Annotated in this window: 53 protein-coding genes and 1 tRNA gene (1 of these 54 cut by a window edge); 22 read left to right on the forward strand and 32 right to left on the reverse strand. The window is 72.5% G+C overall.

Annotated features, from left to right (window positions below; translation table 11 throughout):
- On the forward strand, positions 1–256 hold a 256-nt coding region (locus NRP21_RS15520; protein ID WP_257717134.1), incomplete at its 5' end, for a hypothetical protein.
- A gap of 283 nt (positions 257–539) precedes the next feature.
- On the opposite strand, the gene NRP21_RS15525 is transcribed toward NRP21_RS15520, so the two are convergent.
- The 5 genes from NRP21_RS15525 to hemC form a co-directional block, all read right to left on the reverse strand.
- Positions 540–614, reverse strand: a tRNA-Thr gene (locus NRP21_RS15525).
- 113 nt (positions 615–727) lie between these two features.
- Positions 728–2017, reverse strand: a complete 1290-nt coding sequence (locus NRP21_RS15530; RefSeq protein WP_257717135.1) for a heme biosynthesis HemY N-terminal domain-containing protein — start codon at positions 2015–2017, stop codon at positions 728–730.
- Positions 2017–3720 carry an MICOS complex subunit MIC60 gene (locus tag NRP21_RS15535; protein ID WP_257717136.1) on the reverse strand — a complete coding sequence of 568 codons (1704 nt, stop codon included), beginning with the start codon at positions 3718–3720 and terminating at the stop codon, positions 2017–2019. Before NRP21_RS15535 ends, NRP21_RS15530 begins: the two co-directional genes overlap by 1 nt.
- An 11-nt stretch (positions 3721–3731) precedes the next feature.
- Positions 3732–4478 carry a uroporphyrinogen-III synthase gene (locus tag NRP21_RS15540; RefSeq protein WP_257717137.1) on the reverse strand — a complete coding sequence of 249 codons (747 nt, stop codon included), beginning with the start codon at positions 4476–4478 and terminating at the stop codon, positions 3732–3734.
- On the reverse strand, positions 4471–5505 hold the full coding sequence (gene hemC / locus NRP21_RS15545; RefSeq protein WP_408639635.1) for a hydroxymethylbilane synthase: 1035 nt from the start codon (positions 5503–5505) through the stop codon (positions 4471–4473). Before hemC ends, NRP21_RS15540 begins: the two co-directional genes overlap by 8 nt.
- Positions 5506–5553: 48 nt before the next feature.
- On the opposite strand from hemC, the gene tsaD reads away from it, so the two are divergent.
- From tsaD to NRP21_RS15560, 3 genes are read left to right on the forward strand one after another with little or no spacing between them, the layout of a single operon-like run.
- Positions 5554–6588 carry a tRNA (adenosine(37)-N6)-threonylcarbamoyltransferase complex transferase subunit TsaD gene (gene tsaD, locus NRP21_RS15550; RefSeq protein WP_257717139.1) on the forward strand — a complete coding sequence of 345 codons (1035 nt, stop codon included), beginning with the start codon at positions 5554–5556 and terminating at the stop codon, positions 6586–6588.
- 15 nt (positions 6589–6603) lie between these two features.
- A complete protein-coding gene (locus tag NRP21_RS15555) occupies positions 6604–7428 on the forward strand; it encodes a 23S rRNA (adenine(2030)-N(6))-methyltransferase RlmJ (RefSeq protein WP_257717140.1) in 825 nt (274 codons plus the stop codon).
- Positions 7425–8423, forward strand: coding sequence for an NAD(P)H-dependent glycerol-3-phosphate dehydrogenase (locus NRP21_RS15560; RefSeq protein WP_257717141.1), 999 nt, complete (start codon positions 7425–7427; stop codon positions 8421–8423). Before NRP21_RS15555 ends, NRP21_RS15560 begins: the two co-directional genes overlap by 4 nt.
- Here NRP21_RS15560 and NRP21_RS15565 read toward each other — a convergent pair.
- The 4 genes from NRP21_RS15565 to ccmA are packed head-to-tail and all read right to left on the reverse strand — an operon-like array spanning position 8368 to position 11427.
- Positions 8368–9606 (reverse strand): alginate lyase family protein, encoded by a 1239-nt coding sequence (locus NRP21_RS15565; RefSeq protein WP_257717142.1) that lies wholly within the window; start codon positions 9604–9606, stop codon positions 8368–8370. The genes NRP21_RS15560 and NRP21_RS15565 overlap by 56 nt on opposite strands.
- 31 nt (positions 9607–9637) lie before the next feature.
- Complete coding sequence (locus NRP21_RS15570; protein WP_257717143.1) at positions 9638–10051, reverse strand: hypothetical protein; 414 nt, start codon at positions 10049–10051, stop codon at positions 9638–9640.
- Between the two features lie 33 nt (positions 10052–10084).
- A complete protein-coding gene (ccmB, locus tag NRP21_RS15575; protein WP_257717144.1) occupies positions 10085–10735 on the reverse strand; it encodes a heme exporter protein CcmB in 651 nt (216 codons plus the stop codon).
- A complete protein-coding gene (ccmA, locus tag NRP21_RS15580) occupies positions 10732–11427 on the reverse strand; it encodes a heme ABC exporter ATP-binding protein CcmA (protein WP_456300239.1) in 696 nt (231 codons plus the stop codon). Before ccmA ends, ccmB begins: the two co-directional genes overlap by 4 nt.
- On the opposite strand from ccmA, the gene acnA reads away from it, so the two are divergent.
- The 3 genes from acnA to NRP21_RS15595 all read left to right on the forward strand — a co-directional run bounded on the left by acnA (position 11426) and on the right by NRP21_RS15595 (position 15964).
- A complete protein-coding gene (gene acnA / locus NRP21_RS15585) occupies positions 11426–14131 on the forward strand; it encodes an aconitate hydratase AcnA (protein ID WP_257717146.1) in 2706 nt (901 codons plus the stop codon). The two genes, ccmA and acnA, sit on opposite strands and share 2 nt — an antisense overlap.
- Before the next feature lie 158 nt (positions 14132–14289).
- Positions 14290–15192: a diacylglycerol/lipid kinase family protein gene (locus NRP21_RS15590; protein WP_257717147.1), complete on the forward strand. Its 903-nt coding sequence runs from the start codon at positions 14290–14292 to the stop codon at positions 15190–15192.
- A 10-nt stretch (positions 15193–15202) separates the two neighbouring features.
- On the forward strand, positions 15203–15964 hold the full coding sequence (locus tag NRP21_RS15595; RefSeq protein WP_257717148.1) for a metallophosphoesterase family protein: 762 nt from the start codon (positions 15203–15205) through the stop codon (positions 15962–15964).
- Positions 15965–15974: 10 nt separating this feature from the next.
- Here NRP21_RS15595 and NRP21_RS15600 read toward each other — a convergent pair whose 3' ends face one another.
- Both NRP21_RS15600 and NRP21_RS15605 read right to left on the reverse strand, forming a co-directional pair.
- Entirely contained in the window at positions 15975–16883 is a 909-nt protein-coding gene (locus NRP21_RS15600) for a bestrophin family protein (RefSeq protein WP_257717149.1), read from the reverse strand.
- Entirely contained in the window at positions 16880–18070 is a 1191-nt protein-coding gene (locus NRP21_RS15605) for an MFS transporter (RefSeq protein WP_257717150.1), read from the reverse strand. The genes NRP21_RS15600 and NRP21_RS15605 overlap by 4 nt, the downstream gene beginning before the upstream one ends.
- A gap of 108 nt (positions 18071–18178) precedes the next feature.
- Between NRP21_RS15605 and NRP21_RS15610 the strand changes: the two genes are divergently transcribed.
- The 5 genes from NRP21_RS15610 to NRP21_RS15630 all read left to right on the forward strand — a co-directional run bounded on the left by NRP21_RS15610 (position 18179) and on the right by NRP21_RS15630 (position 25152).
- The gene (locus NRP21_RS15610; protein ID WP_257717151.1) at positions 18179–21160 is read left to right on the forward strand and encodes a helicase-related protein; all 2982 of its coding nucleotides are present in this window, start codon (positions 18179–18181) and stop codon (positions 21158–21160) included.
- Positions 21161–21169: 9 nt separating this feature from the next.
- Positions 21170–21463, forward strand: a complete 294-nt coding sequence (locus tag NRP21_RS15615; protein ID WP_257717152.1) for an RNA-binding S4 domain-containing protein — start codon at positions 21170–21172, stop codon at positions 21461–21463.
- Positions 21460–23436: a glycosyltransferase 87 family protein gene (locus tag NRP21_RS15620; RefSeq protein ID WP_257717153.1), complete on the forward strand. Its 1977-nt coding sequence runs from the start codon at positions 21460–21462 to the stop codon at positions 23434–23436. Before NRP21_RS15615 ends, NRP21_RS15620 begins: the two co-directional genes overlap by 4 nt.
- 119 nt (positions 23437–23555) lie before the next feature.
- Positions 23556–23888 (forward strand): ferredoxin FdxA, encoded by a 333-nt coding sequence (fdxA, locus tag NRP21_RS15625; protein ID WP_257717273.1) that lies wholly within the window; start codon positions 23556–23558, stop codon positions 23886–23888.
- Positions 23889–24138: 250 nt separating this feature from the next.
- Positions 24139–25152: a CarD family transcriptional regulator gene (locus NRP21_RS15630; RefSeq protein ID WP_257717154.1), complete on the forward strand. Its 1014-nt coding sequence runs from the start codon at positions 24139–24141 to the stop codon at positions 25150–25152.
- 18 nt (positions 25153–25170) lie between these two features.
- On the opposite strand, the gene NRP21_RS15635 is transcribed toward NRP21_RS15630, so the two are convergent.
- Positions 25171–25788, reverse strand: a complete 618-nt coding sequence (locus NRP21_RS15635; protein ID WP_257717155.1) for a pyridoxamine 5'-phosphate oxidase family protein — start codon at positions 25786–25788, stop codon at positions 25171–25173.
- A 142-nt stretch (positions 25789–25930) separates the two neighbouring features.
- Between NRP21_RS15635 and NRP21_RS15640 the strand changes: the two genes are divergently transcribed.
- Together NRP21_RS15640 and NRP21_RS15645 are read left to right on the forward strand one after the other, a co-directional pair.
- The gene (locus tag NRP21_RS15640; protein ID WP_257717156.1) at positions 25931–26824 is read left to right on the forward strand and encodes a dihydrodipicolinate synthase family protein; all 894 of its coding nucleotides are present in this window, start codon (positions 25931–25933) and stop codon (positions 26822–26824) included.
- Between the two features lie 9 nt (positions 26825–26833).
- A complete protein-coding gene (locus NRP21_RS15645; protein WP_257717157.1) occupies positions 26834–27304 on the forward strand; it encodes an RrF2 family transcriptional regulator in 471 nt (156 codons plus the stop codon).
- A 1-nt stretch (position 27305) separates the two neighbouring features.
- On the opposite strand, the gene NRP21_RS15650 is transcribed toward NRP21_RS15645, so the two are convergent.
- Positions 27306–28730: an alpha/beta hydrolase fold domain-containing protein gene (locus NRP21_RS15650; protein WP_257717158.1), complete on the reverse strand. Its 1425-nt coding sequence runs from the start codon at positions 28728–28730 to the stop codon at positions 27306–27308.
- 26 nt (positions 28731–28756) lie between these two features.
- Positions 28757–29947 carry an SMP-30/gluconolactonase/LRE family protein gene (locus NRP21_RS15655; RefSeq protein ID WP_257717159.1) on the reverse strand — a complete coding sequence of 397 codons (1191 nt, stop codon included), beginning with the start codon at positions 29945–29947 and terminating at the stop codon, positions 28757–28759.
- A gap of 207 nt (positions 29948–30154) precedes the next feature.
- Between NRP21_RS15655 and NRP21_RS15660 the strand changes: the two genes are divergently transcribed.
- The gene (locus NRP21_RS15660; protein ID WP_257717160.1) at positions 30155–31042 is read left to right on the forward strand and encodes a dienelactone hydrolase family protein; all 888 of its coding nucleotides are present in this window, start codon (positions 30155–30157) and stop codon (positions 31040–31042) included.
- Here NRP21_RS15660 and NRP21_RS15665 read toward each other — a convergent pair.
- From NRP21_RS15665 to NRP21_RS15695, 7 genes are all read right to left on the reverse strand, one after another.
- A complete protein-coding gene (locus tag NRP21_RS15665; protein ID WP_257717274.1) occupies positions 31039–32217 on the reverse strand; it encodes a TIGR03862 family flavoprotein in 1179 nt (392 codons plus the stop codon). The genes NRP21_RS15660 and NRP21_RS15665 overlap by 4 nt on opposite strands.
- Positions 32210–32992 (reverse strand): succinate dehydrogenase iron-sulfur subunit, encoded by a 783-nt coding sequence (locus tag NRP21_RS15670; RefSeq protein ID WP_308219902.1) that lies wholly within the window; start codon positions 32990–32992, stop codon positions 32210–32212. The genes NRP21_RS15665 and NRP21_RS15670 overlap by 8 nt, the downstream gene beginning before the upstream one ends.
- Positions 32993–33006: 14 nt before the next feature.
- Positions 33007–34833: a succinate dehydrogenase flavoprotein subunit gene (sdhA, locus tag NRP21_RS15675; RefSeq protein WP_257717161.1), complete on the reverse strand. Its 1827-nt coding sequence runs from the start codon at positions 34831–34833 to the stop codon at positions 33007–33009.
- Between the two features lie 166 nt (positions 34834–34999).
- Positions 35000–35407 carry a succinate dehydrogenase, hydrophobic membrane anchor protein gene (sdhD, locus tag NRP21_RS15680; RefSeq protein ID WP_257717162.1) on the reverse strand — a complete coding sequence of 136 codons (408 nt, stop codon included), beginning with the start codon at positions 35405–35407 and terminating at the stop codon, positions 35000–35002.
- 13 nt (positions 35408–35420) lie between these two features.
- Entirely contained in the window at positions 35421–35870 is a 450-nt protein-coding gene (gene sdhC, locus NRP21_RS15685; protein ID WP_257717163.1) for a succinate dehydrogenase, cytochrome b556 subunit, read from the reverse strand.
- A 152-nt stretch (positions 35871–36022) separates the two neighbouring features.
- The gene (locus NRP21_RS15690) at positions 36023–37027 is read right to left on the reverse strand and encodes an aspartate-semialdehyde dehydrogenase (protein WP_257717164.1); all 1005 of its coding nucleotides are present in this window, start codon (positions 37025–37027) and stop codon (positions 36023–36025) included.
- Positions 37028–37119: 92 nt separating this feature from the next.
- Positions 37120–39435, reverse strand: a complete 2316-nt coding sequence (locus tag NRP21_RS15695; RefSeq protein ID WP_257717165.1) for a methyl-accepting chemotaxis protein — start codon at positions 39433–39435, stop codon at positions 37120–37122.
- Between the two features lie 130 nt (positions 39436–39565).
- Between NRP21_RS15695 and NRP21_RS15700 the strand changes: the two genes are divergently transcribed.
- The 5 genes from NRP21_RS15700 to NRP21_RS15720 all read left to right on the forward strand — a co-directional run bounded on the left by NRP21_RS15700 (position 39566) and on the right by NRP21_RS15720 (position 44227).
- Positions 39566–39994 (forward strand): DUF1489 family protein, encoded by a 429-nt coding sequence (locus NRP21_RS15700; protein WP_257717166.1) that lies wholly within the window; start codon positions 39566–39568, stop codon positions 39992–39994.
- 64 nt (positions 39995–40058) lie between these two features.
- Positions 40059–40874 (forward strand): lysophospholipid acyltransferase family protein, encoded by an 816-nt coding sequence (locus NRP21_RS15705; RefSeq protein WP_257717167.1) that lies wholly within the window; start codon positions 40059–40061, stop codon positions 40872–40874.
- On the forward strand, positions 40871–42238 hold the full coding sequence (locus NRP21_RS15710) for a 3-deoxy-D-manno-octulosonic acid transferase (protein ID WP_257717168.1): 1368 nt from the start codon (positions 40871–40873) through the stop codon (positions 42236–42238). The genes NRP21_RS15705 and NRP21_RS15710 overlap by 4 nt, the downstream gene beginning before the upstream one ends.
- Before the next feature lie 18 nt (positions 42239–42256).
- Positions 42257–43246: a tetraacyldisaccharide 4'-kinase gene (gene lpxK, locus NRP21_RS15715; RefSeq protein ID WP_257717169.1), complete on the forward strand. Its 990-nt coding sequence runs from the start codon at positions 42257–42259 to the stop codon at positions 43244–43246.
- A gap of 132 nt (positions 43247–43378) precedes the next feature.
- Positions 43379–44227, forward strand: coding sequence for a DUF2272 domain-containing protein (locus tag NRP21_RS15720; RefSeq protein ID WP_257717170.1), 849 nt, complete (start codon positions 43379–43381; stop codon positions 44225–44227).
- Between the two features lie 10 nt (positions 44228–44237).
- Here NRP21_RS15720 and NRP21_RS15725 read toward each other — a convergent pair whose 3' ends face one another.
- The 11 genes from NRP21_RS15725 to NRP21_RS15775 all read right to left on the reverse strand — a co-directional run bounded on the left by NRP21_RS15725 (position 44238) and on the right by NRP21_RS15775 (position 53997).
- A complete protein-coding gene (locus NRP21_RS15725; protein ID WP_257717171.1) occupies positions 44238–45188 on the reverse strand; it encodes a TAXI family TRAP transporter solute-binding subunit in 951 nt (316 codons plus the stop codon).
- 11 nt (positions 45189–45199) lie between these two features.
- Complete coding sequence (locus NRP21_RS15730; protein ID WP_257717172.1) at positions 45200–46681, reverse strand: carboxypeptidase M32; 1482 nt, start codon at positions 46679–46681, stop codon at positions 45200–45202.
- The gene (locus NRP21_RS15735; RefSeq protein WP_257717173.1) at positions 46678–47367 is read right to left on the reverse strand and encodes an SURF1 family protein; all 690 of its coding nucleotides are present in this window, start codon (positions 47365–47367) and stop codon (positions 46678–46680) included. The genes NRP21_RS15730 and NRP21_RS15735 overlap by 4 nt, the downstream gene beginning before the upstream one ends.
- Positions 47368–47438: 71 nt before the next feature.
- Entirely contained in the window at positions 47439–48308 is an 870-nt protein-coding gene (locus tag NRP21_RS15740; protein WP_257717174.1) for a cytochrome c oxidase subunit 3, read from the reverse strand.
- A gap of 127 nt (positions 48309–48435) precedes the next feature.
- Positions 48436–49044, reverse strand: coding sequence for a cytochrome c oxidase assembly protein (locus NRP21_RS15745; protein ID WP_257717175.1), 609 nt, complete (start codon positions 49042–49044; stop codon positions 48436–48438).
- Between the two features lie 3 nt (positions 49045–49047).
- Positions 49048–49200, reverse strand: coding sequence for a hypothetical protein (locus NRP21_RS15750; RefSeq protein WP_257717176.1), 153 nt, complete (start codon positions 49198–49200; stop codon positions 49048–49050).
- Positions 49200–50156 (reverse strand): heme o synthase, encoded by a 957-nt coding sequence (locus NRP21_RS15755; RefSeq protein ID WP_408639636.1) that lies wholly within the window; start codon positions 50154–50156, stop codon positions 49200–49202. The genes NRP21_RS15750 and NRP21_RS15755 overlap by 1 nt, the downstream gene beginning before the upstream one ends.
- Positions 50157–50209: 53 nt before the next feature.
- Positions 50210–51823 (reverse strand): cytochrome c oxidase subunit I, encoded by a 1614-nt coding sequence (ctaD, locus tag NRP21_RS15760; protein WP_257717178.1) that lies wholly within the window; start codon positions 51821–51823, stop codon positions 50210–50212.
- 23 nt (positions 51824–51846) lie between these two features.
- Positions 51847–52752, reverse strand: coding sequence for a cytochrome c oxidase subunit II (coxB, locus tag NRP21_RS15765; protein ID WP_257717179.1), 906 nt, complete (start codon positions 52750–52752; stop codon positions 51847–51849).
- A gap of 164 nt (positions 52753–52916) precedes the next feature.
- Positions 52917–53243 carry an ArsR/SmtB family transcription factor gene (locus tag NRP21_RS15770; protein WP_257717180.1) on the reverse strand — a complete coding sequence of 109 codons (327 nt, stop codon included), beginning with the start codon at positions 53241–53243 and terminating at the stop codon, positions 52917–52919.
- Between the two features lie 100 nt (positions 53244–53343).
- Complete coding sequence (locus tag NRP21_RS15775) at positions 53344–53997, reverse strand: hypothetical protein (protein ID WP_257717181.1); 654 nt, start codon at positions 53995–53997, stop codon at positions 53344–53346.
- A 166-nt stretch (positions 53998–54163) separates the two neighbouring features.
- Between NRP21_RS15775 and NRP21_RS15780 the strand changes: the two genes are divergently transcribed.
- Both NRP21_RS15780 and NRP21_RS15785 read left to right on the forward strand, forming a co-directional pair.
- On the forward strand, positions 54164–54793 hold the full coding sequence (locus NRP21_RS15780; RefSeq protein WP_257717182.1) for a LolA family protein: 630 nt from the start codon (positions 54164–54166) through the stop codon (positions 54791–54793).
- 72 nt (positions 54794–54865) lie between these two features.
- On the forward strand, positions 54866–55657 hold the 5' portion of the coding sequence (locus NRP21_RS15785; protein ID WP_257717183.1) for a gamma-glutamyl-gamma-aminobutyrate hydrolase family protein. Its footprint extends 15 nt past the window's final position; 792 of the gene's 807 nt are visible here — the first part of the coding sequence; it begins with the start codon at positions 54866–54868; its stop codon lies beyond the right edge, outside the window.

Genomic DNA, 55657 nt, shown 5'->3' on the forward strand with positions numbered 1-55657 from the left:
GCTCACCATTCTCGACGCTCAATACACCCCAACCTACCAAGACAACCATAATCGGCCACCCCAGCAAGCAGGACACATCAACGCGTCCATAACTTCCAAAAAACCAGATGCAGTTTTGAAGGAACAACTCGAAGCTCTTCGCTTCGGCCCGCTTTCTTTACTTCAGTTCTTCTTCCCTCGTCAACACCTTTTGCTTTGCAGCATTTGGTGGCTTCCGGAGAAGAACCTTCGCTCGTCGGCGGGAGCGGCGATGTAGCCCCGCCGCCGTCGAGGCGCAAGAGCTTTTTTCACCGAATTTTCCCGAGACCCCGCGGCGCCTTCACCCCACAGCATCGCAACAGCAAAGAAGCCGTCTATGGCACTGTCGAGAGTTGATCGACCGAAATGGAACAACAGCTATCTGGGGAACACCGGGCCCGGATGAAAGTCCTGCCCAGGTCGTGCTTCATGACGGGCAAGCATAGCGCCCCGTATCCGCCAGCATAGCGGCAGTACCGTGGGCATTCGGGGCCGGGGCGACCAGCGTGCTTGAGGAGGAATGGTGCCGGGTGCGAGAATCGAACTCGCGACCTATCGATTACGAATCGATTGCACTACCGCTGTGCTAACCCGGCCCATTCAGCAGCGCCGGAACCCTCCGGCGCGCTGCGGTGCCGCGCCTTCTAGCGGCAGCCGCGTCGCGGGGCAACCTCGCGCGTGCACGAACCCGGCACGCGCGAGGAAGATATCAGGCGGTGGCCACCGCACCGCCCTTAGATACCCCACCTGTCCACTCGATGCGGCCGGGTGTGCCACAGGCCTCGCACAGTGGCTCCCAACGCGCATGGATCGTGCCGCAGTTTAGGCACTGCCACCGCGGTTCCGGTGCCGCGGCCGCGGCCGCGCGCAGCCACTTCGCCTCGGCAGCCCGGCCCGCAGCGCTGTCGCCCAATTCCACGGCGTCCATGTCCACCATGGCGAGGTAGGCGCGCCGGTCGGCGACGCCGGAGTTCACCAGCGCCTCCAGCTCTGCCCTGGCCCGCCCTGTCAGTCCCGCGGCCAGCGCCGATCGGCCGAGCACGAGGCGGCTCTCGGGGTGGCCCCGATTCTCCTGAGTCAGCGCCTCTGCGGCCTTCACCCGGGCCAGCGCATCGCCCTCATCGGCCAGATACGCCTCGGCGAGGTCGGGGTGCGGCGCAGCCTTCCAGGCGGTCTGCAGCGTGGATTTGGCACGCCGCGGGCTCCCCTCCCCCGCCTGCCGCCGGGCCACCGCCAGGGCGGCCGGCGCGAAGCCAGGATCGGCGGAGAGCGCCTGCTTCTCCAGCGAGGCCGCCAGGGCCGGCTCCGGCTCCTGCATGGATGCGGCCAGGGCCAACGCCGCCCGCCGGTGCCCTGTCATTCCATCGGCGGGCGAGAGCGCCAGCGCCTCGCGCCAGTCGCGGGTCCGCAGGGCCAGCGCCGCGCGCTCCTCCTTCACCCAGGCCGCGCCGGGCTGGGCAGCCTCGGCCTCCCGCGCCAGACGCTGGGCGGCGGGCCAGTCCTCGCGCTGCATCGCGTCCCGCAGCAGCCCGCGAAGTCCCAGAAACTTCCCGTCCTCCCTCTGGGAGAGGAGGCGAAAGGCCTCGTTCGCGGATTCGTTGCGCCCGGCCATGCGCTCGGCCTCGGCCGTCAGCAGAAGCGTGTGCGGCGTGTCGCCCAGCAGGGTCCGGGCGCGGCGGATCTCCAACCGCGCCTGGTCCGGCGTGCCGGCGGCCAGCGCAACCAGCGCGCGGGTCACCGCAGCATCGCCATCGCGCCGGTGCCGCGCCTCGCGCCGCGCGCGGATCCGCGCGGGCCAGTTCCGCAGCGACCTCCAGCCGGAAAGCAGGCCGTGCAGCACCAGGAACAGCACCACAGCCCCGAGCAAGCCCAGCCAGACGGGCACGCCAATGAAGGTGTTGCCGACGGTGATCTCCACGTTCCCGCCGGTCTGACGGAGGAAGAGCGCCGCCCAGACCCCGAGAGCGAGGAGGATCAGCAACCAAATCGCGCGGAGCATCAGTTGCTCCCCGTGCCGAGATCGCGCAGGGCCGCCCGCGCCTCGACGAGGTCGCGCGCCTGCCCGATCCAGCCCGCCATGGCGTTGCGGGAGGGCGGCGGCAGCTTCTCCAGCCGCGCAACGGCGCCCGGCAGGTCCCCGGCGTCGAGCGACCGCCGCGCCTGCTCCAGCTCGCCGGAAACGGCGTCGCCCACCACGACCTGATCGCCGCGCCGGACCGTCACCAGCCCCTGCAGCCGGGCCAGGGCGGATTCGGTCACCGTGCCGCCCTGCGGCTCGGCCGCCAGGCGGGCGGCGCGCGCCGCGTCCTCGAAGGAGAGGCGCAGCGCCGCCTCCGTCGGGGGGGCCGCTTCCCTGTAGCGGGCCAGGGCAACCGGCGGCGTCCCGGAAAGCCCGGACAGGGCCTGCCCGAGCGGCCGCCCGGCCTCCAGCGCCGTCTGGATCTGCCCGCGCGCGGCCAGGGCGCCGAGCCGGCGTTCCGCCGCCTCGGCCTGCGCCAGCCGCTGCTCGAATTGCTGGACCCGCTGGGCCAGCGCGGCCTCTTGCGCGGCCACGCGGCGGTTCATCTCGGCCTCGGCGTTGGAAAGGCGCTCGTCAACCGCCTTCGCGGCGGCATCGGCGCGGCTGTTCATCGCCTGCCCGGCCGCCTCCACGCGCTGGTTCAGCGCCTGGTCCAGGGCGGCGAGGCGCGGCCCGAAGGCCTGCTCCGCCGCGGTCACCCGGGCGGCCAGCGCCTGCTCCGCGCCGGTCAGGCGGTTCGCCAGCGTGCCCTCGGCCTGGGCGATGCGGGCTTCGCCCCGGCGGCTCTCCTCGGCGACCCGGCTGTCGAGCGCGCCAAGGCGCTCCTCCAGCCGCCGCTGCCCTTCCGTGGCGGCGGTGCGCGCCTCGGCCACGGCGTTGCGCGCCGCCTCCAGGGCGGTGTTCAGCCCGGCCACGCCGTTACGGGCCTCCGCATCCACCACGGGCTTGGCGGCCAGATCGCGCGCGGCGGCCTCGGCGGCGTCCAGGCGGCGCTCGGCGTTCGCGGCGCGCTCCGCCAGGCCGGCGGCGGAGGGGCGAGCCTCAAGCGCGGAGAGGCGTGAATCGACGGACGCCATCCGGGCCGCATCGGCCTGCTGCACGGCGGCGGGCGCCGGCTGCCGGTCGCGCGGGCTGGAGACGAGGTAGGCCACGGCCCCACCGAGCACGACCACGGCGGCCGCAATGGGCAGGATAGCCGGCTCGAAGCGCCGGGCGGGTGCGTTCAGCGTCGCCGGGGGTGGCGGGGCGGGCGGCGTGACCGGGGCGGCCGCGGGCGGCACCGGACCGGTCCCGGCAGGCGCGGCCCCCATCGAGGCGGCCCCAATGGGGGCAGCACCGGTGGATCGAGTTGCGCCGGACGCAGACCCAGTGGATGGCCCAGTGGATGGCCCAATGGGCGCCCCAGTGGATGCGGAAGCGCTGGACGCGAAATCGGCGAGCTCGGCTCCGGCAGGGGCGGTCCCGGCGGCCATGGACGGATCAAGGCCGGCGGAGGGCGTCGGCTCCGCGGGCGCGCCGCCCTGCGCCATCTCGGCGGCGGAGGGGATGGGCCCGGCCGGGGAGGTGGCGTCCTTGCCGGCCGGGTTGGCGGCGCCGCCCGTCTTGCCCCCCTTCCCGCCGGGGGCGGCGGGGCTGACCTTGGCGCGGGCGCTGCCCGGGGGGGTTTTCGGCGTGTCGCTCATGGGATCAGGGTTCATCCTTCTGGGAGAGACGTCGAGGGAGGGGGACCGAGCAGGTCCAGCAACGCGTCCTGATCCGGTCGTGGCGCCACGTCCAGCCCCTTCCAGGGAAGTCCGGACGCGGCCCGGGCCACGCGGCCGCTCAACGCCAGGGCGCGAATGTCGGTTGCCGCGCCGCACAACCCGGCCGCCCGCAGCAGGGAGAGTGCAACCCGGGCGCTGCGCGGCGAAAGGAAAAGGGCGGCCCGGACCTCTCCCGCCCGAAGGGCGGCGTGCGCCTCCGGCGGAAGCACGGCGCTCTCCGCGGCGGCATAGGCATCCCGCCGGATCACATCGAACCCCCGCGAGAGGAGGTCTGCCGCCAGTTCGTCGCCATAGCCCTCTCCCGCTGCCAGCAGCACCGGCCCCGCGGACGGGTCCAGCCGGCTCGCGGCCAGGGAAGCGAGGGAGGTGGCATCGCCACTGGCCGCCGCCACGTCCCTGAAGCCCGCCGCGCGGGCGGCATCGGCCGTCCCCTCCCCCACCGCCAGCACGGGCAGGTCCGGCGGGCAGGCATCGGCCAGGGCCGGGATGGCGGCCGCGCTAGGCAGCAGCGCCGCGCGCGCGCCCGGCACGGGCTCGATGGGAAGGGGGGTGAGGACCAGGGCGGGGGCGATCACCGGGCGCCAGCCCAGCGCAGCCACCCGCGCGGCCGTGGCCGAGGCCCCCGGCTCCGGCCGGGTGATCAGGCATGCAGGGGCCGCGGGCGGCCCCTCAGCCAAAGATGTCGGCCGGGCTGTCGGCCCGCAGGCTGTCGCCGAGCTCGGCGCCGATCGCCTCGGCATCCGCCACCGCCCCGTGCAGGCTGCGCTTCAGCAAGAACGATCCGTCCGGCCGGGCCACCAGCCCGGTCAGGTGCAGGCGCCCATCTGGCAGCAGGCGCGCGTGGCCGCCGATAGGCGTGCGGCAGGAGCCGTCGAGCGAGGCGAGCAGCGCCCTCTCAGCCCGGGAAACGGCGCGTGCCTCCCGGTCCTCGATCCCGCCCAGCAGCTCGTGCAGCTCCGTATCCTCTTCCCGCACCGTCACGCCGATGATGCCCTGGCCGGCGGCCGGCACCATCGCCTCGGGGTCCAGGATCACCATGCCCGGCGGGGAGAGGTCCATGCGCCGAAGCCCGGCGAGCGCCAGCAGGGTGGCGTCCGCCTCCCCCTCCGCCAACTTTCGCAGGCGGGTCTGCACGTTGCCGCGGATCATCCCCACGGCCAGGTCGGGCCGGGAATGGAGGATCTGCGCCTGGCGCCGCAGGCTGGCCGTGCCCAGCCGGGCGCCGGCGGGGATGCTGCCGATCGGGTCCGCCGGGTCCAGCGCGCCCATGCCCGGGCCGGGGATCAGCACGTCCCGGCTGTCCTCCCGCTTCAGGGTGCAGGCCAGCACCACGCCGGGGGGCATCTCCGTCTCCAGGTCCTTCAGGCTGTGGACGGCGAAGTCGATCCGCCCGTCCAGCAGCGCCTCGTGGATCTCCTTGGCGAAGAGGCCCTTGCCGCCCACATCAGCCAGGCGCCGGTCCTGGATGGCGTCGCCCGATGTCTGGATGACGTGCTCCTCGAAGGCCCCGGCATTGCGCAGCACCGGGCAGAAATGGAGCACCATTTCCAGGAAGCAGCGCGTCTGCCACAGGGCCAGCGGCGAGCCGCGGGTGCCCACGCGCAGCGGTAGGCTCCGCATATGCGGGCGCACCTTAGGCGCCCCGGTCGGGGCCGGGGCCTTCAGGGCCCCGATCGGGTCCGGGGCGGGGTGGGCAGACGACATGGCGGCGTCTTAGAACCGCGCCGCGAAACGTGGAAGGCATGTGACGGAATGGACCTTGCCGGTCCGGTCCCTGGGCCCGTCCTGGGGATCGAGAGCAGCTGCGACGAGACGGCCGCCGCCGTGCTGGCGCCGGACGGCACCATCCTCGCGGAAACCGTGTTCAGCCAGACGGAGGACCATGCCCGCTTCGGCGGCGTGGTGCCCGAACTGGCCGCGCGCGCCCACCTGGCCCGCCTCCCCGATCTCGTGGCGGAGGTGCTGGGCCGCGCCGGGGTGGCGCCGGGCGACCTCGGCGGCGTGGCCGCCACCTCCGGGCCGGGGCTGATCGGCGGGCTGATCGTGGGCGCCAGCTACGGCAAGGGCCTGGCCATGGCGCACGGGCTGCCTTTCGTGGCGGTGAACCATCTGGAGGCCCACGCCCTCACCCCCCGCCTTCCCGGCCTGCTGCCGGAAGGGGCGCGCTTCCCCTACCTTCTCCTCCTTCTCTCTGGCGGCCATTGCCAGTGCGTGGCGGTGGAGGGGCTGGGCCGCTACCGCCGCCTGGGCACCACCCTGGATGATGCGGTGGGCGAGGCCTTCGACAAGGCCGCGAAGCTGCTGGGCCTGCCCTGGCCCGGCGGCCCGCACCTGGAGCGCCTGGCGCAACAGGGCGATCCCGCCCGCATCCCCCTGCCCCGCCCCCTGATGGGCCGGGCCGGCTGCGACTTCTCCTTCTCCGGCCTGAAAACGGCCGTGGCGCAGGCCGTGGCCAAGGGCGGCGACCGCGCGGACATCGCCGCCGCCTTCCAGGCCTCCGTGGCTGCCGTGGTGGCGGACCGCGCCCGCCACGCCCTCGCCATGGCGCCCGGCGCCACCGCCCTCGTCGTCTCCGGCGGCGTCGCGGCCAACACCGGCCTCCGCACCGCCCTGGCGCGGGTGGCGGAAACGGCCGGCCTGCCCCTCGTCGCGCCCCCCATCCGCCTATGCACCGACAACGCCGTCATGGTCGCCTGGGCGGGGATCGAGCGGCTGCGCGAGGGCCTGACCGACCCCTGGGACCACGCCCCCCGCCCCCGCTGGCCGCTGGATGAACTGACCGTCTGACATGAACGACCGCCCATGAACTACCGGCACGCCTTCCACGCCGCGAACTTCGCGGACTGCATGAAGCACGCCCTGGTCCACGCCCTGGTCACGGCGCTGGCCCGCAAGCCCACCCCGTTCCGCGTGCTGGACACCCATGCCGGCATCGGCCTCTACGACCTGCAATCCGAGGAGGCCCGCCGCACTGGGGAGTGGCGGGACGGGATCGGGCTGCTGGAGCGGGTGCAGGAGGGGCCGCTGCTGCCCTGGCTCGAGGTGGTCCGCTCCTTCCCGCGCGGCACCTACCCCGGCAGCCCCGCGCTGATCCGCGCCCTGATGCGCACCGAGGACCACTTGGCCCTGTGCGAGCTGCACCCAGAGGACGCCGACACCCTTCGCGCGGCCTTCAAAGGTGATGCCCAGGTCTCCATCCACCGGCGCGACGCCTACGAGGCGCTCACCGCTCTCACCCCCTTCCCCGAGCGGCGCGGCCTGGTGCTGATGGACCCGCCCTTCGAGCAGGAGGGCGAGTACGAGCGGCTGGTGGCGGGAATGCGCGGCGTCGCCCGCCGCTTCCGCCCAGCGGTGCAGGCCGCCTGGTACCCGGTGAAGCACCGCACTCCCGTCCGCGACTTCCACGACGCCCTGCGCGAATCCGGCCTGCGCGACGTGCTGGCCCTCGAGTTGTGGCTGCGGGAGCCCACCGATCCCACCCGGCTGAATGGCAGCGGCATGGTCGTGCTCAACCCGCCCTTCGGCTTCGCGGACACTGCCCGTGCCATCCTTGCCGCCCTGAACGCGGCCTTTCGGAGTGACGAACCCGGGCAGGGCTGGGCCGTGACGGAGATCGTGCCCGAATGAGCCAGTCCATGCAGGGGCACGGAAAGCTCGCCGTGATCGGCGCCGGCGCCTGGGGAACGGCGCTGGCCGTCCAGGCCCGCCGTGCCGGCGGAGAGGTCTCCCTCTGGGCGCGGGAACCGGCGCGGGCGCTGGCCATGCAGGCCCTGAGGAGCAATGCCCGCCACCTGCCCGACACCCACCTGCCCCCCGGCCTGCACGTCACGGCCGACGCGCGGGAGGTTCTCTCCGGCGCCGAACTCGCCGTGCTGGCCGTGCCCACCCAGCATCTCGGCGCCGTGCTGGGCGACCTGCCGCGCCTCCCGCCCAGCATCGCCGTCGCCAAGGGCGTCGAGGCGGGAACGCTGCTCTTCCCGCTGGAGATCCTGGCGCAGGCCCGCCCCGGCCTGCCGGCCGCCGTGCTGTCCGGCCCCAACTTCGCGCATGAGGTGGCGGAAGGACTGCCGGCCGCCGCCGTGGTCGCCAGCGCGGACGCCGCCCTGCGCGGGGCCGCCATTGCCCGCCTCGGCACGCCCGGCTTCCGGCTCTACGCGGGGTCGGACCCGCTCGGGGTGCAGGTGGCCGGGGCAGCGAAGAACGTGGCGGCCATCGCCGCCGGGGCCGCGATCGGCGCCGGGCTGGGGGAGAACGCCCGCGCCGCCATCGTCACCCGCGCCCTGGCGGAGATCGCGCGCCTGGCGGTGGCGCTGGGCGGGCGCGGGGACACGGTTGCGGGCCTGGCGGGGCTGGGCGACCTGATGCTCACCTGCGCCGGCGCGTCCAGCCGCAACTTCTCCCTCGGCCTCGCCCTTGGCCGCGGGGAGCGGGCGGAGGACGTGCTCGCCGGCCGCTCCTCCGTGACCGAGGGCGCGGCGACCGCCCCCGCCCTCCTCGCCCGCGCCGCGGCGGCCGGGGTGGAACTGCCGATCTGCGCCGCCGTGGCCGGGGTCCTGGAAGGGGCCTTTACGGTTCAGGGGGCGATGGAGAGTCTTCTCGGCCGTCCTCGCCGGGCGGAGTAGCGGCGGGCGGAGCAGACTGGGGCGAAGCAGACTGGGGCGTGGCTGAGGCGGTAGGACCGGCCGGAAGCCACCATCCCGTCACCTCACCCCCGAGACGCGGTTCGGAGAGGGGGCGGAAGGGGGCCAGGGCGGCCTCGGTCTCCGGGTCCGGCATCGCAACGGCCGCGATCTCCAGCCCGGCGGCGCGGGAGAGCGGCGGGGCATCGCCCAGCCAGGGATCCGCCTGGGCCACCCCGACCAGCGCCTCAATCCTCGCCGGTTCCCGCGCATGGACCAGGCAGAAGTCCCGCAGGCGGCGATAGGCAGCGCGCTCCGCCTCTGTCAGCTCGATCTTGTTGGCGGCGCCCAGCCGTTCCAGCGCCGCCACCGCCTCCAGCGCCCGCAGATGGCTGTGCAGCGCCAGCCCGGCGCGCCGCAGCTCCTGCGGCAGGGCCCCGCGCGCATCCACCTGGGCCAGCTGGGCGCGCAGCTTCCCCATGCCCCAGTCCAGCAGCACCGGATCCCCCGCCGCCACCCCGGCCGCCGCCGAGGCCAGCCCGGCCCAGGCGGCCTGGTGGTTCCGGGTGTCGCTGATCAGCGCCTCGGAGCGGCGGTCGTACCGGAACCGCGCCTCGTTCGCGACGGCGGCCAGCCAGCGCGCCACCCGGTCCGCCCGCGACGGCACCAGCCCCGGCGCGCGCCGGAGCGCGAGGAAGGAGAGCGAGGCCCCGGCCAGGACGAGGACGCGGTGGTAGCTCGCCTGCAGGTTGAAGGCGCCCAGCAGCGCATCGTTCCGCGCCCAGACATCCATGGACTCCACCGCGCAGGCCGCCCCGCCGGCCTTGCCGGCCCGGTGCACGGCCAGGGCGCGCTGCACCACGGCCAGCCAATCCCAAAGCGGCTTCGCGGCCGCATCGTCCATCGCCAGGCGGGATGGGTCGGCGCGCGAGGAGGCGGGGTCGAGGAAGTAGCCGAAGCCCTCCAGGTTCCTCACCGGGCGCGGCAGCACCTCGCAGGCGAAGTTCGGGCCGCTGGCGGCAGGGGCCCGCCGGAAGGGCCCGGCCAGGCGCCGCCGCTCCGGCCGGGGGCCGATCGGCTCCGGATTCGATGGCGGCGGGCCGCGCCGGTTCGGCTGGGCAAAGGCGCCTTCCGGCCGGAGAAGCAGGAGTGCGGGCGCGGCAAGGATGGAACGGCGGGGCGGCATGGCCCCATTCTGCCCGCCCCGGGCAGGCGCGTCAGGTCTCGGGGAAGAGAGGCAGTTCCCCGTTTTCGCCATGGCGGCGCCGGGCGCGGGCGGCCTCGGAGGCGCGGTGGCGCAGCAACTCGTCCAGCAGCCGGTCCATGGTCTGCCAGAGCGGCTCGTCCCCCTTCCGCTCCTTCATGACCAGCGCGTGGGCAGCGAGCGTCACGTTGAGGGTGCCACGCGTCGTCTCCGGCCGCGGCATCCGCATCTGGACGAGGGCCTTCTCCACCTCCTCCAGCGGCGCGCCGATCATCTCCGCGATCTGCGCGGGCTCGTGGCCCGCGCGGCGGAGGCGGCGCGCGTCGTCCCGCTTCTTCGGCGGCAGGTCGATGGAGGGCCGCAGCGCGACGGTGCGCCGCGACATCTCTCCGGAGCCCGAGCCGGGCGGCTTTCCCTTGAAGGCCATGATGCAGGGTATCGCGCCTAAATCGGTGCCGGTTCAACCCTCCCGCAGCGCCGCCCCGGCCGCCAGCGGCGCCAACGGCAGCGCTGCGGCCAGGAAAGCGGCCAGCAGGAGCAGGAAGGGGCGTGGCTCGCCGCCCCCTGCCCCGGCCTCGATCGCGCCGGCGGCGAAGATCACCACGGGCACGGCGAGCGGCAGCACCAGCAGGGGCAGCAGCACGCCGCCGCGCCGCGCGCCAAGCGTCAGTGCCGCCCCGAGAGTGCCGAGAAGGGAAAGGATGGCAGAGGCCAGGCCGAGGGCCAGGACCGCCACGCCCCACCCCTCCACCGGCAGGGCCAGCAGCGCCGCGGCGACCGGGGCGGCGAGGAGCAGCGGCAGGCCGGTGACGGCCCAGTGCGCCGCCGCCTTGGCGAAGGCCAGTCCCGCCGGGGGCAGGCCGGCGGTGAGCAGCAGGTCCAGCGACCCGTCCTCCGCCTCTGCCGCGAAGAGGCGGTCCAGCGGCAGCAGCGCGGCCAGCAGCGCGGCAGTGACGAGGGCACCCGGCGCCAGCCGCGCCAGGGCTTCCGGGGAGGGGCCCACGCCGAAGGGAAACAGAGCGCAGACGATGACGAAGAACAGCACCGCCGCCAGCGCCTCCGCCGGGTGGCGTAAGGCGAGGCGAAGTTCGCGCAGAAAAACGGCGATCACAGCCGCAGCTCCCGCGCGCCCGGCATGGGCAGCGGCAGGTGGGTGGCGGCCAGCACGATCCCGCCCCGTGCCCGGTGGGCCGCCAGCAGCCCGCCGAGCCGCTCCACCGAGGCCGAGTCGAGGCCCAGCGTCGGCTCGTCCAGCAGCCAGAGCGGGGCGTCGCCGAGGGTCAGCCGCGCCAGGGCCAGGCGCCGCCTCTGCCCGGCCGAGAGGGTGCGGCAGGGCAGAGCGGCGAGCGGCGAGAGCCCGACCGCCTCCAGCGCCGCCGCCGGATCGCCGCCGCGCAGCCGGGACCAGAAGCGCAGGTCTTCCTCCGGGCTCAGGGCCGGCTTGATCGCGTCCTGGTGGCCCAGGTAGCGCGTGCGGGCACCGTGCGCGGCAGGGTCCGAAGCCGCGTCCTCCCCTTCCCAGGCCACATGCCCCGCGGCCGGGCGCAGCAGCCCGGCCAGGAGCCGCAGCAGGGTGGATTTCCCCGCCCCGTTCGGCCCCAGCAGCAGCAGCGCGTCGCCCGGCTGGGCGGCGAAGGACAGCCCGGCGAAGACCACCCGCCCGCCGCGGCGCGCGGCCAGATCCACCGCGTCCAGCAAGCCAGCCATACCCCCCGCGAAAGGTTCCGGCCCCTGGACCGGAACCCCCCCGCCATGCTTCAAGCGCCCTTGATTTTCAAGCCGCTCGGGGAAATTGCGACGCATGAGCAAGTACGGCCAGGATACCCTCAAGACGAAGCGCACGCTGGCGGTGGACGGGAAGACCTACCACTACTTCTCCATCCCCGAGGCGGCCAAGGCTCTGGGGGCCGATTTCACCCGCCTGCCCAATTCCCTGAAGGTGCTGCTGGAGCACATCCTGCGCTTCGAGAACGGCGGCAGCTACAAGGTTGACGACGCCAAGGCGATCTCCGGCTGGCTCGAGAAGGGCCAGTCCTCCCAGGAGGTTCCCTTCCGCCCCGCGCGCATCCTGATGCAGGACTTCACGGGCGTTCCCGCCGTGGTCGATCTGGCCGCCATGCGCGACGGCATGCTGAAGCTCGGCGGCGACCCGCAGAAGGTGAACCCGCTGGTCCCCGTGGACCTCGTCATCGACCACTCCGTGATGGTGGACGTGGCCGGCACGCCGGACGCGCTGACGAAGAACGTGGACCTGGAGTACGAGCGCAACGGCGAGCGCTACGAGTTCCTCCGCTGGGGCCAGGGCGCCTTCAACAACTTCCGCGTCGTGCCGCCCGGCACCGGCATCTGCCACCAGGTGAACCTTGAGTACCTGGCGCAGGTTGTGTGGACCGACACCGACGCCGGCGACGTCTACGCCTACCCCGACAGCTGCTACGGCACGGACAGCCACACCACCATGGTGAACGGCCTGGGCGTGCTCGGCTGGGGCGTGGGCGGCATCGAGGCCGAGGCCGCGATGCTCGGCCAGCCCATCGCCATGCTCATCCCCGACGTGATCGGCTTCAAGCTGACCGGCAAGCTGAAGGAAGGCGTGACGGCGACCGACCTCGTGCTGACCGTCACGCAGATGCTCCGCAAGAAGGGCGTGGTCGGCAAGTTCGTGGAGTTCTACGGCGCTGGCCTGACCAACCTGCCCGTCGCCGACCGCGCGACCATCGGCAACATGGCGCCTGAGTACGGCGCGACCTGCGGCTTCTTCCCCGTGGACGAGGCGACGCTGGGCTACCTGCGCCTCTCCGGCCGCGACGAGCACCGCATCAACCTGGTGCGCGAGATTTCCAAGGCCCAGGGCATGTGGCGCGACGACAGCACGCCCGACCCGGTCTTCACGGACACGCTGGAGCTCGATCTCTCCACGGTGCTGCCCTCCATGGCCGGCCCGAAGCGCCCGCAGGACAAGGTGGTGCTGACGGACATCTCCACCTCCTTCGCCAAGGAGCTGCCGAACCTCGCGGTCGAGGGCGCGCCCCCGCTGGGCGCCCGCGTGCCGGTGGCCGGCGCGAACTACGACCTGGGCCACGGCGACGTGGTGATCGCCGCCATCACCTCCTGCACCAACACCTCCAACCCCTACGTGCTGGTCGCGGCCGGCCTCGTCGCCCGCAAGGCGCGTGAGAAGGGGCTGACGCCGAAGCCGTGGGTGAAGACCTCCCTCGCCCCCGGGTCCCAGGTCGTCACCGACTACCTGAACGCCTCCGGCCTGCAGGCGGACCTCGACGCGCTGGGCTTCCAGACCGTCGGCTACGGCTGCACCACCTGCATCGGTAACTCCGGCCCGCTGGAGGACGCGATCGTCTCCGCGATCGAGGACCACAAGCTGGTCGCCGCCTCCGTGCTCTCCGGCAACCGTAACTTCGAAGGCCGCGTGCACCCGAACGTGCGCGCGAACTACCTGGCCTCCCCGCCGCTGGTGGTCGCCTACGCCCTCGCCGGCACCATCACGAAGGACATCACGACTGAGCCGCTGGGCACGGGCAAGGATGGCCAGCCCGTGTACCTGAAGGACATCTGGCCGGAGCAGGCCGAGATCAACGGCGTGGTGCACGAGGTGCTGACGCGCGAGATGTTCCAGAAGCGCTACGCCGACGTGTTCAAGGGCGACCGCCACTGGCAGGCCATCAAGGTCGATGCCGGCAGCGACACCTATCGCTGGAACTCCGGCTCCACCTACGTCCAGAACCCGCCCTACTTCGAGGGCATGGGCGTGGAGCCGAAGCCCATCGCCTCCGTGAAGGGCGCGCGCATCCTGGCGGAGCTCGGCGACAGCATCACCACGGACCACATCTCCCCGGCCGGCTCCATCAAGAAGGCCTCGCCCGCCGGCGAGTACCTGCTGGAGCACCAGGTCCGTCAGGCCGACTTCAACTCCTACGGCGCCCGCCGCGGGAACCACGAGGTCATGATGCGCGGCACCTTCGCCAACATCCGCATCAAGAACGAGCTGGTCCCGGGCATCGAGGGCGGCATCACCAAGCACTACCCCTCGGGCGACGTGCTGCCGATCTACACGGCGGCCATGCGCTACAAGGAGGAGGGCGTGCCGACGGTGATCTTCGGCGGCAAGGAGTACGGCACGGGCTCGTCCCGCGACTGGGCCGCGAAGGGCACCTTCCTGCTCGGCGCCAAGGCCGTGATCGCTGAGAGCTTCGAGCGCATCCACCGCTCCAACCTGGTGGGCATGGGCGTGCTGCCGCTGGTCTTCAAGCCGGGCGAGGACCGCAAGACTCTCGGCATCACCGGTGAGGAGACCGTGGACATCCTCGGCCTCGAGGACCTGAAGGCCCGGATGATGCTCGACATCGTCATCCACCGCGCGGACGGCACGGAGACCCGCACCCAGGTGCAGTGCCGCGTCGATACGGCCGACGAGGTCGAGTACTACAAGCAGGGCGGCATCCTGCACTACGTGCTCCGCAGCATGGCCGGGGTGAAGGTCGCGGCCTGATCCGCAACTTACCTCTGGGATGAAAGGGGGCGCGGGCCGAAAGGTCCGCGCCCTTTTCGCATCTGCGGCAACCCCGGCCGGCCCGGGGGCGCAACCCCGCCCCGGGCGCCGCGTTCGCCCGCCGTCAGAAGGGGTCGGGTACGCATGATCGGCGACGCATGAGGCGGGCCGTCCTGGTGATGAACGAGCGCGCCGGCACCCTGGCCGGACGCCCGGACCTGCCCGCGCTGATAGAGGCCGCCCTGCGCCGGGCCGGCTTCGACCTGACCGTGATCCGCGAGCACGGCGAGGACATCGCCGCCCGGCTGGAGGCGGCGATCGCCACCGATGCCCCGATCGTCCTCGTCGGCGGCGGGGACGGCACCATCCGCGGCGTGGCGGCCCGGCTGGCGGGCACGGACCGCGTGCTCGGCGTGATCCCGCTCGGCACGCTGAACCTTCTCGCCCGCGACCTCGGCGTCCCGCTGGACCCGCTGGCCGCCGCCGAGGCCCTGGCCACCGCCGAAACCCGCCCGATCGACGTGGGCGAGGTGAACGGGCAGGTCTTCCTCTGCCAGTCCGTGATCGGCGTGCCCAACACCATCGGCCGCACGCGCCAGCGCTTCCGGCGCAAGGGCGGCCTCTATGCCGTGATGCGCGTTGCCATGGCGGTGCTGCGCGCCCTCCTGCGCCAGCGCCCCATGCGGCTGATGGTGAACGCCCCGGGATGGGTGAAGCCTTGGCGCCTCTGGACTCGCGCCATGTCCATCGTGAACAACGGCTACGAGGAGGGGACTGGCCTGATGTTCCACCGCTCCCGCCTCGATAGCGGCACGCTCTACCTCTACGTCAGCCGCAACTTCTCCATCGGCTGGACGGCGAAGATGATGATCGCCATGGCGCTGGGCATGTGGAAGCGCTCCAGCGAGATCCACATCCTCACCAGCCCCGCCTTCGCCATCCACTCCCGCCGCAAGCGCCTGCTGGTGATGAACGACGGGGAGGGCTCGGTCCTCCGCACACCCCTGCAGTACGCGCTCCGCCCGCGTGCCCTCCGCGTCCTCTCGCTGCGTCCCGCATGAGCGGACGGGCATGAGGATCATCGACCACATCTCCGACCTGCATTTCTGCCGGGTGGACAAGCGGGCGGCCGATGCGCTCCTCGCCCGGCTCAACGCCGATCCCGCGCATCTCGTCGCGGTCTCGGGCGACCTCACCATGCGCGCGCGACGGCAGGAGTACCGCGAGGCCCGTGCCTTCCTGGACGGGCTGCGCGTGCCCTGGATGGCCGTGCCGGGGAACCACGACATCACCGCCTACTACCCGTGGGAGCGTTTCCTCTCCCCCTTCGGGCGGTGGGAGTCCTTCATCGCCCAGGACACGGAGCCGATGTTCGAGGACGAGGAGATCCAGGTGATCGGCCTCAACACCGTCTCCCGCGGCGGGCTGCACCTGCAGTGGGAGAACGGGAAGGTGCCCCGCGCCGGGCTGCTGCGCCTGCTGCGCCGCCTCCGCCGCCTGCCGGACGGCCCCTTTCGCATCGTCGTCGCGCACCACCCTTTTCTCGCCCCGCCGGAGGAACCGGGAACGCCAGTGGTCCGCCGGGGGGAGCGCGCGCTGCGCGACCTGGCGCGGGGCGGCGTGCGCCTCGTCCTCTCCGGCCACCTGCACGTGGGCTTCCACAATATCCACAAGGTCACGGCCGAGGAGGGCGACCGGCTGACGGTCCTCCAGGCCGGATCCGCCACCTCCACCCGCCTGCGCGGCGAGGCGAACGCCTACAACCGCGTCGTGGTGGAGAACGGCCGCGCCCGCTGGACCGTGCACCACTGGAACGGCGAGGCCTGGGCGTGAGCGCGGCCCCTCACCGCAGCACGTAGCGCACCGGCTGCAGCGGCTCCGGCGCCGGCTCCCCCAGGGCTTCCAGCAGGTCGATCTCGATCACCCGCACCATCGCGTCCAGCGCCAGGTCGTTCGCCTCCAGCCCGAATGGGTCCTCCAGCTCGTCGCCCAGCGCGTCCAGGCCGAACAGGGTATAGGCGAAGATGGCCGCCACCACGGGCGTGCCGAAGCCCAGCGTACCGACGAAGCCGAAAGGCATGAGCAGGCAGAAGATCCAGGCCGTGCGGTGAAGCAGCAGGGAGTAGGCGTAGGGCAGCGGCGTGTTGTGGATGCGCTCGCACCCCGCCTGCACGGCCGTCATGCGCGCCAGGGGCTCGGACAGCGTCTGGTAGAGGATGTCCGTGATCCTGCCGCCCCGCAGCAGGGCGGCGAGCTCGGCGGATTGGGCGCGCAGCACGGCCGCGCCGGGATTGCGCAGCCCGCCCAGCCTCTCCGCCTCCCCGGCCGGCAGCCATGGCCGGGCGCGCTGCAGCCCCTCCGCGTCGCGCAACGCGGCGGCGAGCAAATGGGCGAAGGCGGCGCTCCGCCGGGCCAGGCGGCCGCACGCTGCCGGATCGGCCACCAGCGCCACCACCTCCCGCGCGAAGTGCCGGTTCTCCGTGATCAGCTGCCCCCAGAGCTGCCGCGCCTCCCACCACCGGGCGTGGCAGGCGCTGTTGCGGAAACCCAGGAAGATGGACAGGGCAAGGCCCAGCACGGTGAAGGGCGCCGCCGTCATCTCCGGGAAGCGGCCGGGCACCAGGCGCTCCAGCACGGCCAGCACCAGGGCCAGCCCGGCCACGATCAGCACGCGCGGCGCCACCAGCGGCACGATGGAGCCGCGCATGGCAAACAGCAGGTCCAGCGGGCCAGGGCGCGAACGAACGATCATCGGGCGGCCCTCCAGGCCCCGGCCTTCCAGGAGAGGGCCACGGGCGCGGCAATGGCGCAGAGCACGGCCATGGCGACGAAGGCCCCGACACCGGCATGGGCATAGAGCCAGCCCGCCATCAGCAGGCACACGGCCTGTGCCCCGGTGGTGCCGAGCGCCGCGTGAAGCGCCTGCGCGGACAGGACCTCGCCGGGCGGGGGATTGGCCGAGAGCCACCGCATGGCCCCCATGTACTGCACGCCGAAGGTCAGGGCGTGCATGACCTGCAGCGGCACCAGCAGCGGCAGGGCCGTGGTCGCGGCCAGCGCCGTCCAGCGCACCACCCCCGCCCCGGCAGCCAGCACCATCAGCCCGCGCGGGGAGAGCCGCCCGAGCAACGGCCGCGCCAGGAGGAAGAGCAGCACCTCCGCCGCCACCCCGATCCCCCAGAGCAGCCCGATCGTCTCCGCCGAGTGCCCGGCCCGGGCCCAGTGGATGGAGGAGAAGCCGTAATAGGCCGCGTGGCTGCCCTGGATGAGTGCGGAGATGAGGACGAGCCGCCCGAAGCCAGGCCGCCGCAGGAGGTGCAGGGCAAAGATGCCCCGCAGCCCGCCCCGCCCGACCGGGACGGGCCGGTGTGCGCCCCGCTCCGGCCTCGGCAGCGTCCAGGCGGAGAGCGCGGCGGTGACGTAGCAGCCCGCCAGCAGCCAGGGCACGGCCGCGTAGCCCGCACGGGCCGCCAGCACCCCCGCCCCGAGGGCGCCGAGGATGAAGGCGGCCGAGCCTGCCGCCCGCACCGGCCCGTAGTCCACCCCGGCCTGCCGCGTCGCGGCCAGGGTCATCGCCTCACCAATGGGGCTCAGGGGGGCCATGGCGGCGGCGAAGAGAAGCTGCACCGCCAGCACCGCCAGGAAGCCCTCGGCGGGGAGGAAAAGGGGTGCCACCAGGGCCGCCAGGCAGGCACAGGGGATCATCACCCGCCGCCCGTCGCCCATCCGATCCGCTAGCCGGCCGAGCGCCGGGCTGACGATGAAGCGGATCAGCGATCCGGCGAAAAGGATCTGCGCCACCGCTTCCGGCCCCAACCCCTTGGCCGCCAGGAAGGGCGGCAGGAACGGCATGGTCACCCCCACGCCGAGGAAGCTGGCGGCGAGCAGGAAAGCGAAGCGGCCCAGGAAGGTGCGGGCCGGGCTGGGGGCGGGATTCATCGGTGCGCCAAAATCCCGGACAGGCCAGGGATTGCCAAGGGCGCCTAGGCCCGATGTTCAGCCTATGTGCTTGCCAATCGCGGTCCGGCACCCCACACGTCCCCGAAGATGAGCTCCTTCTCAGACCGCCAGATGTTCGCATCCCGGGTGAAGGCCGTCCTCGGCCCGACCAACACCGGCAAGACCCATCTGGCCATCACCCGCCTGCTGGCCCATTCCAGCGGCATCATCGGCTTCCCGCTGCGCCTGCTGGCGCGGGAGAACTACGACCGGATGGTGGCCGTGAAGGGCGAGAGGCACGTCGCCCTCATCACCGGGGAGGAGAAGATCCTGCCCCCGGACGCCAAGTGGTTCGCCTGCACGGTAGAGGCCATGCCGCTGGACCGCCGCGTGGAGTTCGTGGCGGTGGACGAGATCCAGCTCTGCGCCGACCCGGACCGTGGGCATGTCTTCACCGACCGGCTGCTGAACGCCCGTGGCCTGGTGGAGACCATGTTCCTCGGCGCGGAGACGATCCGCCCCCTCCTCCAGCGCCTGATCCCGCAGGCGGAGGTGGAGAGCCGCCCGCGCCTGTCGCAGCTCACCTATGCCGGGCCCGCCAAGCTCACCCGCCTGCCCGCGCGCTCCGCCGTCGTCGCCTTCTCGGCGGGGGAGGTCTACGCGATCGCGGAGGCCATCCGGCGGCGCCGGGGCGGCTGCGCGGTGGTGATGGGTCGCCTCTCCCCCCGCACGCGCAACGCGCAGGTGGAAATGTACCAGAACCGCGAGGTGGACTTCCTGGTGGCGACGGACGCCATCGGGATGGGGCTGAACATGAACGTGGATCATGTCGCCTTCGCCTCCATCCAGAAGTTCGACGGCCACCGCCCCCGCCAGCTCACGGCGCAGGAGGCGGCGCAGATCGGCGGCCGCGCCGGGCGCGGCATGCGGGACGGCACCTTCGGCGTGACGGCAGACTGCCCGCCCCTGCCCGAGGACATGGTCCACAAGATCGAGAACCATCACTTCGAGCCGCTGACGCAGCTCGCGTGGCGCAACAGCGACCTGGACCTCTCCAGCCTGGACGCGCTGCTGACCGGCCTTTCCCTCCCCCCGCCCCGCCCGGGCCTTGCGCGCGGGAACGACGCGACGGACCACATCACGCTGGAGCACCTCTCCCGCGACGCGGACATCCGCAAGCTGGCGCAGGGCCGCGCGCGGGTGCGGCTGCTGTGGGAGGCCTGCCAGATCCCGGATTTCCGCAAGCTGGCGGACGAGAGTCACACACGATTCTGCGCACGAGTCTTTCGGCATCTCGTGGAGGATGGCAATCTGCCGGCGGACTGGGCCGCTTCCCAGATCCGGTACCTCGACAACACCGAGGGCGACCTGGACACGCTGATGGCCCGGCTTGCGGGGATCCGCACCTGGACGTATGTCGCCGCCCGCTCCGACTGGCTGAAGGATGCCAACGCCATGCAGGAGGCCGCCCGCGCTGCCGAAGACCATGTCTCCGACGCGCTGCACGAACGCCTCACCGCCCGCTTCGTGGACCGCCGTGCGGCCCACCTGATCCGCAAGCTCGACGAGGGGGAGGAGAACCTCCTCTCGGCGGTCGCGCGGAACGGTGAGGTCACGGTCGAGGGACATGTTGTCGGCGCCGTGAAGGGATTTCTCTTCGAGACCGCCGCCGATGCGGAGGACGAGGAGGAGCGCAAGGTGATGCTCCGCGCCGCCCGCCGGGCGCTGCGCGAGGAGATGCCGCGCCGCGTGGCCGCGCTGGAGACGGCGCCCGACGACGCCTTCAGCCTGACGAAGTTCCAGCGCATCGCCTGGAAGTCCGAAGGGGCCGACGAGGCAGCCGAGGTGGCGAAGCTGAAGCCCGGCGCCACCCCCGAGAAGCCGGTGATCGAGCCCATCGATTCCGAGTTCGTGGACGGGGCGGACCGCGAGCGCATCCGCGCCAAGCTCGCCGCCTGGTTCGAGGCCCTGGTCGCGCGCGATTTCGCGCCCCTGATCGAGGCCGAGAAGAAGGCCGAGGAGGACGCGGAGCTGCGCGGCCACCTCTTCCGGCTGCGCGAGTTCCTGGGCCTTCTGCCCGGCGGCACGGAGCGGGAGATCACCCCGGAGATCCGCGCGAAGCTGAAGGCCATCGGCGTGCGCGCCGGCCGCTTTGCCCTTTACATCCCGGAGATGCTGAAGCCCCGCCCCATGGCGCTGCGCGCGCAGCTCTGGGCGCTGAAGGCGAACCAGGCGGTGCCGGAGCTGCCCGGTGGCGGCCTCGTCTCCATCACCCCGCCCCGCGACTGGCCGCGCGGCTTCGGCGCCACCATGGGCTGGGTGCAGGCCGGGCCGATGCTGGTGCGGTTGGACGTGGCGGAGCGCATCGCCGGAGAGCTGGGCCACCTGACCCGCCGTGCCGCCGCCGCCCTGCCCGTGGACGTGGCCAGCCGCCTGGGCGCCAAGGCCGACACGCTGCCGGCGGTGCTGACGGCGCTGGGCTTCCGGCTGGTGACGCCCGAGCCGCTGGCTGAGGACGCCTTCGGCCCGCCCGCGCCGCAGCTCGTCGCCGCGCGGCGGGAGGAGCACCACCATCGCGGGGGCCGCGGCGAGGGGCAGCGCCGGGGCGACCGCAACCGCGGCGGCCAGCAGCGTGGAGGCCAGGGCAACGCGCCGGCCGAGGCGAAGCCTGCCGAGGGAGGCGAGGCGCCACCCACCGAGGGCGCGACGGCTGAAGCCGCGGGCGCCGAGGCCGGAACCCCGGCCGAGGCGCGCGAGGCCCGCCAGCCGCGCGGCCCGCGGCGCGACGAGCGCGGCGGCCAGAGGGACGGCCAGAGGGATGGTCAGCGCCAGGGCGACCGCGGAGGCCAGAACCGGGGCGAGTACCGCGGTGACCGCGGCAACCGCGCGCCCGGCGAGGATCGCGGCCCGCCGCGCAGCGGGCGCTCCGAGGGCCGCCCGGGCGGTGGGTACGGCAACGGCCCGCGCCGCGACCGACGGGACGACGGCCCCGCCACCCCGCGCCCGGTCTTCGAGCCCGCGCGCGGCAAGGGCCCGGACCCGGACAGCCCCTTCGCCGTGCTGGCGAAGCTGAAGCTCGGGAAGAGCTGACCCGGGCGCATGGCGGAGGCGGAAGACCGGGACTGGCAGCGCCTGGACAAGTGGCTCTGGTGCGCCCGTCTCTCCAAGACCCGCTCCGCCTGCGCCGCGCTGATTGAGGCCGGCGCCGTCCGTCTGAACCGCCAGCCCGTGGACAAGCCCGCCGCCCGCCTTCGCGCGGGCGACGTGCTCACCCTCGCCCTGGGCGGGCCGGAGCGCGGCGTGGTGAAGGTCTGGCGCGTGCAGGCCCTGGCGGCACGCCGTGGCCCACCCGCCGAGGCTAGGACTCTCTACGAAGAGATCGCGCCGGGTTGAGCCCGGACCCGGTCGAGCGTCCCACTCCGTCGCTTCCCTGGCGTGGCGCCTTTCGCGCCTGGGCCGTCGGCTTCGTCCTCTTCTCCGTCTGGGCCCTGTGGGCCGGCGAGGACACGAACTGGGACCTGCAGAACTACCACGAGTACGGGCCCTATGCCCTGCTGCAAGGGTGTCTGGCGCTGGATGTCGGCCCGGCCGGCATCCAGGGCTACTTCAACCCCCTGCCCTATCTGCCGCTCCACCTCCTGCGCCAAGCCCTGCCCCCGCCGGCGGTTGCTGTCGCGCAGGCCGCGATGCAGGCGCTGACGGTCGCGGCCGCCTGGCTGCTGGCCGGGGCACTGGGCGCGCGGGACCTCGCGGTGCGCTCCGCAGCGGTGCTGGCGGGCACCGCGGGGGCCATGGCGATCTCGGAGATCGGCACGAGCTTCGCGGACCTCGCCCTGTCCGCGCCGCTGCTGCTGGGCCTGCTGGTCCTCATCCGCGCTTGGCAGGGTAATCCGCGCCTTTTCCTCCCCGCCGGGCTGCTCGTCGGCGCGGCGGTGGGGTTGAAGCTGACGAACGCGATCTTCATCCCTGCCCTGGCCGCGGCCGCCCTGCTGCCCTGGCGCGGGGCCGGGGCCGGGGCCACTCTTGCCGCGGCCTGGCGCATTGCGGCCGGGGGTACCGCCGGCATCCTCCTAACGGGCGGCGCCTGGGCCGCCTATCTCTGGGCGACGCTGGGCAACCCGGTCTTCCCCGCCATGAACGGGGTGTTCCGCTCACCCTCCGCCAACCCGGATTCCTTCGCCGACCTCCGTTTCGTGCCGCAAGGGCTGGGGCAGGCCCTTCTTTATCCCTGGTGGATCGCCACGGGCGCGCATCCGACGGCCGAGTTCCCCTCCGACGACCCGCGCCTGCTGCTCGCCCTGCCGCTCTCCCTCCTGGTCCTCGCTGCGGCACTCCTCGCCCGGCGCCGCCCCGCGCCGGTGGAGGAAGCGCGGCTGCGGGCGATGCTGTTCCTTCTCGTGGGCACGGCAGCCTGGCTGCTCGGCTTCGCCATCCACCGCTATGCGATCGTGCCGGACCTTCTGGCGGGGATGCTGCTGGTGATTCTTCCCGCTGCCTGGGTGCCCGGACGCATGCGGCGGCTCGTGGCCCTCTCGGTTGCCGTCCTTCTCCTTGCTGCCACCCGGGCACCGGATTGGGGACACCGCCCCTGGGCGGAGGCGCGCCCGCTCACCCCGCCCCCGTCCCTCCGGTCGCCCGCGGCCGTTCTCGTCACCGCCTACCCCATGGGGATCTGGGCCCCGGCGCTGCCGCCCGAGTCCCGCCTTCTCGCCATGACGGACACGGGCCTCGCCACGGGCGGGCCGCTGCGGGCGCGGATCCAGGCCGGACTGCGCGCTCCGCCGGGCGGAAGGCTCCTCACCCTCGGCCCGGACCTACCGATGGAGGAGTCCACCCGCGCCACCATGGCCGATTACGGGGTCGTGCCCACCGGGCCCTGCGAACGGACATCGGGCGCTGCCGGGACCCCAGTCATCGTCTGCGGTGCCACCCTGGCTCCCGGCCGCCGTCTCGCCGCCCCCGACCTGACGGTAGGCACGGCGGTGGACTTCACCGCGGCGGGCGCGGGCTGGACCTACCTTGTTGCCAGGCCCCTGCCCGCCACCCCCGGCTGGACCCCCGCCGGGCCGGAGGGCACGCGGGCGGAGGACGGCGTGCGGATGGTGCTGCGGGCGGAGGGTTCCGCGCCCCGGCTGCTTGCCTTCGACTTCAGTGCATCGGGGGGTGCGCCCGCGCGCATCGGCGTCTCCGTGGATGGCAGGCCGGCGGCGGATTGGGTGCTGCCCTCGTCCGGGGATGCGGTGCGCGAGCTCTGCCTTCCGGCCGCGGAAGGGGACGGGGTGCGGCACCTCACTTTCCAGGGCGGGGCCTTCGTTCTACGCCGCATGGCCCTGCGCGCGGCCGGCCCGGCGGGCTGCGCGTCCTGAACCCTGCCCAGAGCGCACCGCCGCCCGGCGAAACCCTCGCTTGCATGCCGCGCCGCGACGGTCCATCTGCCCCGCACGGGGCATTTTCTCCGCCCCGCGGGCCGTGAAGGGACGTGCTTGTGACCTACGTCGTCACCGAGAACTGCATTCGCTGCAAGTACATGGACTGTGTCGAGGTCTGTCCGGTGGACTGCTTCTACGTCGGCGCCAACATGCTGGTGATCCATCCCGACGAGTGCATCGACTGTGGCGTCTGCGAGCCCGAATGCCCGGCGGAAGCCATCTTCCCCGACAGCGACGAGCGCGCGACGGACTGGGCCGAGTTGAACCGCACCTACGCATCCCAGTGGCCGAACATGTCCCGCAAGGGCGAGGCCCCGGCCGACGCGAAGGAGTGGGACGGGAAGCCCGACAAGCGGGCCCTCTTCGACCCCGCCCCCGGCGAGGCCTAAGAGGCCGCTCGCGGCCCCTCAACCGCGGGCCGTCCGCCGCGTTGGCCTCAGTGGACACGGCGGCGTGACGGAATCGACATCCTGTGATAATGTATCGCCTGGAACGCGAGCGCCCCGCACTGGCCCGTCGAGGGCCGGCCGGGGCCTTTCGTGCCGCAGGGCAGGCACGGCCCCTGCGGGGTCGGGGCAGCCCCGGGTGGCCGGCGTCCTGGCCGGCGCCGGCGGTGTCTCAGAGATCGCGGAGAGCATCATGAAGGCACCCGCCGGAAGCAAGGCGCCAGGCAAGGCCCCCGAGAGCGCCCCCGAGAAGCCTGCCGCGCCGAAGCCCGTCGCCAAGGCGAAGCCCATGGCAACCGCCCGCAAGAGCGAGGGCAAGGCCGAGCCGAAGCCGGCCGATGCCAGGCCAGCTCCTGCGGCCCAGGCCGCGAAGCCCGAGCCGGCCGTGAAGGCGGCGCAGGCGCCGGCCGAGGCGAAGCCCGCCGCGAAGGCGCCTGCGCTCAAGGCCGCCGCCGCCCGCGCCAGCAATCCCGCCAAGGTCGAGGCAGCGCCCCGGGCCGAGCCCGACGACGCCGAGACCTCCCCGCCACCTTCCCGCGCCACCGCGCGCCCCGCCGCGCCCCCGGGCACGGCGGAGGCCCAGGCGCCCGCACCGAGCATGACCAGCAGCAACCAGTCCGAACCTGTCATCCAGGCCCCCATCCGCCCGGCCCCGCCGCCCAAGCCCCTCGGCAATGCCGGGAAGGACTTCAAGGCGGGCGACCACGTCGTCTATCCCACCCATGGCGTGGGACAGGTGCAGGGGATCGAGGAGGTGCCCGTCGCGGGCCTCACCCTGAAGGTGATCGTCGTCACCTTCGAGGAGAACCGCATGACCCTGAAGGTCCCGATGGCCAAGGCGGCCTCCTCGGGCCTTCGCAAGCTCGCCTCCGACAAGGTGATGGGCGAGGCGATGGACACGCTGAAGGGCCGCGCGCGCATCAAGCGCACGATGTGGTCCCGCCGCGCCCAGGAATACGAGCAGAAGATCAACTCCGGCGACCCGATCGCGATCGCCGAGGTGGTGCGCGACCTGCACCGGAACGCCGGGCAGCCCGACCAGTCCTTCTCCGAGCGCCAGATCTACGAGCTGGCCCTGGACCGGCTGGCGGCCGAGGTCGCGGCCATGGACCGCACGGACAAGGCGGCGGCCACGCAGAAGCTGCTCGACCACCTGAAGACCGCCGAGAAGGCGGAGAAGGCCGAGAAGCCGGAGAAGGAGAAGTAGGACGCCCCCGGCGGCCCCCTACCACATCGTCTCCTTCGCCCGCGCCGCCCAGCCGGAGTCATAGGGCTCACCGCCGACCTGGCCCTCGCTGAGCGAGGCCAGGATCCGGCCCGGCGTCGGCAGGCTGCCCGGCGCCACCCGCGCCTGCGGGTCCCAGAGACCGGCACGGATCACTGCCCGGGCGCACTGGAAGTACACGCTCTCCACCACCACGACCGCCACGCTGCGGGGCGCCTTGCCCTCCACCCCGAAGCTCTCCAGCAGCGCGGGATCGGCGGAGATGTGGGCCCGCCCGTTCACCCGCAGCGCGTTGCCGTGGCCGGGGATGAGGAACATCAGCGCCACGCGCGGGTCCCGCACGATGTTCCGCAGGGAATCGATCCGGTTGTTGCCGCGCCGGTCCGGCAGCAGCAGCGTGCGTTCATCCGCGATCCGCACCAGTTCCCCGGTCCGGTCGCCGCGCGGGGAGCAGTCCAGCCCCTCCGGCCCGACGGTCGCGAGGGCGAGGAAGGGCGATGCCTCGATCATCGCGCGGTACTCCGGCGTGATCCGGGGCACCTCCTTCACCGTGGAGGCGTCGTTCGGCACGCCGTAGAGCGCCTCGAGGGCCTCGACGGTGTCGATGCGGTGGGTCATCGGGGGATCCTTTCGGCGCCGTGCTGCGCCCACCGCGCCCGGCCCGCAAGCGCGCCGTGCCGCCGCGCGCGCATCTCCCCGCGGGCGTTGCGCCGGGGCCTGGACAGGTGGCCAACCTGTCGCCTTCGCCTAAGCTCCCGCCATGCAGGACCTCCACGGCGTCTTCCCCTACCTCGTCTCCCCCATCGGCCCTGACGGGAGGGTGCTGGACGAGGTGCTGGCCCGGCTCTGCGAGCACCTGATCGCGGCCGGGGTCCACGGCCTCACCCCGCTCGGCAGCACCGGGGAATTTGCCTACCTGAACGCCGGCCAGCGCCGCCGCATCATCCAGGTGGTGGTGGAGGCCGCCGCCGGGCGCGTGCCCGTGGTGGCGGGGATCGCGGCGAACACCACGGCCGAGGCGGTGCGCCAGGCAAAGGAGGCGGCCGAGCTGGGCGCGGACGGCATCCTCGCGATCTTGGAAGCCTACTTCCCTGTGCCCGAGGCGGGGGTGGTCGACTACTTCACGGCCGTGGCGGACGCGACGGACCGCCCGGTGGTGCTCTACACCAACCCGCAGTTCCAGCGGTCGGACCTCTCCCTTCCCGCCCTCGCCGCGCTCTCCCGGCACCCGCGCATCGGCTACGTGAAGGATGCCTCCACCAACACCGGCCGGCTCCTCTCCATCATGGACAGGACGGAGGGGCGGATGCGGGTCTTCGCCGCCTCCGCCCATATTCCGGCCGCGGTGATGCTGATCGGGGGCGTGGGCTGGATGGCCGGCCCCGCCTGCGCCATCCCCCGGCAGAGCGTGCAGCTCTACGAGCTGTGCCGCGCCGGCGACTGGACCGCCGCCATGGCCCTGCAGCGCCGCCTGTGGCGCATCAACGAATTGTTCGCGCGCCATGCCCTGGCTGCCTGCATCAAGGGCGCGCTGGAGATCCAGGGCTTCCCGGTCGGCGTTCCCCTGCCCCCGCAGCCCGCCCTCTCCGCGCAGGGCAGGCAGGAGGTGGAAGCGGCGCTCGCCAATCTGGATATCCACGCCGATGATGCGTAGATATGGCGGATGCAGCCGAACCTCCGACTTCTCCGCCAGGACCGGGCGCTGACCGCGGTCTCCGTGCTCCTTGACGTGGCATTTCATGCCGGGCGCGGCGCGAACGGCGCGGTGGCCGGCGGCGCGGAGGTGGCGGAGCGCCTCGGCGCCGCGCGGAGGGGCATCGAGCCTGTCTTTCAGGCCCTCTCCCGCGCCGGGCTGCTGGAAGGGGTGCGCGGCCCGCGCGGCGGCTACCGCCTTGCCCGCCGCCCGCGCGACATCCGCCTTTCCGAGGCCGTGGCGGCGGTGGCGGACGGCGCGGAGGGTGGCAGCGACCTCTCCGGCCCTCTCCACGCCAAGGTCGTCGGCCCGCTCTGGGCCGAGCTGGACGAGGCCCTGCGGGAGAGGCTGGAAGGGCTGACGCTGGAGGATCTCCTGCGCCGCTCCCAGGCCGCCGGCCTCAACCCGCCGACCTCGGAACCCCTGAACTTCGTGATCTGAGCTAGTTCACCTCGCGCCACTCGCGCCGGGCCTGCTCCGCGGGCATGGAGAGCTGCACCCTCCGCCCCTCCACTGCCGCCACCGTCTCCAGCCCCAGCGCGTGCTGCTTCCCGTCCGCGGCGGGGTCGCTCTTCGTCAGCATCAGGCGTGCGCCGTCGATGTAGTCCACGGTGCCGACATGGCCGCCGTCGCTGCCCACCACCTCCATGCGCTCCTCGATCCGCGCGGCGAGGCCGAGGCGGCGCGCGGGGCCGGCGGGGGGCAGGTCGGGGCTGACGGTGCCGAAGGCCATCCCAAGCCGCGCGGCCACATAGGCCTCGGCATCCGCCGCGGCCTGCACCACGGGGCCCATGCCGAAGAACTCGTGGGTCACGCCCGGGTAGTTGCGGGCGGCGACGGGCACCCCCGCCTCCTGCATCTTCTCCGCCAGGGCCAAGCCATCGCTCCTCAGCGGGTCGATCCCGGCAGTGACGACGGTGGCGGGGGGCAGGTTGACGAAGCTGGCACGACCGACGAGATCGACGCGTGGGTCCTGCTTGTCGGCGTCGTTCCGCAGGTAGTGGCCCATGAACCAGCCCATCATCGCGCGGTTCAGCGGCTTGGCACCCGCGTTGTCGCGGTAGGACTCGGTGTTCATGTCCACGCCCGCCATGGGGTAGACCAGCACCTGCGCCACGGGGGCCTGCACCCCGGCATCCCGCGCGGCGATCGCGACATTGGCCGCCAGGTTGCCGCCCGCGCTCTCCCCTACCACCGCCACGCGGCGCGGATCGCCGCCGAGGCTGGCGGCATTCGCCACCACCCAGCGATAGGCGGCGAAGGCGTCGTCATGCGCCGCCGGGAAGCGGTTCTCCGGCGCCTGCCGGTAGCGCACGGCCACGGCGATGGCGCCGGTTCGGTGGGAGAGGGCGCGCGGCGTGGCGTCGTAGGTGTTCAGGTCGGCGATCACGAAGCCGCCGCCGTGGAAGTACAGGATCACCGGGCGCTGCACGCCGCCTCCGCCTGCCACCGGCCCATCCGGCGTATAGACGCGGGCCATCAGCGCCCCGCCCGGCCCGGGCAGGGTGATGTCGCGCGCCGCGACGCCCAAGCTCGGCGCGGGCGGCTGGTTGTTCCGGCGCAGCAGCTCCTGCACCGCGTCCGCCGCGCTCGGCTGGCGCCGCGCCTCCTCCGGCGAGAGCTCCTCGATCGGCCTCGGCTTCAAGTCGTTCAGGGCGGCCAGCACGCGCAGCATGTCCCGGTCCGCGTTGGCGGCGGGGTTGCCCGCGATGGCGCGGGTGGCATCGCCAAGCCGCTCCCCCAGGCTGGAGGGCTGCTGGGCGACGGCAGGCGGCTGCGGCGCCGGGACCGGGGCGGGGCTGGTGCCCTGCGCCAGCCCCGCCGTGGAGGAGAGCAGCAGGGCGGCGAGGGTCGCGGCGGGTCTCATGGCTGTCCTATCCTGTCAGGTGCGGCTCAGCGCGCGGGCTGCACGCGCCAGAGCGCGTAGGCCTGCTGCGGGGTGGCGCCCTTCTCGTGGTAGCGGGCCATGTCCTGGATCTGGGATGTGGTGACGTAGATCGCCCCGTCCGGTCCTTCCGCCAGGCTGTCCGGCCAGCGCAGGCGCTTGTCCTGCACCAGCGTGTCCATCCGCCCGTCCGGCCGGCGCACCTTGAGGGAATCGTCCTCCGGGCTCGTGATGTAGAGGTTGCCCGCCTTGTCCATCCAGTAGCCGTCGGCGACGCAGGTGGTGCCGATCTTCTCCACGGAGGAAGCGAGGCGCGTGGGCGCGATGCCCTCGTCAATCAGCGAGGCGGTGGCGATGCGGTAGAGGGTGCGGCCCGTCAGCGCCTGCCAGTAGAGGTACTTGCCCTCCGCATCCAGCGCGATGCCGTCCGCGGCGAAAAGGGTGGGGCGGCCATCCGTGCGGCGCAGCTCCCGCCCATCCGCCTTCACGATCACGTCCGGCTCCGGCTGGGTGGGGCCGGCGCCGTCCAGCACGCGGCGCGCCTTGCCCGTGGAAAGGTCCACCACCACGATCGCGCCGCGCTGGCCGCTATCGGTGATGAAGGCCCAGCGGCCGTCCGGCGTCACGCGCACATCGTTCAGGTAGGCGCCCTGCGGGGCCGTGCTGCTGTCGAAGGCAATGGTCTGCACGACCTTGTTGCTGCCCAGGTCCACCTTCAGCATCTTCACGCCGCCTGGCAGGTTGAACTCGTTGCCCGGCGCGGCGGGGTCCAGGATCCAGAGGAAGCCCTGCGGATCCACCGTCACGCTCTGCACGCAGATGAGGTGGTTCGCCAGGTCGCGCGGGGCGGCGTTGCGGTAGGCGTTCCACTCCGCATCCGGGTAGGGCTTCAGGGAGCCGTCGCGCCCGACCTCGGCGACGGAGATTTCCACGTCCTTCTCCCAGCGCGGGAAGCAGACGAACATGCGCCCGTCCTTCGAGACGGCGACGCCCGTGACCTGCCCCTCGAAGGCCGCCACGCGCTCCAGCCCCGCGGCCGGGGCGGCGCCGGGTGCCGCGGGCTGGGGCGATGCGGGGGGAGATGCGGGCGCCTGAGCCTGGGAGGGCTGGGGCTGGGCCTGGGCAGTCCGCAGCGCGACAAGGCTGGCGGCGGTGCCGAGCAGGGCGGTGCGACGCCCGGTGCGGGGGGTGGAGGACATGTGCGTCTCCTCGGACATTCGGGCGTGGCGCTCCCGTGCGGGCGCGCCAATGGAGAGGCCGGCGGACAGGCCGTTCGGGGCAGTGGCGCGATAACGCCGTGGCGCCGCGACCGTTCAGCCGGGCCGGGCAAGAAGCTTCGGTGAACCCGGCTGTGCGGCGCCGGGCAGGCCGTGCCAGCATCCCCCTCCCCCCGAGAGGAATCGACCATGGACCGGCTACCCGAGACCCCGCCCGCCGGGGAGATGATCTCCCCGCCCCTCCTCGAGCGCCTGGGACGGCGCGGCTTCCTCGGCTCGTCGGGCGCCGTGGCGGGCTACACCCTCGCGGCCGGGCCGGTGATGGCGCAGACCATCGTCACCACGCCGGCCGACGGGCTGGTCGCGGGAGACGTGTCCATCCCGGCCGGAGACCGCGCCATCCCCGGCTACCGCGCCCGCCCCGCCAGCGGCAGCGCCTGGCCGGTCGTTGTCGTGTGCCAGGAGATCTTCGGCCTGCACGAGTACATCAAGGATGTCTGCCGCCGCCTGGCGAAGGAGGGCTACCTGGCGGTCGCGCCCGACTACTACGTGCGCCAGGGCGACCCGAAGAACGCGGAGAACCAGCAGGCCGCCGCCGCCATCGCCATGCGCAAGCCGGATGACGAGCTGTTCCGCGACCTGGACGCCACCTGCGCCTGGGCGGCCTCGGATGGTGGCAACGGCGAGAAGCTGGCGATCATCGGCTTCTGCCGGGGCGGGCGGAACGTCTGGGCCTATGCCGCGCAGAACCCGCGGCTGAAGGCGGGCGTGGCCTGGTACGGGCCGGTTGCCGGGCAGCCCAGCGCGCTGACCCCGCGCGTGCCACTGGACATGGTGGCGGACATCAAGTGCCCCATCCTCGGCCTCTACGGCGAGGCGGACACGGGCATCCCCGTGGAAGGCCTTCGGACAATGGAGACCCGGATGCGGGAGGCCGGAAAGCGCTTCACCCTGGTGATCTACCCGGGGGCGCCGCATGGCTTCCACGCGGATTACCGCCCGAGCTACCGCGAGGAGCCCGCGAAGGCCGGGTGGCGGCTGATGCTGGACTTCCTGAAGGGGAACGGGGTCGCCTAGCGCCCCATCGCCCGCAGCATGCCCCGGGCTGCGGCCCGCCCGGTGGCAAGGCAGGCCGTGAGGAGGTAGCCGCCCGTCGGCGCCTCCCAGTCCAGCATCTCCCCGGCCGCGAAAAGGCCGGGGATGCGGTTCACGGCGTAGTCCTCGCCGATCTCCTCCCACCGAATGCCTCCGGCGGAGGAGATGGCGCGGTCCAGCCCCGATACGCCGGTGACGCGGAGTGCCAGGGCCTTCACCCCGCCCTCCCCTTCCCGGAGCAGGGCAATGGCGGCGGGGGCCAAGGCGAGCTGGCGCCGCAGGTGGTTGGAGAGGGACTGCCCGCGCCTCGGGGCGTCCATGCGGCGCGCCACCTCATCCGCCGGGAGGTCCGGGCGCAGGTCCAGAGTGATCCGCGCCTCGCCATGGGCCGCCACGGCATCCCGGATCGCGGCGGATAGGGCATAGACGGCCCCGCCCTCCAGCCCATGGGCGGTGATCATCGCCTCGCCCCGCACGGTGCGGCCACCGAAGGTGATGGCGATGCGCTTCAGCGGCGTGCCGGCGAAACGGTCCCGCAGATGGGGGGACCAGTCGATCAGGATTCCGCAATTGGCCGGGGCAAAGGGCGCCTTCGCCACGCCGCGCGCGGCCAGGATGGGCGCCCAGCTACCATCCGAGCCCAGGCGAGGCCAGGAGGCGCCGCCCATGGCGAGCAGCGCGCTGTCCGGCGTGAGGCGAAGCGGCGCCTCGCCGGGTCGATCGAAAAGGAGGGCGCCGGACTGATCCCACCCCGTCCATTGATGGCGGGCCAGCAGGTTGACGCCCCGCTCCGCCAGCCGCGCGAGCCAGGCGCGCAGCAGCGGCGCGGCCTTCATCGCCTCCGGAAAGACCCGGCCGCTGGTGCCGGCGAAGGTGGGTTGGCCCAGTTCCTCGCACCACGCGCGGACGGCATCCGGCGGGAAGTCTCGGATTGCCGGTTCGAGACGACCCCGCGCCGCGCCGAAGCGGGCGAGGAAGGCCTCCAACGGCTCGGTGTGGGTGATGTTCAGCCCGCCGCGCCCGGCCATGAGCAGCTTGCGCGCGGGGCTGGGCATGCGGTCCAGGACAGTGACCGCGATGCCCGCTTCCGAAAGGACTTCCGCCGCCGCCAGCCCCGCGGGGCCGGCGCCGACGACAAGTGCGGTCAGATCAGCGATCGCGCTCGACCAGCAGCGTCTTGATCTCGCCGATGGCCGCGGCCGGGTTCAGCCCCTTCGGGCAGGTCCGGGCGCAGTTCATGATGGTGTGGCAGCGATAGAGCCGGAACGGATCCTGGAGCTGGTCCAGGCGGTCGCCCTGGTACTCGTCGCGGCTATCGGCGATCCAGCGATAGGCCTGGAGCAGCACGGCCGGGCCGAGATAGCGGTCGCCGTTCCACCAGTAGGAGGGGCAGGCCGTGGAGCAGCAGAAGCACAGGATGCACTCCCACAGCCCGTCGAGCTTGGCGCGCTCCTCCTTGGACTGGCGGCGCTCCTCGTCCGGCGGGGCGGCCGTGTCCGCCTTCAGCCAGGGCTCGATGGAGCGGAGCTGCGCGTAGAGCTGGCTCAGGTCCGGCACCAGGTCCTTCACCACGGGCATGTGCGGCAGCGGGTTGATCCGCACGTCGCCCTGCACGTCCTCGATCGGCTTGAGGCATGCGAGGGTGTTCAGCCCGTCGATGTTCATCGAGCAGGAGCCGCAGATGCCCTCGCGGCAGGAGCGCCGGAAGGTGAGGCTGGTGTCCACCTCGTTCTTGATCTTGATCAGCGCGTCCAGAACCATCGGGCCGCACTTGTCGAGATCGATCTCGTAGGTGTCCATCCGCGGGTTCTCGCCCGTGTCCGGGTCCCAGCGGTAGATCTTGAAGGAGCGCACGTTCTTCGCCCCGGCTTCGGCCTTGTAGACCTGGCCGGGCTGGACCGTGCTGTTCTTCGGAAGGGTGAAGGTCGCCATTTTTCCGGGCTTCCTTAGTAAACGCGTGCCTTGGGCGGGAAGACCTGGACCTCGTTGGTGAGGGTCCGCATCTTCACGTCACGATAATCCAGCTTCACCGAGTACTTGTCGTCGACCCAGGCGAGCGTGTGCTTCATCCAGTTCTGGTCGTCGCGGTCCGGGTAGTCCTCGTGCGCGTGGGCGCCGCGGGACTCGTGCCGGGCCTCGGCGCCGACCACCGTGGTCAGGGCGTTGCCGATCAGGTTGTCCAGCTCCATCGCCTCGACGAGGTCGCTGTTCCAGATCAGGCTGCGGTCCTTGATGTGGATGTCGCTGTAGCCGGCGGCCACCTTCGCCATCTTCTCAACACCCTCCTTCAGCAGGTCGGAGGTGCGGAACACGGCGGCATGGGCCTGCATGGTGCGCTGCATGTTCACGCGCAGCTCGGCCACCGAGGTGTTGCCCTTGGCGTAGCGGACGCGGTCCAGCCGGGCGAGCGCGTTCTCGCCCGCGCCCTCCGGCAGCGGCGCCTGCACGGCGCCGGGGCGCAGCGTCTCCTTCGCGCGGTGGGCCGCGGCGCGGCCGAACACCACGAGGTCGAGCAGCGAGTTGGTGCCGAGGCGGTTGGCGCCGTGGACCGAGACGCAGGCCGCCTCGCCCACCGCCATCAGGCCGGGAACGGTCGCGTCCTGGTCCGTCGCGGTCGGGCGCAGCACCTCGCAGTGAATGTTCGTGGGGATGCCGCCCATGTTGTAGTGAACGGTCGGGAGCATCGGGATCGGCTCCTTCGTCACGTCCACGCCGGCGAAGATCTTCGCCGTCTCGGAGATGCCGGGCAGGCGCTCATGGAGCAGCTCCGCACCCAGGTGCTCCAGGTGCAGGTGGATGTGGTCCTTGTGCTCACCCACGCCGCGGCCCTCGCGGATCTCCATGGACATGGCGCGGGACACCACGTCGCGGGAGGCGAGGTCCTTCGCCGTCGGGGCGTAGCGCTCCATGAAGCGCTCGCCCTCGGAGTTGGTGAGGTAGCCGCCCTCGCCGCGCGCGCCTTCGGTGACGAGGCAGCCGGAGCCGTAGATGCCCGTGGGGTGGAACTGCACGAACTCGTTGTCCTGCAGCGGCAGGCCGGCGCGCAGAACCATGCCGCCGCCATCGCCCGTGCAGGTGTGGGCGGAGGTGCAGGAGAAGTAGGCGCGGCCGTAGCCGCCGGTGGCCATGACCGTCGTCTGGGCACGGAAGCGGTGGATGGAGCCGTCCTCGAGGTTCCAGGCCATCACGCCGCGGCAGGCGCCTTCCTCGTCCATGATCAGGTCGAGGGCGATGTATTCGACGAAGAACTCGCAGTTATGCTTCAGGCTCTGCTGGTAGAGCGTGTGCAGGATCGCGTGGCCCGTGCGGTCGGCCGCGGCGCAGGCGCGCATGGCCGGCGTCTTGCCGTAGTTCTGCATGTGGCCGCCGAAGGGCCGCTGGTAGATCTTGCCGTCCTCCGTGCGGGAGAAGGGTACGCCGAAGTGCTCCAGCTCGATGATCGCCGGCACGGCCTCGCGGCACATGTACTCGATGGCGTCCTGGTCCCCGAGCCAGTCGGAGCCCTTCACCGTGTCGTACATGTGCCAGCGCCAGTCATCCTCGCCCATGTTGCCGAGGGAGGCGCCGACGCCGCCCTGGGCGGCCACGGTGTGGGAGCGGGTGGGGAAGACCTTCGTGATGCAGGCGGTCTTCAGCCCCGCCGCACCCATGCCGAAGGTGGCGCGAAGGCCGGCGCCGCCGGCCCCCACCACCACCACGTCGTAGGTGTGGTCCACGATCCGATAGGCGCCGCCGTTGAGGCCGGGGCGCGGAGGCTGGCTGATGGCGTTCATTGCGGGTTCTCGTACGTCCTGGCGCCGGGTCCGGCGCATGTCCTTGCGCCCCGCGGGGCGCTGAAGCTCTTCCGCCCGGGAAGGCGCGGCGTCCGGGCGGGGGAACGCCCGGCGGAAATGGGGGAAGCCCCTGCGCGGCTCGGGAAGAGAAGCCGCGCCAGGCTCATCAGACCGCCAGCCGGATCACGGCCAGGGCCGAGAGCAGGGCCGCCACCAGACATATGGCCTTGATAACGAGGCCTGCAACCATCGCCCGGCGCTCGGGGCGGATGTAGTCCTCGATCACCACCTGCAGCCCGGCTTCGGTGTGGTGGAAGGTGATCCCGATCAGCAGGATCATCAGCACGGCGTTGAAGGGCCGCCCGATCCACTCCGCCATCACCTCCCAGGGGTCGCCGGCATGAGCGGCGATGGAGAAGACGAACCAGATCGTCAGCGGCAGCAGCGCGACGGAGGTGACGCGCTGCATCCACCAGTGATGGGTGCCGTTCCGGGCGGAGCCCGAGCCGCGCACGCGGCCGAGCCCGGTCTGCATGCTGGTCTGGCGGTTGACCGCCGGGATGTGCTCGCTCATCGGCGCGCCTTTCCTACGAAGCCCAGGCGATGATGCCGACGATCCAGGTCAGGACCGTCATCACGCCGGTGCCGATGATCACCATCCAGCCCGTGCGATAGGTGGTCGGGATGTCGTAGCCGTAGCCCGCATCCCAGACGAGGTGCCGCACGCCGTTCAGCGTGTGGTACCAGACCGCGACGGAGAGGCCGAACAGCACGATCACGCCGATGAAGCTGCCGAAGAACCACTGGGCCCGGGCATAGGACTCCGGCCCCGCCGCCAGCGCGAGGATCCACCAGACGAAGAAGACGAGCCCCACCGACCAGGCGCTGCCGGTGATGCGGTGGGAGATGGAGGTCGCGCTGGACATCTGCAGCATGTCGTAGACCTGCAGATGCGGGGAGAGCGGCCGGCGGACGGTGGTGCCGTCCGTGCGGGTACCGATCATGAGGGCTTCGCGCGCGTCGGGGTTATGGGCCATGCGGCGTCCTGCAATGCTGCCGGGCGCGACTGGTCCGCGCGGGGCTGCGCCGCTTTTATGGTGCTGCACCGCGAAGCGTCAATCTCACGAAATCAAGGTGTTGCGAAGGGGTCGCAAGTAGAATGCCGGGGTTCTGCCATACCCCTGTAACTTCAACCCCGTAGGGCACCACGCCGCAACAACTCCTCAGCGATCTGCACGGCGTTCAGGGCGCCGCCCTTCCGCAGATTGTCCCCCGCGCACCAAAGGGCGAGTCCGTTCGGCACCGTCGCATCGGGCCGGATGCGGGATACGAAGACCGGGTCCTCCCCCACCGTGTCCAGCGGCGTGACGTAGCCGCCATCGTCCCGCCGATCGAGCAGGGTCAGGCCGGGCGCGCCTCGGATCGCCTCCCGCGCCTCGGCCTCGTCCACCGGCCGGTCGAAGGCGGCCTGGATCGTCAGGCAGTGCCCGATGAAGACCGGCACGCGCACGCAGGTGGCGGCCACCGGCACGCCGCCGAGCAGGCGGCCGGCATCCTCGGCGATCGCCTCCTCCTCATCGGTCCGCCCGTCCTCGCCGAAGGCGCCGACCTGGGGAATGAGGTTGAAGGCGATGGGCTTGGGGAACTGCTCCGGCACGGCCGGATCATTCACGAAAACGCCGCGGGTCTGGCTGAACAGCTCGTCCATCGCCTCCCGCCCCGCGCCGGAGACGGGCTGGAGCGAGGTGGCGGAAACCCGGACCAGACCGCCGAGCGCCTGGAGCGGGTGCAGCGCCATGGCCATCAGGATGGCGCCCGAGGCCGGCGAGGCAACGATCCGTGGATCGGAACCGAGGGCGCCCGGATTCACCTCCGGCACCACCACCGGCGCGTCGGGATTGGCGAATCCGCTGGCATCCACCACGGCACAGCCGGCCGCGGCCGCCTTGCGGGCCAGGGTGACGGGGCCGACCGTGCCCGGCGCCAGGAAGAGAAGGTCGGTTGCGGCCCAGTCGTGCCGCTCCACCGCCTCCACCTTCACGTCCCGGTCTCCGAAGGAGAGCGAGCCGCCGACCGACCGGCCGGAGGCAAGGGCGGCGATGGAGGAAACGGGGAACTCCCGCTCCGCGAGCGTCTTGATGATCTCCCGCCCCACCTGCCCGGTGGCGCCGGCGACCGCGATCCGATGAGCCATTCCGCGAAATCCCTTCCCCGCCAGCATCCCGGCCGGGAAGGGCGGGCCGCAGATAGGGTGGCGCGCCCCCCTCCTGCAACCCGCCTTCCCGTTCAGGCAGCCCGCACCGCCCGCAGGAAGCCCGAGGACTTCTCCCGCAGGATGGCGGTCTGCCCCGCCAGCGCCTCGGTGGCGGAGAGCATGCCGCCTGCCGCGCTGCCCGTCTCCTCCGCCGCGGCGCGGACGCCGGCGATGGCCTGGTTCACCGTGTCCGTGCCCCCGGCCACCTGAGCGGCGCTCCGGGCGATCTCCCGCGTGGTCGCGCCCTGCTCCTCCACCGCGGCGGCGATGGCCGTCGCGATGCCGCTGGTGCGCTCCACCGTCTCGCCAATGCCGCGGATCGCCTCCACCGCGCCCGTCGTGGCGGCCTGCATCTGCTGGATCTGGCTGGAGATCTCCTCCGTCGCCTTTGCCGTCTGGGCGGCCAGGGTCTTCACCTCGCTCGCCACCACGGCGAAGCCGCGCCCGGCCTCGCCGGCCCGCGCCGCCTCGATGGTGGCGTTCAGGGCCAGAAGGTTCGTCTGGCCGGCGATGTCGCCGATCAGCCGCACCACGTCGCCGATCCGCGCCGCGCCCTCGGCCAGGCCGCGCACCGTGCCGTCGGTCGCGCGCGCCTCGGAAACGGCCTGGGCGGCTACCTCGGCGGCCTCGGCCACCCGGCGGGTAATCTCCGTGATGCTGGCGGCCATCTCCTCAGCGGCGGCGGCCACGGCGCCCACCTCCCCGCTCGCACGCGCCGCGGCATCGGCCACCTGCGCGGCCTCCCGGCCGGAGCGCTCGGCGGTGTCGTGCACGTCGCCGGCGGCGCGGCGGAGCGATTCCACCTCCCCGGCCAGGGCCTCGACCACGCCGCCCACCTCTGCCTCGAAGGTATCGGCCAGGCGCACCTCCTCCGTCACCAGGCGCCAGGTCAGCATCGGGCCGGTATAGGCGCCCGTGCCATCGGTGATGGCGCTGGCCTGCAGGTCCACGACCTCGTTCCCCACGCGCAGCCGGGCGCGGTGCGGCAGGGCGGCGGGATCCGCCAGAGTGGCGCGCAGCCCGGCCATTCCCTCCATCGGCAGGTCCTCCAGCGCGCGGCCGATCACCGGTTCCGTCACGCCCAGCCGGGCCAGGACCTCGCCCATCTCGGCGTTCGCGTGCGTCACGCGCAGGGCGGGATCGGCGGCCATCAGCCCCAGCGGCATCTGCTCGATCATCTGGGCCTGCCCGAAGGCGCGGCCCACCGTGCCGCGCAGTTCCTCCAGCGCGGCGGCGATGCGGCCCGTCTCGTCCCGGCCCTCCCGGTCCCGCGCCTCGGCGGCATCGCCAGGGCTGGTGTCGCCGGCCGCGATGGCGCGCACGCGCACCGCCGCCCGGCGCAACGGCCCGCCGATGGCCCGGCCGGAGGCCCAGGAAGAGGCGAGCTGGATCAGCGCCACCGCGGCGCCGATCCACAGGGTGAAGGCCACCACGCTCTGGAGCGCCGCCGTCGTCTCCGCGCGGCGCCCCGCGGCATCGTCGCGCAGCAGGCGAGTGGATTCGTCCAGCGCGCGGCGCAGGGCAGCCGCGGCGGGCTCGGCCTCTTCCGCGCGGATCTTCACCAGGTCGGCGACGGAGGCGAGAATGGTTTCGGAACCCTCAGCCAACCCGGCGGCGACGTTGCCCACCCGGGCCACATCCTCCTTCAGCCGCGCCGAGACCTCGTAGGACTGCACGCCCCGCAGGTGCACCCGCTGCTGGGCCACGGCGCGGCGCACGCGGCGAGCCTGGCCGTCCTCCCCGGTCACAAGGAAGCGCTGCACGGCCAGCCGCGCCTCGTTCACCCCGTTGCTGAAGGCCATCACGCGGCCCCGCACCTCGTCCACCTGGGACCGGTCGGGCACCTCGAACTCCAGCGCGCCCAGCACCGCCTCCATGCCCTGGTCGAACTCGGAGGTCAGGCGGTAGAGCCTGTCGTCCCGCGCCTCGATCATGCGGGCGCGCGCCTCCAGCATGCGGGCGATCGCGGCCTCGTAGCGGCGGCTCTCCGGCAAGGCGGCCAGCGCGGCCTCCCTCGCGGCGGGCAGGGTGATCTCGGCCGCCGCCTCCTCCACCAGCTTCCGCGCGGCGCCCAGGGCGGCGCCGGCCTCCTCCGCCGCGGCCCGGGCGGCGGGCAGGTCCTGGGCCGTGCTCAGCTGCGCCTCCTGCACCGGGGCCTGGGCGGCGCGGCTGCCCGCCTGCTCCACCAGGGCCTGCACGCGCGCCGCCACGCGCAGCCCGTCCTGCTGCTGCGAGACGTCCTGTAGCTCCGACCAGACGAGGCCGACGAGGCCGCTGAGGAGGCAGAGGGTCAGCCCGGCGGCTGCGCCGAGCTTCCTGGCGACGGATAGGTTCTGGAAGGCGCGCATGGCCTGGACGGGCTCCTCGGCTGTGACCGTGGCGCGATCATCGGCGCGATTCCCTAACCGCCGGATAAGCCCTGCCCTCTTGCATCGGCGTCCCTTGCATCGGCGGGCGCGCGCGCGCAGATCGGGCCCCGTGCTGCACCTCATCAAGCTGGCCGTGGGGCCGAAGGACGTCGCGCAGATGGAGCGGGGCCAAGCCCTGCGCGCCAGCGGGCCGGAGGGCCTGCGCCACGTCACCCGCATGGCGCCGAAGCGCGCGGCCGAGATCCTGGAGGCCGGCGGCTCCCTCTACTGGGTGGTGGCCGGGGTGCTGCGGGTGCGCCAGCGTATCCTGGCGATCGAGCCGGTGAAGCGGGCCGATGGTGCCGCGGCTACCGCCCTCGTCCTCCAGCCCGGTCTGGTGCCGGTGCTGCCCCGCCCGATGAAGCCCTTCCAGGGCTGGCGCTACCTGGAAGCGGCGGATGCGCCCCTGGACCTGGCGGAAGGCGCCGCCGGCGTGGAGGGGATTGAGAGCCTGCCGCCGAAGATGCGGCAGGCGCTGGCGGAGCTGGGGCTGCTCTAGTGGCCGGCAGTTGGCCCCCGGGCCCGGCCCATGCTAGGCGGCGCCGACCCATGGCCCCCCTCTCATGCTCAAGCGGCTGACGCGCCACCCCCGCTTCCTCGCCGCCATGGCATGGCTGCTGGGGCTCTACATCGCCCTCATTCACCGGACCACGCGCTGGACTCTCGTCGGCGACGCCGCGTTGGAGACGATGCGAGCGCGGCCCGGGACGATCGTCCTCTCCTTCTGGCACGAGCGCATCACCCTCGGCCCGCGCCCCTGGCTGGACATCATCCGCCATATCCCGGAGCTGCGCCCGAAGCGCCCGCAGGTTCTCGTCTCCCGCCACCGGGACGGCGTCTTCATCGGCAACGTCGTCGCGCGCTTCGACCTCGACACGGTCCATGGCTCTACCTCCAGGGGCGGCAGCCAGGCGCTGCGGACCATGCTGCGCATCCTGCGCGCCGGAGGGGTGGTCGCCATCACGCCGGACGGGCCGCGCGGGCCGCGGCGGGTGGCGGCGCCGGGGGTGGGGCAGCTCGCGGCGGTCTCAGGAGCCATGGTGCTGCCCTATGCCGGGATCACGACGCGGCACATCCGCCTGCACTCCTGGGACCAGATGGTGGTGCCCCTTCCCTTCTCCCGCGGGCTGATGCTGCTGCACCCCATGTTCACCGTGCCGCCCCATGCGGCGGAGGCCGGGCGCGCGGCGGTGGAGGCGGCGCTGACCGAGGCCTGCGAGGCGGTGGATGCCTGGGCCGCCGCCATCCGCGCCGGCGGTTCCGGTGAGGCGGAGCTTGCGGCCGTGCGGGCCATCGCCCGGCGTGCCCCGCCCGCCTTCCCCGATCGCGGCAGCGCCGGGGCGGCCCCGCCCGCCGCCTTCTCGGGCGACGCGGCGTGACTGCCCTGATCCACCCGGACCCCGCGACCGAAGGCGGCCAGTGGCGCGGCGCCCTGCCGCTGCTCGCCTGGCGGGCGACCACCACCCTGGCCGCGCCCCTGCTCCCCCTCTGGCTGGCCCGCCGCGCACGGCGCGGGAAGGAGGACCCGGCCCGGCTGCGCGAGCGGCGCGGCGAGGGGGCGGAGCGCCCGCCCGGCCCCCTCCTCTGGCTCCACGGGGCGAGTGTGGGGGAAAGCCAGTCCGCCCTGCCGCTGATCGAGGCCCTGGCTGAGGCCCGGCCGGCGCTGCGCTTCCTCGTCACCACCGGCACCGTCACCGCGGCACGGCTGCTGGAGGAGCGCCTGCCGCGGGCGCTGGCGGGGCTCGTGCAGCACCGCTTCGCGCCGCTGGACGTGCCAGCCCACGTCGCCCGCTTCCTCGATAGCTGGCGGCCGGACGCGGCGGTGTTCATCGAGAGCGAGATCTGGCCGAACCTCCTCCTCGCCACACGGGCACGGGGCATTCCGATGGCGCTGATCAACGCCCGGATCTCCGACCGCTCGGCCCGCGGCTGGGGGCGGCTTCCCGCGGTCGCGCAGCGCCTTTTCGGGGCTTTCGACCTGGCGATCGCGCAGACCGAGACGGATGCGGCGCATCTCCGCGCTCTAGGGGCGAAATCGGCGCTGGCCTGGGGCAACCTGAAGTTCGCAGCCCGCCCCCTGCCCGCCTCGGAGCCGGCCCTGGCCGCGCTGCGCGGCGCGATCGACGCCCGCCCCGTGCTGCTGGCCGCCAGCACCCATCCCGGCGAGGAGGCGCAGGTGGCGGAGGCCCATGCACGGTTGCGGGAGCGCCTTCCGGGCCTGCTGACGATCGTCGCACCCCGCCACCCGGAGCGCGGCCCGGCCCTGGCCCGGGAGCTTGAGGCCCATGATCCGGCGCTGCGCTCCACCGGGGCCCTGCCGGGGCCGGACACGGCGATCTACATCGCGGACACGCTGGGGGAGCTGGGCCTGCTCTACCGCGTGGCAGGGGCGGCACTGATCGGCGGCTCCCTCGTGCCGCATGGTGGGCAGAACCCGCTGGAGGCGGCGCGGCTGGGCTGCCCCGTGCTGCTCGGGCCGAACACCGGCAACTTCACCGCCATCGTGGACCGGATGCTGGCCGCCGGGGCCGCCCTCCGCGTGGCCGATGCCGCCGCGCTGGCCGTGGCGGCGGGCGGCGTGCTAACGGATGCGGCCCGGGCCCGGTCCATGACCACGGCCGCCGCCCGGATCGCGGCGGATTCCGGGGCCCTGCCCGAACGGATGGCCGCCGCGATAGGGACCCTCCTGCCCGCCCCCGGCAGAGCCCCCGAAGGGGCCGGGGACGCGGCGGCACACGGATGAAGGACGCCTGACGGCACCATGCGTGCCCCCGATTTCTGGACCGGGGATGGCGGCGGAATCGCGCCCATCCTCCTCTCCCCCATCGCGGCGCTCTACGCGGCGGCGACGGCGCGGCGCGTGGCGCAGCCCGGCTGGCACGCGCCCGTGCCGGTGATCTGCTGCGGCAATGCCACCGCCGGCGGCGCGGGCAAGACCACCCTGACCCTGGACCTTGGCCGGCGCCTGGCGAACCGTGGCGTGGCCGTGCACTTCCTCACCCGCGGCTATGGCGGCACGCTGAAGGGCCCCGCGCGGGTGGAGCCCGGCAGGCACGACAGCGAGACGGTCGGCGACGAGGCCCTGCTGCTGGCCGCGGAGCGCCCGACCTGGATCGCCGCCGACCGCGCGGCCGGCGCCCGCGCCGCGGTGGAGGCCGGGGCGCAGGCCATCGTGATGGATGACGGGCTCCAGAACCCGACGCTGGAGAAGGATCTCTCCTTCCTCACGATCGATGGCAGCTACGGCTTCGGCAACAACCGCGTCATTCCCGCCGGGCCGCTGCGCGAGCCGGTGGCGGCCGCCGCCAGCCGCGCCCAGGCGGCGGTGCTGATCGGGGCGGATGAGTGCGGCGCCCTGGCGCTGCTCCCGCCCGGCCTGCCCGTGCTGCGCGCCCGGAACGTGCCGGGGCCGGAGGCGGCGCAACTGGCCGGGCAGTCCGTCTTTGCTTTCTGCGGCATCGGCAATCCCCGCAAGTTCTTCGCCACCCTGTCCGAATCCGGCGCCATCATCGCGGGGCGGGCCTCCTACGCGGACCACTACCCCTACGACGCCGGGGACATGCGGGACCTGCTGGCGGAGGCGGACCGGCTGCGCGCCATTCCCGTGACGACGAAGAAGGACTTCGTCCGCATCCCCGCCGCCTTCCGCTCACGCGTGACGGTGGTGACGGTGACGCTGCAGTGGGAGGAGCCGGCGATGCTGGAGGCGATCCTGGATCCCCTGGCCGTACGGGTTCCGGTGCCGGCCTGAGCGGGGGCGCTGGCCGGCCCTGAAGCCGGCGGGATGTGTTGCGCCGGCACCACAGGCCGGCAAATCTCGCGGCCGGGAACATTCCGCGCGGCCAGTACGAAACCGAACCGTGCTGCGGCGCGATACGCGCCCATGCGCCGGCTGCTCCTTCTCCTCCCGCTCCTCCTTGTCGCTGCCTGCGCCGCCGATCCGCCATCCCCGACCACAGCGCCGCGGGCCAGCACCGCGCCCAACCTGCGCCCGGCCGGCCCGGGCGCCGCGCAGCTCGTGGCCGCCGCGGAGCGGGAGTGGCGGGACTGGGGGCGCATCGCCGTGGAGGGCTGGCCCGTGGCGCTGGACCGCACGCCGGACGCCACGCCGGAGCTGTTCGACAAGCTGATGTCCTACTGGTCCGCCACGCCGGACGGGCCGGGGATCATCCAGGCCCACATGCATTTCCGCGACACCATCGCGGTGCCCAGCCTCGCCTCCGCCTCGCTCGATCCTGTCTCCGGCCTGCCCTTCAACGTGGTGCCGGCGAACGTCGCCATCTCGTCCTACAACACGCCGGCCTGGTCGGCGGCCTTCATCAGCTACGCGATGAACTCGGCCGGCGTGGCGCCCTCGGACTTCCGGTCCTCCTCCGCCCATGTCTTCTACATGGATGGGATGATCGACAACTACCTGGCCGACCCGGAGGGTTCCGCCTTCCGCCCGCACCATGTGGAGGAGTACGCGCCGCGCCCGGGCGACCTGCTCTGCTACGACCGCTCCGCCAGCCCCCTGCCGAACTGGGAGGCGCGGATGGCGGAGCGCGGGCGCTCCCGCCCCTCCCACTGCGATATCGTGGTGCGCGCGGGCGGCGGCACGATCGACATCATCGGCGGCAACGTGATGGACGTGGTGCTGCGCCGGCGCATCCCGACCGATGCCAAGGGCATCGTCCTGCCCGCGCCGCCGGAGCGGCCGCCCTTCTTCGCGATCTTCGAGAACCGGCGCTGAGAAGGGGCGCTCAGCCCGCGATTCTCCTTTCCACCAGCAGGCGCCGCACACCGGGGTGGATCATCGCCACGTCCGGCACGGAGCGCCGGGTGTTCTCAGGTGTCGTCTCGCGGCCCTGCGGCAGGCGCGCCGCGATGCCGGGCCGGGCGGCGTCGATCGCCGCCGCGAGCCTGTAGGCGACATCCTCCGGCAGGCCCGGACGGGCCAGGATGTAGCTCCAGGTGCCGACGGAGGTGACGGGTGCGGACTGGCCGGGATAGCTCCCCCCTGGCAGCACCATCTCGCGGATGATGGGATCGGCCGACATGGCCCTGCGGCGCTCGGCCTCGTCGAGGGGGATGAACCTCGCCCTGGCCGGGCCGGAGGCGATGGCCGTGAAGGCCGGCCAGCCCGCGCCGCCGCCCCAGAGCGCGGCCACGCGCCCGCTCTCCACCATCCCCGGCCCCTCGCCGACGTGGTCGAGATAGACCGGCCGGAAGTCGCGATCGATGTCCAGCCCCAGCCCGCCGAGGATGCGCCGGGCGAGCACGACGAATCCGGAACCACCCGCGCCCCAGGCAATCGGCTTCCCGACCAGGTCAGTGAGGGAGGTGGCCGGCGAATCGCCCCGCGTCACGAAGAGGCCGGGCGTCGCGTAGATGGCGGTGATGACCGACAGGCCGCGCCCGCTGGCCAGGGCTCCCGTCGCCACCTCACCGGCGACCAGGGCGATGTCCACCGCCCCATCCGCCAGCAACCGCGCATTCTCCGTGCTTCCCGCCGTGTTGCGCGGGGTGAGGCGGAGCGCCGGATCCACGCCGCCCAGCGCGGCAATCAGGGCGTCGCCATAGGCGGGGAAGCCGCCGCCCGGCGTCGCGGTGGCGAGGGTGAGGCCAACGGCCGGCTGGGCCAGGGCCGCACCGGGCAGCGCGGCGGCGAGGGCAAGGGCCGCGCGGCGGCGCAGGCGCGGTGGCTGGTCCATGGCGGTGTCTCTCAGCTCAGGTAGCGGGCGCGAAGGTGCTCCATGAAGGCCGAGGGGTCGAGCGGCCGGCCGGTGGCGGCCGTCATCAGGTCCTGGAAGCCCAGCAGCGAGCCCTTGCCGTGCACGGAGGTCCGTAGCCAGCCCAGGAGCGGCGCGAAGTCTCCCCGCCCCAGGGCATCGTCCAGCCCCGGCAGCGCGGCGCGGGCCGTCTGCATGAGCTGCGCGGCCGCCATGGCGCCGAGGGTGTAGGAGGGGAAGTAGCCGAAGGCGCCGTCGTACCAGTGGATGTCCTGCAGGCAGCCGCGCCGGTCGTCAGGCGGGGTGATGCCGAGCAGCGCCTGCAGCCCCTCCGCCCAGGCACCGGGGAGATCAGCCACGGAAAGGTCCCCGGCGATCAGCGCGCGCTCCAGCCGGAAGCGCAGGATGACGTGGGCGGGGTAGGTGATCTCGTCGGCCTCCGTGCGGATGAAGCCGCGCTCCACCCGGCGCCAGAGCCGGCCGAGATTCGCCGCCGAGTAGGCCGCCGGATCGCCGCCGAAGGCCGCGTGCAGCTCCGGCCCGAGCCAGGAGAGGAAGGCATCCGACCGGGCGGCCTGCATCTCGATGATGAGGCTCTGGGACTCGTGCGCGGCCATGCCGGCGGCCTCGCCCACGGGCTGCCGGGCGAAGGGCTCGGGCAGCCCGCGCTCGTACAGGGCGTGGCCGGTCTCGTGCAGGATGCCCAGCAGCGCCTGGCCGAAGGCGTCCGGCGTGTAGCGGGTGGTCAGGCGCACGTCGGTGGGGGTGCCGCCGCAGAAGGGGTGTGCGCTCTCGTCCAGCCGGGCGTGCTCGTAGTCCAGCCCGGCGCGTTCCGAGAGGCGGCGGCCCAGGGCGCGCTGCACCTCCATCGGGAAGGGCCCCTGCGGCTCGACCGGCGCGGGGCGGGCGGCCTGGATCGCCTCGGCCCGGGGCAGCGCGTCCCGCAGGAAGGCCTCGTAGGCGGCGAAGACGGGCTCCACGTCCGCGGCGGCGATGCCGGGCTGGTAGGCGTCCATCAGCGCGTCGTAGGGGGAGAGCCCCGTGGCGTCGGCCAGCGCGGCGGCGGTCTCGCGCTGGAGGCGCACGACATCCTCCAGCCAGGGGCGCACTGCGGCGAAGTCGGAGCTGGGCCGGGCCTCGCGCCAGACCTTCTCGCAGGCGGAGTTGGCGCGCGCCACAGCCTCCACCAGATCGGCGCTCATCGCGGTGGCGCGGAGATGGGCGCGGCGCATGAGGGAGAGGTTGGCCTCGTCCCAGGGCCCCTCTGCCGTTGCGCCAGCCAGCTCGTCGGCCACCTCGGACGCCACCAGCATGGAATGGGAGAGGCCGGCCAGAACCGCCAGTTGCTCTCCCCGCGCCGCGCCGCCGCCGGGCGGCATCATGGCCGAGGCATCCCAGCCCAGCATCGCCGAACACTCCCCGAGGGTGGCGATGCGGGCGAAGCGGTCCTTCAGGCGGGCGTAGGATGCGTTCATGCGTCGTCCTTCCGGATGGCCCAGGCGACCAGCACGCCCAGCAGCGAGGCGGCGAGCCCGTACCAGGTGATGGCGTAGCCAAGATGGGAGTTGGGCGGCCGCGGCAGGGTCTCCGCCGGCTGCGGCAGGGCATCGCGCGGGGTATCCGCGGTGCGGAGGGCCACCAGCAGGTCCGCCATCGTGCCGGGAAGCCCCAGCGCCGCGCCGATGGCCCGCGCGTCAGCGGTGTAGAAACGGCGGCCGGCCACGTCGTCGGTGGCGGCGAAGAGGTCCCGGTCATGCGGCGGAGAGACGTAGCCCACCACCGTCACCGTTCCCGCCGGCCGGATGATCGCAGCGCCGTCCCGTTGCATGGGCACCCAGCCGCGATTCACCAGCACAGGGGGCAGCCCCTCCGCCTCCAGCGGCGTGATGAGGTGCGTGCCGAGAACGGCGCCGCGCACCTGGGCGCCGAGCGTCGCCTCCAGGTCGTGGCGGAAGCGGCCGGTGACGGCGACCTTGGTGAAGGGCTGCGGCGCGGCAGAAAGCGGCACGGGCGGGCCCGCCTCGGCGGCCGCGATGGTGGCCAGCAGCTCGGTCTTCCAGTGCAGCCGCTGCACCTGCCAGGTGCCCAGCGCCAGCAGCACCGCCAGCACGGGGATCGAGGCCAGCACGGCCGGGAGAATGCGGCGCCGGCGGGGCGTCATTGGGAACCCTTCAAAAGCGAACCCCGCCCGGAAGGCCCGGACGGGGTTCGGTCATCCAATAGGCCGGGGCCTCAGTGCTCGGCGATCGGCCCGGCGCCCCAGACGTAGATGCAGACGAAGAGGAAGAGCCACACCACGTCCACGAAGTGCCAGTACCAAGCCGCCGCCTCGAAGCCGAAGTGCCGGCGCGGGGTGAAGTCGCCCCGCCAGCCGCGGATGAGGCAGACCAGGAGGAAGATCGTGCCGACGATCACGTGGAAGCCGTGGAAGCCCGTGGCGAGGAAGAAGGTGGAGGGATAGACGCCGCCGCCGGAGAAGGCGAAGGGCGCCTCCGCGTACTCGACTGCCTGGAGGGTGGTGAAGAAGAGGCCCAGCCCGACCGTCAGCGCCAGCCCCTGCAGCATCCCCTTCCGGTCACCTTCGATCAGCGCGTGGTGCGCCCAGGTGACGGTGCAGCCCGAGAGCAGCAGGATCATCGTGTTCAGGAAGGGCAGGCCAAAGGGGTCGAAGGTGTGAATGCCCTTGGGCGGCCACATCGCCTCCGTCGCGCCCGAGACGTGCTCCGGGTAGAGGGCGAAGTGGAAGAAGGCCCAGAAGAAGGCCACGAAGAACATCACCTCGGAGGCGATGAACAGCGCCATGCCGTAGCGCATGCCGATGCGGACGATCGGCGTGTGAACCCCCGGCTGCTTCGATTCGCGCACCACGTCCCGCCACCAGAAGTACATGGAGGTGAGGACGCCGAGCAGCCCGAGGCCGAACATCCAGTGGATGTTGTAGTGCGACCAGAGGACGATCCCGAAGAGCAGCGCCGCGCCGGAGAAGGAGGCGACGAGCGGCCAGGGGGACGGATCGACGAGATGGTACGGGTGCTTGTGCGGCGCCGGCGGCTCGTTCGGGTCGAGCGTGATATCGGCCGTGGTCGTATCGAGGGTCGCCATCACACGTCCTGGTTCTTGGGGTCTCGTTATGGGGGGCGGTGCCCCGGCGCGTTCAAGCATCAATCCCGCAAACAGGGATGGGGATCAAGGGTTCGGCCCCCACAACAACGCGGCGGGCCGAGCATCGTCAGGGTGTCGTGGCGCGCCCGACATGCGGCCCGGCGCTGGCCAGCGCGCCCGTGCGCTCGGCGTCCGCCAGGGTGCGGAAGAACGTATAGCTGAGGGTGATGGTGCGGATGTCCCGCGTGTTCGGGTCCTGCGCAATGGCGGGATCCACCCAGAAGGAGACGGGCATGTCCACGGACTGGCCGGGCTGCAGAGTCTGGGCGTCGAAGCAGAAGCAGGCGGTCTTGTGGAAGTACTTGCCCACCACCTCCGGCGTCACGTTGTAGGTGGCCACCCCCTCCACAGCCCGGTCCGTCTCGTTGGCTGCATGATAGAAGGCCAGGCCCTGCTCGCCGAGGTGGACGGGCATGGAGCCCTGCGCCGCCTCGAATCGCCAGGGCAGGCCGGGGTGGGTGGTGGCCGCGAATCGGATCGTCACCTGCCGCTCCGTCGCGCCCGGGGCGGCGGGGCCACCCGTCTGCACCGTGCCGTTGTAGCCGGTGACCTGGCAGAACACGGCGTAGAGCGGCACGGCGGCGAAGGAGAGCCCGGCCATGCCCGCCACGACGCCGAGCACGGCGATCCCGGTGCGGCGGTTGCGGCGGTTGCGGCGGGCGATGGGGTCCTGCACCGGTCAGCCCCCCGAGGTCAGCTTGGCCATGGTGATGGCGTAGAAGATCGCCACCAGGGCCACCAGGACCACCAGCATCCCGATGTTGCGGCCCCTGCGGCGGCGATAGAAGGCGGCCGCCTCCTCCTCCGACATGCGGGCGGGTTCCAGCGCCATCAGCCGAGGACCCCCACGGTACGCAGCCAGTGGTCCAGCGCGAGCGCCGCGAAGAGCCCGGCCAGGTGCAGCAGGGAGAAGCGGAAGGCCGCGCGAGCCGCCTTGTCACCCTCCAGGCTCACCCCGGCGGCATCCTGCGGCTCCCGCAGCACGCGCCAGGCATGGAGCAGGAAGCCGGCGCCGAGGGACAGGGCGTAGGCGCCGTAGACCCAGCCCGCCAGCCCGAGCAGCACCGGCGCGAGGCCGAGCGGAGCCAGGAGGACGGTGTAGGCCATGATCTGGCGCCGCGTCTCCCGCGCACCGGCCGTGACGGGCAGCATGGGCACGCCAGCCCGCTGGTAGTCGTCATGCGCCCAGAGGCTGAGGGACCAGAAGTGCGGCGGTGTCCAGACGAAGACGATGGCGAAGAGGAGCAGGGGCAGCACGTCCACCCCGCCCGTCACCGCGGCCCAGCCGATCACGGGCGGGAAGGCCCCCGCCGCGCCGCCGATGACGATGTTCTGCGGCGTCCGGCGCTTCAGCCACATCGTGTAGATGAAAACGTAGAAGAGGATGGATCCGGCCAGCCAGGCCCCGGCCACCGCGTTGGTGGCCAGCCCCATCAGCAGCACGGACATGACGGCCAGGAAGATGCCGAAAGCCAGCGCCGCGCCCGGCTCCACCCGGCCAGCCGGGATGGGGCGACGGGCGGTGCGGCGCATCACCGCGTCGATATCCCGGTCGTACCACATGTTGATGCAGCCGGCCGCGCCCGCGCCCACCGCAATGCAGAGGATGGCGACGGCGCCCAGGGTGGGGTGGATGCGCCCCGGGGCCACCAGCATCCCCACCAGCCCGGTGAAGACTACCAGCGTCATCACCCGGGGCTTGAGGAGCGAGATCCAGTCCCGCAGCTCCGACCAGTCGGCGGAAACGTCGAGGGGGGCCGCGGCCCCCCTCCTCATCAGGTCACTCATGGCGGGTGTCTCTTACCCCTCCGGGCCCTGAAATCGCAACGGAAAGCTGTGGTTCAGCGGATCCGCGGCAGCTCATCGAAGGTGTGGAAGGGCGGGGGAGAGGAAACCTGCCACTCCAGCGTCGTCGCGCCCTCGCCCCAGGGGTTCGCCGCCGCCTTCTCCTTCCGGACGAAGGTGAGGAAGACGACATAGATGAACACCAGGAAGGAGGCGGCCGAGATATAGGCGCCCAGCGAGGCGACCAGGTTCCAGCCCGCGAAGGCATCCGGGTAGTCCGGGTAGCGGCGCGGCATGCCCTGGGCACCCAGGAAGTGCATGGGGAAGAAGGTCAGGTTCACGCCGATGAAGGTGAGCCAGAAGTGGATCTTCCCCCAGAGCTCCGGGTACTGGTAGCCGCTCATCTTGCCGATCCAGTAGTAGAACCCGGCATAGATGCCGAACACGGCGCCCAGCGACAGAACATAGTGGAAGTGGGCGATCACGTAGTAGGTATTGTGCAGGATCACGTCCACGCCGGCATTGGCCAGCTTCACGCCCGTGACGCCACCGACGGTGAACAGGAAGACGAAGCCGATGGCGAAGAGCATCGGTGTCTTGAACTGGATGGACCCGCCCCACATCGTTGCGATCCAGGAGAAGATCTTGATGCCCGTGGGGACCGCGATAATCATCGTGGCGGCCATGAAGTAGGCCCGCGTGTCCACCGAGATGCCGGAGGTGAACATGTGATGCGCCCAGACCACGAAGCCCACCACCCCGATCGCCACCATGGCATAGGCCATGCCGAGGTAGCCGAAGATCGGCTTGCGGCTGAAGGTGGACAGCACGTGGGAGACGATGCCGAAGGCCGGCAGGATCATGATGTAGACTTCGGGGTGGCCGAAGAACCAGAAGAGGTGCTGGAACAGCACGGGGTCGCCGCCGCCCTCAGGCTTGAAGAAGGCCGTGCCGAAGTTGCGGTCCGTGATCAGCATGGTGATCGCGCCGCCGAGCACGGGGACGGAGAGCAGCAGCAGGAAGGCGGTGACCAGCATCGCCCAGACAAAGAGCGGCATCTTGTGCAGCGTCATGCCCGGGGCGCGCATGTTGAAGATGGTGGTGATGAAGTTGGCCGCGCCGAGGATGGAGGAGGCGCCCGCCAGGTGAAGGGCGAAGAGCGCCATGTCCATGGAGGGGCCGGACTGGTAGGCGCTGTCCGAAAGCGGCGGGTAGATGGTCCAGCCCGCGCCGGCGCCCTGGCCGACGAACATGGAAGCGCCGAGCAGCATGAAGGCCGGCACGATCAGCCAGAAGGAGATGTTGTTCAGCCGCGGGAAGGCCATGTCCGGCGCGCCGATCATGATCGGCACGAACCAGTTGCCGAATCCGCCGATCAGGGCGGGCATGACCACGAAGAACACCATCACCAGCCCGTGGGCGGAGACCATGGCGTTCCACATCTGGCCGTTGGCGAAGATCTGCAGCCCCGGCTGCTGCAGCTCCATCCGCATCAGGACGGAGAGGCCGACGCCGAGGAAGGCCGCCACCACCGAGAAGATGATGTAGAGGGTGCCGATATCCTTGTGGTTGGTCGAGAAGAACCAGCGCGAGACGAAGCCCGGCGCATGGTTGTGGTCGTCGTGCCCGTGGTTGTCATGGGCGTGGGTGTCGTGCGCGGCGTGCGCCATGGCTGTCTTCCTGTCAGGCCGCCTTACCGGCGGGCCTCCCCGGGGGAAGCGGCAGAGGGATCGGTGAGAGCGGCGACGGAGGTGGCGCGGTCGCGCTCCGGCCAGCCTGGCCCCTGCCCTTCGGCGAACTTCGTCTTGGCCTCGGCGGCCCAGCGATCAAATTCCTCGCGGGGCACGGCGCGGACGGCGATCGGCATGAACCAGTGGTTGTTGCCGCAGATCTGGTTGCACTGGCCGTAGAAGGTCCCCTCCCGGTCGGCGCGGAACCAGGTTTCCATGGTGCGGCCGGGGATGGTGTACTTCTGCACGCCCAGGCTCGGCACGAAGAAGCTGTGGATCACGTCGTGGCCCGTGGTCATCACCCGCACCGTGGCGCCCACCGGCACCACCAGGGGATTGTCCACCGAAAGGTTCCGCAGCTGGCCGGGCTTCAGGTCGGCATCGGCGATCGGATAGCTGTCGAACTCGAAGTTGCCGTTATCCGGGTAGCCGTAGTGCCAGTACCACTGGCGCCCCTGCACGTTGATCGTCAGGTCCGCCTCCCGCGCCCGGTCCTCGTAGTAGATCAGGCGGAAGGAGGGGATGGCGATGATCAGCAGGATCAGCACCGGCAGCACCGTCCAGGCGATTTCCAGCATGGTGTGGTGGCTGGTGCGCGAGGGGACGGGGTTGCGGCGGGAATCGTAGCGCCAGATCACCCAGGCCAGCAGGCCGGCCACGAAGATGGTGATGGCGATGATGATGTAGAGGACGAGGTCGTTGAAGTCGTGAATCGCCGCCTTCACCGGCCCGAAAGCCTCCTGCAGGCCCAGCCCCCAAGGGTGCGGCACGCCCAGCGCCTCACCCGGAGCGGCGGACTGGGCCATGGCAGCCCCCGCCAGGCCCAGCAGGGCCACTGAGGCCAGGACTGTTGATAGAATCCGCCGCATTCCGCTGTCCTGATCCGATTTTCCGCCCTGTCGTGCCGCACGCCACTGGCGTGCGCCCGCCCCGGACCTGTCCAATTGAACGCGGTACGGAACGCAACCGGACACTAATCATGCGGCGCCCCGTGACACAAGGTTGCGGGGCACACCGCCGGTCAGTTCCAAGGTCAGTTCGGGGCGGCCACCTCGCCCTCGGCCTCGCCCTCGGCCACATGGTCCACCATGTCCGTCAGCATGGAGCGGATGTGCTCGTCCATCACGGCGTAGAAAACCTGCCGCCCCCGCCGGTCCGCCTGCAGCAGCCGCGCCGCGCGCAGCAGGCGCAGGTGGTGGGACACGAGGCTGCCGGAAATGCCGATCCGCTCCGCCATCTCGCCCACGGAGGCCGGGGCATCCAGGCAGGCCAGGATGATGCTCAGGCGCGTGGGGTCGCTCATCAGCCGGAACATCTCGGCCAGTTCCACCACCTGGTCCTCGCCTATTCTGCCCCTCACCACTCACCTCGCCCTTGTTACGCCGAGTCTCGGGGCGGCGGGCCGGTCTGTCCAGGGCGCTCGCGCAAGGGAAAAGCGGCCGGGGCCCGATCCCCGAGCTTTATCCGGCCTGCACGGCGCGCAGCCCGGCCGCCGCGGGCCGGCGCCAGGGGGAATCGCGCTCCGTCCAGGCCGCACCGGGGCGCAGCCGGCCGCTGCCCGCGGTCCAGCCCTCCATCGCCGCCTGCGCCCTGCCGGAGAGCGCCGCGGGCAGGTGAGCGCCGGCCAGCAGCCTCTCCCAGAATCCGGCCCGGCGCGTCACGATGTCCGCGCCGTCCCGCAAGGCCGCCAGCAATCCATAGGCCCAGCGCGGCGCCACCGGCCGGCCGGGGGCCGCGATCAGCAGCGGTGCCCCCTGCACTCCGAGGGTGGCGGCCCATGCCGCCGCCTGGCGCATAGCCAGCACCGCGTCGCCCAGCCCTTCCTCCACACGGAGGGGAAAGGGGTAGCCGGGCGCCACGTCCTCTACCACCGCCAGCACCTCCGGCTCCGCGGCCAGGACCAGCACGGCCAGGGACCCGGGTGCCGCCGGCAGGTCGCCGGCCCCGCGGGAGCGCGCCAGGGAATCGAGCACGGCCCGAAGCCCGCCGAGGCCGCCGAGGCCGCCGAGGCCGCCGAGGCCGCCGGGCGGCACGGGAAGGAGCACCAGCGCCACCGGCAATGCGGGCGCCCCTGCCCTATCGGAGGTTGCCTCGGCGATCGCGCCCCTGAGCATGGACGGGACCGTGGAACGATCGGATTCGGCGGCCAGGATTTCCATTCGCCGAGGAGACGGCCGGGAGCCTTGCCGCCCGGTTAACGCGCGGCCGCCCGCTTGGCGCTGACGCAGAGGTGTCCCGCCGCCTCTTCCCCCGCGCCGCCGGGCGCGCCATGTCCCGGCGATGCGACGCCGCCAGATCCTGCCCGCCCTCGCCCTCCTGCCACTGGCTGTCCCGGCCTTGGCCCAGGGTACCGCCTCCCCCCGCGACCGGGCAGACCTGCAGCGGGTGGAGGCTTATCTCAACAGCATCACCACGCTTCGTGCCCGCTTCATCCAGATCGCGCAGAACGGCGCCACGGCCCAGGGCACGGCCCTGATCTGGCGGCCCGGCCGGATGCGCTTCGACTACGACCCGCCGGAGCCCCTGCTGCTCGTCGCGAATGCCGGGCAGTTCATGCACTACGACAAGGAGCTGCGGCAGCCCTCGATCGTGCCGGTCGGATCGACCCCGCTCGGCATCCTGCTACGGGACCGCATCACCCTCAGCGGCGAGGTGACGGTGAGCGCGCTGCAGCGCGAGGCCGGCTTCCTCCGCGTCACCCTTTTCCGCACCGCCAACCCCTCCGAGGGGCGGATCACCCTCGTGCTGGCCGACAACCCGATGGAACTGCGGCAGTGGCTGGTGGTGGATGGCCAGGGGCGCACCACCCGCGTGACCCTCTCGGCTATCGAGACAGGCATCAGGCTGGAGCGCGCCACCTTCGACTTCAACGACCCCCGCTTCATGCAAGGACCGGTGGACAACAACTAGTCTCGCCTGCCTTGCGGGCACCGCGCAGCTTTCGCCTTGAAGCTGACACGGTGCATCCGCAACATAACGGTCATGCGGCCCCTGATCGGCATCTCCTGCTGCGTGAAACCCTTCGGCCCCACGGGGATGCCGAACCATGCGGCATCGGACCACTACGTCCGGGTCATCCTCGGCCCCGTGGGCGGGATGCCCGTGCTGCTGCCGGCGGCTGGCGAATCCGTCTCTCGCGAGCTCCTCTCCCGGCTGGACGGGCTGCTGCTGACCGGCAGCCGCTCCAATGTCTGCCCGGTTTACTATGACGGACCTCAGCACGTGGAGGGCACGCCGGAGGACGAGGCGCGAGACGCGACCACCCTCCCCCTCATCCGCGCGGCCGTGGCCGCCGGGGTGCCCCTCCTGGCGATCTGCCGCGGCTTTCAGGAGTTGAACGTCGCCTTGGGTGGCTCGCTGGACCAGCGGATCCAGGATCTGGAGGGCCGGATGGATCACTCCACCCCTTCCGATCAGAGCATTGCCCGGGTGCGGACGGGCAAGGCCCATCCGGTGCGGGTGGCCCCCGGCAGCGGGCTGGCGCGGCTCTGGGCCGGGTTGGACTACGATGCCTCGACCGTTCCCGTGAATTCCCTGCACAATCAAGGTGTCGCGCGGCCCGCGCCTCGGCTGCGGGCCGAGGCCTGGGCGCCGGACGGGACGATCGAGGCCGCGAGCATCGAGGGCGCGCCCGGATTTGCGCTCGGCGTTCAATGGCACCCGGAGTACGATTGGGAACGTGATCCCCTCTCCCGCCGGATCTTCGAGCGGTTCGGGGAGGCCGCCGAAGAATTCGGACATCGCCAGGCCGTGCGCAGGCTGGCTCCTGCCCCT

This window comes from Roseomonas populi, from assembly GCF_024594815.1.
Classification (GTDB): domain Bacteria; phylum Pseudomonadota; class Alphaproteobacteria; order Acetobacterales; family Acetobacteraceae; genus Roseomonas; species Roseomonas populi.

Coding starts and splice junctions, on each gene's coding strand:
- NRP21_RS15530 (WP_257717135.1), bottom strand. CDS start 2,017: ATGCTCCGCGCGATTTGGTTGCTGATCCTCCTCGCTCTCGGGGTCTGG.
- NRP21_RS15535 (WP_257717136.1), bottom strand. CDS start 3,720: ATGAGCGACACGCCGAAAACCCCCCCGGGCAGCGCCCGCGCCAAGGTC.
- hemC (WP_408639635.1), bottom strand. CDS start 5,505: ATGTCGTCTGCCCACCCCGCCCCGGACCCGATCGGGGCCCTGAAGGCC.
- tsaD (WP_257717139.1), top strand. CDS start 5,554: ATGGACCTTGCCGGTCCGGTCCCTGGGCCCGTCCTGGGGATCGAGAGC.
- NRP21_RS15555 (WP_257717140.1), top strand. CDS start 6,604: ATGAACTACCGGCACGCCTTCCACGCCGCGAACTTCGCGGACTGCATG.
- NRP21_RS15560 (WP_257717141.1), top strand. CDS start 7,425: ATGAGCCAGTCCATGCAGGGGCACGGAAAGCTCGCCGTGATCGGCGCC.
- NRP21_RS15565 (WP_257717142.1), bottom strand. CDS start 9,606: ATGCCGCCCCGCCGTTCCATCCTTGCCGCGCCCGCACTCCTGCTTCTC.
- NRP21_RS15570 (WP_257717143.1), bottom strand. CDS start 10,051: ATGGCCTTCAAGGGAAAGCCGCCCGGCTCGGGCTCCGGAGAGATGTCG.
- acnA (WP_257717146.1), top strand. CDS start 11,426: ATGAGCAAGTACGGCCAGGATACCCTCAAGACGAAGCGCACGCTGGCG.
- ccmA (WP_456300239.1), bottom strand. CDS start 11,427: ATGCGTCGCAATTTCCCCGAGCGGCTTGAAAATCAAGGGCGCTTGAAG.
- NRP21_RS15590 (WP_257717147.1), top strand. CDS start 14,290: ATGAGGCGGGCCGTCCTGGTGATGAACGAGCGCGCCGGCACCCTGGCC.
- NRP21_RS15595 (WP_257717148.1), top strand. CDS start 15,203: ATGAGGATCATCGACCACATCTCCGACCTGCATTTCTGCCGGGTGGAC.
- NRP21_RS15600 (WP_257717149.1), bottom strand. CDS start 16,883: ATGATCGTTCGTTCGCGCCCTGGCCCGCTGGACCTGCTGTTTGCCATG.
- NRP21_RS15605 (WP_257717150.1), bottom strand. CDS start 18,070: ATGAATCCCGCCCCCAGCCCGGCCCGCACCTTCCTGGGCCGCTTCGCT.
- NRP21_RS15610 (WP_257717151.1), top strand. CDS start 18,179: ATGAGCTCCTTCTCAGACCGCCAGATGTTCGCATCCCGGGTGAAGGCC.
- NRP21_RS15615 (WP_257717152.1), top strand. CDS start 21,170: ATGGCGGAGGCGGAAGACCGGGACTGGCAGCGCCTGGACAAGTGGCTC.
- NRP21_RS15630 (WP_257717154.1), top strand. CDS start 24,139: ATGAAGGCACCCGCCGGAAGCAAGGCGCCAGGCAAGGCCCCCGAGAGC.
- NRP21_RS15635 (WP_257717155.1), bottom strand. CDS start 25,788: ATGACCCACCGCATCGACACCGTCGAGGCCCTCGAGGCGCTCTACGGC.
- NRP21_RS15640 (WP_257717156.1), top strand. CDS start 25,931: ATGCAGGACCTCCACGGCGTCTTCCCCTACCTCGTCTCCCCCATCGGC.
- NRP21_RS15645 (WP_257717157.1), top strand. CDS start 26,834: ATGCAGCCGAACCTCCGACTTCTCCGCCAGGACCGGGCGCTGACCGCG.
- NRP21_RS15650 (WP_257717158.1), bottom strand. CDS start 28,730: ATGAGACCCGCCGCGACCCTCGCCGCCCTGCTGCTCTCCTCCACGGCG.
- NRP21_RS15655 (WP_257717159.1), bottom strand. CDS start 29,947: ATGTCCTCCACCCCCCGCACCGGGCGTCGCACCGCCCTGCTCGGCACC.
- NRP21_RS15660 (WP_257717160.1), top strand. CDS start 30,155: ATGGACCGGCTACCCGAGACCCCGCCCGCCGGGGAGATGATCTCCCCG.
- NRP21_RS15670 (WP_308219902.1), bottom strand. CDS start 32,992: ATGGCGACCTTCACCCTTCCGAAGAACAGCACGGTCCAGCCCGGCCAG.
- sdhA (WP_257717161.1), bottom strand. CDS start 34,833: ATGAACGCCATCAGCCAGCCTCCGCGCCCCGGCCTCAACGGCGGCGCC.
- sdhD (WP_257717162.1), bottom strand. CDS start 35,407: ATGAGCGAGCACATCCCGGCGGTCAACCGCCAGACCAGCATGCAGACC.
- sdhC (WP_257717163.1), bottom strand. CDS start 35,870: ATGGCCCATAACCCCGACGCGCGCGAAGCCCTCATGATCGGTACCCGC.
- NRP21_RS15690 (WP_257717164.1), bottom strand. CDS start 37,027: ATGGCTCATCGGATCGCGGTCGCCGGCGCCACCGGGCAGGTGGGGCGG.
- NRP21_RS15695 (WP_257717165.1), bottom strand. CDS start 39,435: ATGCGCGCCTTCCAGAACCTATCCGTCGCCAGGAAGCTCGGCGCAGCC.
- NRP21_RS15705 (WP_257717167.1), top strand. CDS start 40,059: ATGCTCAAGCGGCTGACGCGCCACCCCCGCTTCCTCGCCGCCATGGCA.
- lpxK (WP_257717169.1), top strand. CDS start 42,257: ATGCGTGCCCCCGATTTCTGGACCGGGGATGGCGGCGGAATCGCGCCC.
- NRP21_RS15720 (WP_257717170.1), top strand. CDS start 43,379: ATGCGCCGGCTGCTCCTTCTCCTCCCGCTCCTCCTTGTCGCTGCCTGC.
- NRP21_RS15725 (WP_257717171.1), bottom strand. CDS start 45,188: ATGGACCAGCCACCGCGCCTGCGCCGCCGCGCGGCCCTTGCCCTCGCC.
- NRP21_RS15730 (WP_257717172.1), bottom strand. CDS start 46,681: ATGAACGCATCCTACGCCCGCCTGAAGGACCGCTTCGCCCGCATCGCC.
- NRP21_RS15735 (WP_257717173.1), bottom strand. CDS start 47,367: ATGACGCCCCGCCGGCGCCGCATTCTCCCGGCCGTGCTGGCCTCGATC.
- NRP21_RS15740 (WP_257717174.1), bottom strand. CDS start 48,308: ATGGCGACCCTCGATACGACCACGGCCGATATCACGCTCGACCCGAAC.
- NRP21_RS15750 (WP_257717176.1), bottom strand. CDS start 49,200: ATGGCGCTGGAACCCGCCCGCATGTCGGAGGAGGAGGCGGCCGCCTTC.
- NRP21_RS15755 (WP_408639636.1), bottom strand. CDS start 50,156: ATGAGTGACCTGATGAGGAGGGGGGCCGCGGCCCCCCTCGACGTTTCC.
- ctaD (WP_257717178.1), bottom strand. CDS start 51,823: ATGGCGCACGCCGCGCACGACACCCACGCCCATGACAACCACGGGCAC.
- coxB (WP_257717179.1), bottom strand. CDS start 52,752: ATGCGGCGGATTCTATCAACAGTCCTGGCCTCAGTGGCCCTGCTGGGC.
- NRP21_RS15775 (WP_257717181.1), bottom strand. CDS start 53,997: ATGCTCAGGGGCGCGATCGCCGAGGCAACCTCCGATAGGGCAGGGGCG.
- NRP21_RS15780 (WP_257717182.1), top strand. CDS start 54,164: ATGCGACGCCGCCAGATCCTGCCCGCCCTCGCCCTCCTGCCACTGGCT.